This window comes from Geoanaerobacter pelophilus (assembly GCF_018476885.1).
In the GTDB taxonomy this organism is placed as follows: Bacteria; Desulfobacterota; Desulfuromonadia; order Geobacterales; family DSM-12255; genus Geoanaerobacter; species Geoanaerobacter pelophilus.
Map to the genome: position 1 here is coordinate 173,014 of NZ_JAHCVJ010000003.1, position 57,671 is coordinate 230,684.

Annotated in this window: 47 protein-coding genes, 3 tRNA genes and 1 riboswitch (1 of these 51 running past the window's edge); of the genes, 14 read left to right on the forward strand and 36 right to left on the reverse strand. The window is 50.4% G+C overall.

From position 1 onward, the window contains the following. Nucleotides 1-398: the final stretch of a sodium-dependent transporter gene (locus tag KI809_RS08970; RefSeq protein ID WP_214171212.1), read on the forward strand. Its footprint begins 964 nt before the window's first position; only the last 398 of its 1,362 coding nucleotides appear in the window; its start codon lies off the left edge, out of view; it ends in the stop codon at nt 396-398. Between the two features lie 58 nt (nt 399-456). On the opposite strand, the gene KI809_RS08975 is transcribed toward KI809_RS08970, so the two are convergent. From KI809_RS08975 to KI809_RS08990, 4 genes are all read right to left on the reverse strand, one after another. Further along, nucleotides 457-675, reverse strand: a complete 219-nt coding sequence (locus KI809_RS08975; protein ID WP_214171213.1) for a hypothetical protein — start codon at nt 673-675, stop codon at nt 457-459. An 80-nt stretch (nt 676-755) separates the two neighbouring features. Next, complete coding sequence (locus KI809_RS08980; RefSeq protein WP_214171214.1) at nt 756-1,463, reverse strand: 4Fe-4S dicluster domain-containing protein; 708 nt, start codon at nt 1,461-1,463, stop codon at nt 756-758. Between the two features lie 2 nt (nt 1,464-1,465). Then, nucleotides 1,466-2,623 (reverse strand): NrfD/PsrC family molybdoenzyme membrane anchor subunit, encoded by a 1,158-nt coding sequence (gene nrfD / locus KI809_RS08985; RefSeq protein WP_214171215.1) that lies wholly within the window; start codon nt 2,621-2,623, stop codon nt 1,466-1,468. A 4-nt stretch (nt 2,624-2,627) separates the two neighbouring features. Beyond that, nucleotides 2,628-4,826 carry a molybdopterin-containing oxidoreductase family protein gene (locus tag KI809_RS08990; RefSeq protein WP_337833297.1) on the reverse strand — a complete coding sequence of 733 codons (2,199 nt, stop codon included), beginning with the start codon at nt 4,824-4,826 and terminating at the stop codon, nt 2,628-2,630. A gap of 249 nt (nt 4,827-5,075) precedes the next feature. On the opposite strand from KI809_RS08990, the gene KI809_RS08995 reads away from it, so the two are divergent. Next, nucleotides 5,076-6,710 carry a methyl-accepting chemotaxis protein gene (locus KI809_RS08995; protein ID WP_214171216.1) on the forward strand — a complete coding sequence of 545 codons (1,635 nt, stop codon included), beginning with the start codon at nt 5,076-5,078 and terminating at the stop codon, nt 6,708-6,710. Between the two features lie 288 nt (nt 6,711-6,998). After that, nucleotides 6,999-7,086, forward strand: a riboswitch (cyclic di-GMP riboswitch). A 54-nt stretch (nt 7,087-7,140) separates the two neighbouring features. Next, nucleotides 7,141-9,396 (forward strand): M6 family metalloprotease domain-containing protein, encoded by a 2,256-nt coding sequence (locus KI809_RS09000; protein ID WP_214171217.1) that lies wholly within the window; start codon nt 7,141-7,143, stop codon nt 9,394-9,396. A gap of 6 nt (nt 9,397-9,402) precedes the next feature. Here the strand turns inward: KI809_RS09000 and KI809_RS09005 are convergent, their stop codons facing one another. The 4 genes from KI809_RS09005 to KI809_RS09020 all read right to left on the reverse strand — a co-directional run bounded on the left by KI809_RS09005 (nt 9,403) and on the right by KI809_RS09020 (nt 11,597). Then, nucleotides 9,403-10,017: a chemotaxis protein CheD gene (locus KI809_RS09005; RefSeq protein WP_214171218.1), complete on the reverse strand. Its 615-nt coding sequence runs from the start codon at nt 10,015-10,017 to the stop codon at nt 9,403-9,405. A gap of 172 nt (nt 10,018-10,189) precedes the next feature. Beyond that, nucleotides 10,190-10,534, reverse strand: a complete 345-nt coding sequence (locus KI809_RS09010; RefSeq protein ID WP_214171219.1) for an HIT family protein — start codon at nt 10,532-10,534, stop codon at nt 10,190-10,192. Between the two features lie 61 nt (nt 10,535-10,595). Next, complete coding sequence (locus KI809_RS09015) at nt 10,596-11,141, reverse strand: YaeQ family protein (RefSeq protein WP_214171220.1); 546 nt, start codon at nt 11,139-11,141, stop codon at nt 10,596-10,598. Beyond that, nucleotides 11,142-11,597, reverse strand: coding sequence for an SseB family protein (locus KI809_RS09020; protein ID WP_214171221.1), 456 nt, complete (start codon nt 11,595-11,597; stop codon nt 11,142-11,144). A gap of 224 nt (nt 11,598-11,821) precedes the next feature. Here KI809_RS09020 and KI809_RS09025 point away from each other — a divergent pair, with 224 nt between their 5' ends. Further along, on the forward strand, nt 11,822-12,361 hold the full coding sequence (locus KI809_RS09025; protein WP_214171222.1) for a DUF2284 domain-containing protein: 540 nt from the start codon (nt 11,822-11,824) through the stop codon (nt 12,359-12,361). A gap of 38 nt (nt 12,362-12,399) precedes the next feature. Continuing rightward, nucleotides 12,400-12,777 carry a PH domain-containing protein gene (locus KI809_RS09030; RefSeq protein ID WP_214171223.1) on the forward strand — a complete coding sequence of 126 codons (378 nt, stop codon included), beginning with the start codon at nt 12,400-12,402 and terminating at the stop codon, nt 12,775-12,777. Between the two features lie 100 nt (nt 12,778-12,877). On the opposite strand, the gene KI809_RS09035 is transcribed toward KI809_RS09030, so the two are convergent. From KI809_RS09035 to KI809_RS09055, 5 genes are all read right to left on the reverse strand, one after another. After that, nucleotides 12,878-13,186, reverse strand: coding sequence for a GSU3473 family protein (locus KI809_RS09035; RefSeq protein ID WP_214171224.1), 309 nt, complete (start codon nt 13,184-13,186; stop codon nt 12,878-12,880). A 399-nt stretch (nt 13,187-13,585) separates the two neighbouring features. Beyond that, nucleotides 13,586-14,155: a flavin reductase family protein gene (locus KI809_RS09040; protein ID WP_214171225.1), complete on the reverse strand. Its 570-nt coding sequence runs from the start codon at nt 14,153-14,155 to the stop codon at nt 13,586-13,588. Between the two features lie 11 nt (nt 14,156-14,166). Further along, nucleotides 14,167-14,694 carry a nitroreductase family protein gene (locus tag KI809_RS09045; protein WP_214171226.1) on the reverse strand — a complete coding sequence of 176 codons (528 nt, stop codon included), beginning with the start codon at nt 14,692-14,694 and terminating at the stop codon, nt 14,167-14,169. A 103-nt stretch (nt 14,695-14,797) separates the two neighbouring features. After that, nucleotides 14,798-15,241 (reverse strand): DUF2721 domain-containing protein, encoded by a 444-nt coding sequence (locus tag KI809_RS09050; RefSeq protein WP_214171227.1) that lies wholly within the window; start codon nt 15,239-15,241, stop codon nt 14,798-14,800. Between the two features lie 353 nt (nt 15,242-15,594). After that, nucleotides 15,595-15,680 (reverse strand) — tRNA-Leu (locus KI809_RS09055). Between the two features lie 96 nt (nt 15,681-15,776). On the opposite strand from KI809_RS09055, the gene KI809_RS09060 reads away from it, so the two are divergent. After that, nucleotides 15,777-15,852, forward strand: a tRNA-Ala gene (locus KI809_RS09060). Nucleotides 15,853-16,239: 387 nt separating this feature from the next. After that, nucleotides 16,240-16,476 carry a hypothetical protein gene (locus KI809_RS09065; protein WP_214171228.1) on the forward strand — a complete coding sequence of 79 codons (237 nt, stop codon included), beginning with the start codon at nt 16,240-16,242 and terminating at the stop codon, nt 16,474-16,476. A 100-nt stretch (nt 16,477-16,576) separates the two neighbouring features. Here KI809_RS09065 and KI809_RS09070 read toward each other — a convergent pair whose 3' ends face one another. The 3 genes from KI809_RS09070 to KI809_RS09080 all read right to left on the reverse strand — a co-directional run bounded on the left by KI809_RS09070 (nt 16,577) and on the right by KI809_RS09080 (nt 18,543). Continuing rightward, nucleotides 16,577-17,800, reverse strand: a complete 1,224-nt coding sequence (locus tag KI809_RS09070; protein ID WP_214171229.1) for an EAL and HDOD domain-containing protein — start codon at nt 17,798-17,800, stop codon at nt 16,577-16,579. A gap of 52 nt (nt 17,801-17,852) precedes the next feature. Next, nucleotides 17,853-18,278: a hypothetical protein gene (locus KI809_RS09075; protein ID WP_214171230.1), complete on the reverse strand. Its 426-nt coding sequence runs from the start codon at nt 18,276-18,278 to the stop codon at nt 17,853-17,855. A gap of 188 nt (nt 18,279-18,466) precedes the next feature. Beyond that, a tRNA-Met gene (locus KI809_RS09080) sits at nt 18,467-18,543 on the reverse strand. Between the two features lie 247 nt (nt 18,544-18,790). Here KI809_RS09080 and KI809_RS09085 point away from each other — a divergent pair. Beyond that, entirely contained in the window at nt 18,791-20,758 is a 1,968-nt protein-coding gene (locus tag KI809_RS09085) for a CHASE2 domain-containing protein (RefSeq protein ID WP_214171231.1), read from the forward strand. On the opposite strand, the gene KI809_RS09090 is transcribed toward KI809_RS09085, so the two are convergent. Next, a complete protein-coding gene (locus tag KI809_RS09090; RefSeq protein ID WP_214171232.1) occupies nt 20,759-25,018 on the reverse strand; it encodes a FecR family protein in 4,260 nt (1,419 codons plus the stop codon). Between the two features lie 10 nt (nt 25,019-25,028). After that, nucleotides 25,029-26,528 carry a surface lipoprotein assembly modifier gene (locus tag KI809_RS09095; protein ID WP_214171233.1) on the reverse strand — a complete coding sequence of 500 codons (1,500 nt, stop codon included), beginning with the start codon at nt 26,526-26,528 and terminating at the stop codon, nt 25,029-25,031. A gap of 141 nt (nt 26,529-26,669) precedes the next feature. On the opposite strand from KI809_RS09095, the gene KI809_RS09100 reads away from it, so the two are divergent. Further along, the gene (locus KI809_RS09100; RefSeq protein ID WP_214171234.1) at nt 26,670-27,224 is read left to right on the forward strand and encodes a Slp family lipoprotein; all 555 of its coding nucleotides are present in this window, start codon (nt 26,670-26,672) and stop codon (nt 27,222-27,224) included. 156 nt (nt 27,225-27,380) lie between these two features. Continuing rightward, nucleotides 27,381-28,196, forward strand: a complete 816-nt coding sequence (locus tag KI809_RS09105) for a PEP-CTERM sorting domain-containing protein (protein ID WP_214171235.1) — start codon at nt 27,381-27,383, stop codon at nt 28,194-28,196. Nucleotides 28,197-28,290: 94 nt separating this feature from the next. Here the strand turns inward: KI809_RS09105 and KI809_RS09110 are convergent, their stop codons facing one another. The 11 genes from KI809_RS09110 to KI809_RS09160 all read right to left on the reverse strand — a co-directional run bounded on the left by KI809_RS09110 (nt 28,291) and on the right by KI809_RS09160 (nt 46,139). Next, nucleotides 28,291-29,490, reverse strand: a complete 1,200-nt coding sequence (locus tag KI809_RS09110) for a cofactor-independent phosphoglycerate mutase (protein WP_214171236.1) — start codon at nt 29,488-29,490, stop codon at nt 28,291-28,293. A 76-nt stretch (nt 29,491-29,566) separates the two neighbouring features. After that, nucleotides 29,567-30,457 (reverse strand): site-specific tyrosine recombinase XerD, encoded by an 891-nt coding sequence (gene xerD / locus KI809_RS09115; RefSeq protein ID WP_214171237.1) that lies wholly within the window; start codon nt 30,455-30,457, stop codon nt 29,567-29,569. Continuing rightward, nucleotides 30,457-33,159, reverse strand: a complete 2,703-nt coding sequence (gene glnD / locus KI809_RS09120) for a [protein-PII] uridylyltransferase (protein ID WP_214171238.1) — start codon at nt 33,157-33,159, stop codon at nt 30,457-30,459. Before glnD ends, xerD begins: the two co-directional genes overlap by 1 nt. A gap of 11 nt (nt 33,160-33,170) precedes the next feature. Beyond that, complete coding sequence (locus tag KI809_RS09125; protein ID WP_246559324.1) at nt 33,171-34,559, reverse strand: N-acetylmuramoyl-L-alanine amidase; 1,389 nt, start codon at nt 34,557-34,559, stop codon at nt 33,171-33,173. Nucleotides 34,560-35,319: 760 nt separating this feature from the next. Continuing rightward, entirely contained in the window at nt 35,320-37,950 is a 2,631-nt protein-coding gene (gene mutS, locus KI809_RS09130) for a DNA mismatch repair protein MutS (RefSeq protein WP_214171239.1), read from the reverse strand. A gap of 150 nt (nt 37,951-38,100) precedes the next feature. Continuing rightward, the gene (locus KI809_RS09135; protein ID WP_214171240.1) at nt 38,101-39,480 is read right to left on the reverse strand and encodes a GGDEF domain-containing response regulator; all 1,380 of its coding nucleotides are present in this window, start codon (nt 39,478-39,480) and stop codon (nt 38,101-38,103) included. A 60-nt stretch (nt 39,481-39,540) separates the two neighbouring features. Continuing rightward, a complete protein-coding gene (locus tag KI809_RS09140) occupies nt 39,541-41,949 on the reverse strand; it encodes a DNA internalization-related competence protein ComEC/Rec2 (protein WP_214171241.1) in 2,409 nt (802 codons plus the stop codon). A 17-nt stretch (nt 41,950-41,966) separates the two neighbouring features. Next, a complete protein-coding gene (locus tag KI809_RS09145) occupies nt 41,967-43,175 on the reverse strand; it encodes a hypothetical protein (protein WP_214171242.1) in 1,209 nt (402 codons plus the stop codon). A gap of 145 nt (nt 43,176-43,320) precedes the next feature. Further along, on the reverse strand, nt 43,321-44,775 hold the full coding sequence (locus KI809_RS09150) for a sigma-54-dependent transcriptional regulator (protein ID WP_214171243.1): 1,455 nt from the start codon (nt 44,773-44,775) through the stop codon (nt 43,321-43,323). A gap of 126 nt (nt 44,776-44,901) precedes the next feature. After that, nucleotides 44,902-45,168, reverse strand: coding sequence for a hypothetical protein (locus tag KI809_RS09155; RefSeq protein ID WP_214171244.1), 267 nt, complete (start codon nt 45,166-45,168; stop codon nt 44,902-44,904). Nucleotides 45,169-45,191: 23 nt separating this feature from the next. Continuing rightward, entirely contained in the window at nt 45,192-46,139 is a 948-nt protein-coding gene (locus KI809_RS09160) for a class 1 fructose-bisphosphatase (RefSeq protein ID WP_214171245.1), read from the reverse strand. A gap of 209 nt (nt 46,140-46,348) precedes the next feature. On the opposite strand from KI809_RS09160, the gene KI809_RS09165 reads away from it, so the two are divergent. The 3 genes from KI809_RS09165 to KI809_RS09175 all read left to right on the forward strand — a co-directional run bounded on the left by KI809_RS09165 (nt 46,349) and on the right by KI809_RS09175 (nt 50,522). Further along, entirely contained in the window at nt 46,349-47,689 is a 1,341-nt protein-coding gene (locus KI809_RS09165; RefSeq protein ID WP_214171246.1) for a S41 family peptidase, read from the forward strand. A 481-nt stretch (nt 47,690-48,170) separates the two neighbouring features. Further along, a complete protein-coding gene (locus KI809_RS09170; RefSeq protein WP_214171247.1) occupies nt 48,171-49,808 on the forward strand; it encodes an ExeA family protein in 1,638 nt (545 codons plus the stop codon). Between the two features lie 3 nt (nt 49,809-49,811). Next, complete coding sequence (locus KI809_RS09175) at nt 49,812-50,522, forward strand: general secretion pathway protein GspB (protein WP_214171248.1); 711 nt, start codon at nt 49,812-49,814, stop codon at nt 50,520-50,522. A gap of 20 nt (nt 50,523-50,542) precedes the next feature. Here KI809_RS09175 and KI809_RS09180 read toward each other — a convergent pair whose 3' ends face one another. The 7 genes from KI809_RS09180 to lexA all read right to left on the reverse strand — a co-directional run bounded on the left by KI809_RS09180 (nt 50,543) and on the right by lexA (nt 55,681). Continuing rightward, a complete protein-coding gene (locus tag KI809_RS09180; protein ID WP_214171249.1) occupies nt 50,543-51,376 on the reverse strand; it encodes a rhomboid family intramembrane serine protease in 834 nt (277 codons plus the stop codon). 98 nt (nt 51,377-51,474) lie between these two features. Next, nucleotides 51,475-51,990 (reverse strand): methyltransferase family protein, encoded by a 516-nt coding sequence (locus KI809_RS09185; RefSeq protein ID WP_214171250.1) that lies wholly within the window; start codon nt 51,988-51,990, stop codon nt 51,475-51,477. A gap of 168 nt (nt 51,991-52,158) precedes the next feature. Beyond that, the gene (locus KI809_RS09190; protein ID WP_337833298.1) at nt 52,159-52,530 is read right to left on the reverse strand and encodes a nucleotide pyrophosphohydrolase; all 372 of its coding nucleotides are present in this window, start codon (nt 52,528-52,530) and stop codon (nt 52,159-52,161) included. A gap of 38 nt (nt 52,531-52,568) precedes the next feature. After that, a complete protein-coding gene (locus tag KI809_RS09195; RefSeq protein WP_214171251.1) occupies nt 52,569-53,456 on the reverse strand; it encodes a peptidylprolyl isomerase in 888 nt (295 codons plus the stop codon). Between the two features lie 108 nt (nt 53,457-53,564). Continuing rightward, nucleotides 53,565-54,815 carry a DNA polymerase IV gene (gene dinB / locus KI809_RS09200; protein WP_214171252.1) on the reverse strand — a complete coding sequence of 417 codons (1,251 nt, stop codon included), beginning with the start codon at nt 54,813-54,815 and terminating at the stop codon, nt 53,565-53,567. Next, complete coding sequence (locus KI809_RS09205; protein WP_214171253.1) at nt 54,812-55,066, reverse strand: hypothetical protein; 255 nt, start codon at nt 55,064-55,066, stop codon at nt 54,812-54,814. The genes dinB and KI809_RS09205 overlap by 4 nt, the downstream gene beginning before the upstream one ends. A 9-nt stretch (nt 55,067-55,075) precedes the next feature. After that, nucleotides 55,076-55,681 carry a transcriptional repressor LexA gene (lexA, locus tag KI809_RS09210; RefSeq protein ID WP_214171254.1) on the reverse strand — a complete coding sequence of 202 codons (606 nt, stop codon included), beginning with the start codon at nt 55,679-55,681 and terminating at the stop codon, nt 55,076-55,078. A 248-nt stretch (nt 55,682-55,929) separates the two neighbouring features. Here lexA and KI809_RS09215 point away from each other — a divergent pair, with 248 nt between their 5' ends. Beyond that, nucleotides 55,930-57,567 carry an ABC-F family ATP-binding cassette domain-containing protein gene (locus KI809_RS09215; protein ID WP_214171255.1) on the forward strand — a complete coding sequence of 546 codons (1,638 nt, stop codon included), beginning with the start codon at nt 55,930-55,932 and terminating at the stop codon, nt 57,565-57,567. The last annotated feature ends 104 nt before the right edge of the window (nt 57,568-57,671 follow it).

The window sequence follows — 57,671 nt, forward strand, 5'->3', positions numbered from 1 at the left end:
TGACCTCCAGTATCTCATTGCTGGAAGTGGTGGTCGCCTATTACTGCGATGAAAACCGCTGGGGCCGCAAAAAAGCCACGCTGGTAATGGGAGCGATCATTTTCCTAATCGGCGTGCCGTCGGCCCTGTCCAACAACATGCTGAAGGATGTGCATATCATAGGCGCACGCAACTTCCTCGATTCCATCGATCTTGCCTGCACCAACTATATCCTGCCGCTGGGAGGACTTCTGATTGCCCTGTTTTCGGGTTGGGTCATGACCCAAGGAATCGCCAAAGGGGAATTGCTGAAAGGTGACACCAACGCCTATATTTATCCAGCCTGGCACTTCCTGATTAAATATGTCGCCCCGGTGCTGGTGGCGCTGGTATTTCTCAATAAGGCCGGATTCTTCTGAGATTTTTCACAAAAAAAGCCTCCGCAAACGGGAGGCTTTTTTAGTAAACATCAGGAGATCAGCAGCCAGCTGCTTCTTTTTTCTTCTTGGCAGGCTTTGCCTCTTCCTTCTTTTCATCTTTCTTCGCATCTTTTTTCTTGTCCTTCTTGGCATCCTTTTTCTCGGATTTCCCCTCTTTTGCGGCAGCTTCATCTTTTTTCGGTTCTTCCGCAAAGGCGAGCCCAGTGAGGCTGAAGGTAAAGAGCGTTGCTGCGACAAGAGCAATTATTCGTTTCATCTGATTTCCTCCAATCGTTTAATGGTTGCACCGGATTTTACCGGATTTCTTATCATGATATCAAGCAGCATTAAAGCCCATTATGTTATGTAATAAACAACCGGCTTGGTCCCCATCTCCTCCTTGTATCTGAAGACGTTCACTTTGGTTATCAGCTTGACGATGAGGCTGTTGGGATCATTCAGGTCACCGAAGTAGGTCGCATGCCCCAGACAGGTCGTGGTGCACCGGGTCAGTTCACCCTTTTCGATCCGGTGGATACAGAAATGACATTTGCGGGCATTGCCGATCGGCGAGTGCCAATGGGTCTTCCGTTTGAAGCTCTTGCCATACTCGCCTGAGTTTTCCACCTCGTAAGTCTCGCCCTTCATGTCACCGGTATAATAGTGACCGACATCTGCCGACCTGGCTCCGTAAGAACAGGCAACCAGACAATAGCGGCAGCCGATGCACTTTTTATAGTCAATCACGACAATGCCATCGTCACGCTTGTAGGTCGCCGTTACCGGGCAGACCGGAGTGCAGGTCGGGGCATCGCACTGCATGCAGGGCCGTGGGAGAAAACGCATCGAGACGTTGGGAAACTCGCCGATCTCCTCTTCTTTCACTGGTCGGTAATGGATCTCAGGCGGAGTAAGGTTTTCCGACATGCAGCCGGTTGTGCAGGCATGGCAGCCGACGCATTTTTTCAGGTCAATGGCCATTCCCCAGCGGCGCTGATTACGCGGTTTCTTCAAGGCCCGCTGAAGATCGCTATGCATTATTTCCAGGATATCTTTATCTTCCATAATCAGTGAACCTCCTTCCCGGCATTGACATCAAACACCCCGGAACGGTTGAAGATGATATACAGCAGGGCAACCAGAGATGTCGAAGCTGCGACAACCAGGAACTCATAAACAGACGGGGTGTAATGCACTATCTCCGGCATCTCGTAGACCCTGAACACCGGAATTTTGAAGGCTCCCACCACCAGATCGTTACGGGCCTTGAGCTGGGTCACCATGATGAAAACTCCGACAAACATCAGCCAGTTGGCACTCTTTCCCATCTTCAGCAGCAGGTACGGCACAATGATTACCACAACTATGCCGAACACGAAGCTGTTGATCAGGGTCAGGGAGAAAACCTCAGACCCCTCCAGGCGGCCGGCAAGCCCGGTCATGGTCCGCCAGAAGGTTATCAGCAGGGCAAGCCCCAAGCCGACCTTCAGCAGGATCACGAACGGCGTGAGATGATACGCCTCATCGAGCTGTTTCTTTTTGACCGTATGGGCGGCAATGATGGTGGTCAGGGCACAGCCGGTGAGAAAGGCGATAAACAGGAAGTAGATCGGCATCAGGGCGCTGTAGTAGTAGACCCGCGAACTGACCGTGCCCAAGAGGCTGCCTAGTGTACTATGGGTGATGATGGCGATGAAGAACGCGCCCCACATGACGCGTACCGAATGCTTGCCTCTCTGGATGTTGATGTACTCTACCGTGATGATGCATACGTAGCAACTGTACCAGAGAGCCATCCAGAACATCGGCGATGTCGGGTTCGGGGAAATCAGGAACATGTACATCCGGTCCACCCGGCCCATTTCGGTGGCCAGGGAAAAGAAGGCAGCGACAGCAGTGATGATACCGACAAAAATGATCCGTGAGGCAAACGGCCGGTATTTTTCCTCAAAAAAGACATGGCCGAAGAAATTGACAAAAGTACAGCCGGTGCTCAAAAGGGCAAAGTAGACATAGGTGGAAATCTGCATCCCCCATGGCACAAGGTTGCTGGTGTTGATGGTGTGGGCATGCCCTTGGATGAAAATGGCTGCTATCCCGTAAAAACCGGCAACAAGGCCGATCAGGAACAGGTACAGGTGAATGCCCCCTTTCCCTTTGAGAATATCGGCGATAACTGAGAAGAGTCGCTGTTTATCAGGAAGAATGACACCGATGAGTTCCATCTCTTTATCCCTCCTTCACTATTTTCACAAAGTTCAAACGCATTCCGGTGCCGCCCATGATGGGATCGATCTGGTACCCGGTAAGCAACTCCTCGTCACCCACCCCCTTGTTATCGGCCCGTTTCATACCTTTTGCATGAACGCCAAAGCCATGCACCATGTACAGGCAGTCTTCTCGCAACCGCTCGGTGCAACGGATCTTGACCGTGCCAGAGGATTTGACCCCAGCCGCATTCTGCAACCGCACATATTCGCCATCCTTGAAGCCAAGCTGCTTCGCTTTTTTCCGGCTGATCCAGACGGAGTTTTCCGGCACCAGATCAGTCAGCAGGAAGTTATTGGTCGTCCGGGAAAAGGTATGCAACGGGGAACGGCCGAAAAGCAGTGAGAAATGACCATCAGGGGGCTGGGGATGTTTTTTGTATTTCGGCACCGGGTCGAACCCCTTTTCGGCAAGCTGCTTTGAGTACAGTTCAATCTTGCCGGAAGGGGTGTCGAAAGTCGGCTGGTTCTGGTCGGTGATATAGGGGGCGGATTTTTCCTCTATGGTCAGCACCCCTTTCTGCTTCAGCTCGGCATAATTAATCCCCCCAGCTTCACACCTTTTTGCCAGGTACTCTTCGCCATCTTTCCAGGGGAAGTAAGTCTCCAGCCCCATCTTTTTCCCCAGCTCCTTGGTGATCCACCACGAAGGCTTGCTTTCCCACATCGGTTGCACTGCGGGCTGACGGATGGAAATCTCAAATTTTTTGAATTTACCGAGGCTCAGGGCATCATGGCGTTCAAGATAGGTACATTCCGGCAGCACGACATCCGCCCACTGGATGATGTCGGCAGGGACGATATCAATAGCAACCAGCAGATCGAGATTATTGATCGCCTTGATGGTCTCCTCCCGATTCGGCATGGTTTTCATCAGATTGCAACCGTAGACCAGCCACCCTTTCATGGCATGAGGCTGACCGGTTATAGCCGCATTACGGATCGATGTCGTTGTCTGGGAAAGGGCGAACGGATAGGCCCCGTCAAGCTTCGGAATACCGGCCGTATGTTCCGGATACTCCGGCAAACCCGGATACTCCGGCACCCCGCCTCCTGCAGGGAGATAGATCCCCCCTGGTCTCCCCCATGAGCCGAGCAGCGCATTGAGCAGGGCAATAGCCCTGGCCCGCTGGGCATCGTCACCGTACCATGCGGCGAACCGTCCCCCGGAGATAACCACATTCGGCTTGCGGGCAGCCAGCTCCCGGGCAACCTCAACAATTTTCCCGGCCGGGATGTCGGTCTCCTTTGCTGCCCATTCCGGAGTGAACTCCTGAACCGCAGCTTTCAGCTCAGCCAGACCAGAGGCGTATTTGCTCAGATAGTCGGCGTCATACAGTTCTTCGTTGACTATGATCCTGATCCAGGCGAGCAGCAACGCCAGATCAGTGGCAGGGCGGATCGGCAGCCAGTAATCCGCTTTGGATGCAATATTGGAACAGCGGGGATCCACCACACACAACTTGGCGCCTTGCTCCAAGCCATGAACAAGGTCCTGCACCTGGCTGTTGTGGGCATTTTCTCCCAGGTGAGACCCAAGCAACACAATGAATTTGCTCTGGCTGAAATCGTAAAATTCCGGGGAACCAACCTCGGAACCAAAGGTCATGGTGAATCCTACATCTCTCGGCCCGCGGCACTGGGCAAACGACGGAGCCGTGTAGTAACTGCTGCCGTAAGCCTTGAGCAAATGTTTCCAGAAAGCTCCGCCGCTGCCGTGGGAAAAAAGGGCAACCGCATCAGGACCGTGCTTCTCCTTGATTGCAGAAAGTTTGCCGGCAATGACACCCAAGGCCTCGTCCCAGGTAGCCTTTTTCCATTTTGGTTCACCGCGTTTACCGATGTTGATCAATGGTGTCTTCAGGCGATCCTGATCATACAATGAACCGAGGGCAGCATTGCCGCGGCCGCACAACCGACCTCTTCCCCGCTCACTCAAAGGGTTGCCGTCGACTTTTACCACCTTGCCGTTCTGCACCTTGGCAATAAGACCGCAGTTCCAAAAGCAGAGCTCACAAAATGTCGGCACCAGTTTCATCTCCTCAGGGGCTGATTCCGCCCAGGAAAGGAACGATTCCGGCATGGTGGCCGCAGCGGTAATCCCTGCAGTGGCTGTTCCGGAGATTTTAAGGAATGTCCTGCGCGACAGCTTGACGTTCACTTTATTGCCTCCTCATGACATTTATTTAAAAATTCAGACATTCAGATAACTAAATTATTTTTCGTCCAATTGCAAGAAAACTTTAACATATATATTTATCACTGCAAAATTCGGTTATATCTCTTATCTAGCAGATTATATTAACTTATTATATTTTATGGCAGTTTTGATTTTCCTCAAGTTTCTTTTGCCACTGCCGAATTTTAATAAAGGTAGATTATGTCTGAATTACGTCATCGAGGTATCCCCATGAACGCCATAACCTCTTCACTTAAAATATCAGCAAAGATGATATTGGGTTTTTCCATTGTGGCCGTGATAGCCGGCATTATAGGGGTTGCCGGGGTTTATAAGATACGCCAGGTCCGAATGATCGGCACCGAGATGTACCTTAAGAGCACTGTACCCATGGGAACCCTGGTGCAGCTGGGCATGAACTCACAGAAAGCGCGGGTCAACATGCGCGGCATGATGCTCGATACTGATCGGGATCGGATGGAAGCAAATGCCGACGGGGTAAAAAAACGATACGAGGATGTCGAAAAGAACGTGGCTGAATTTGAAAAAAGCATTACTGGAGAGGTAGGAAGGAAAGAACTGGATAAGGTAAAGGCCCTCTTAGCTGAATACAAGCCGATTTGGGAAGAGGTCTTAAAGCTTCAGCTAGCCGACAAAAAAGACGATGCCCTGGAAATCATGAGAAGCAAGGGGCTTAATATCGAAAAGCAGATCGAGGAAGCGATCAGGGTCTTGATCGACATCAAAGTAGCTGAAGCCAAAGGACGGGACGACCTGAACAGCAAGATTGCCCAAGCAGCCCTTTTTGAGACAGTATTGTTTTCATTGATCGGCGTATTATTGGCGATCGGCCTCGGAATTATCTTTGCCAGAATGATAACCAGGCCCATCAAAGAGGTGGTTGGACTTGCAGAAACCATTGCCGATGGTGATCTTACTCAGCATGCGACCAATGACTCAGGCGATGAAACCGGGCAACTGGCTCGCGCGATGAACTCCATGAGTGAACAATTGAACAATCTCCTGATGACTGTGTCCAATAACAGCTCAAGAGTCAATGAAGCTGCCGGCAAACTGACATCGACCTCAAGAGAGATTGCATCCGGTGCGGATGAAGCCTCTTCCCAGGCTGGCACCATTGCAACCGCGGCAGAAGAGATGGCGGCAACGTCCATGGATATTGCCCGCAACTGTGCCCATGTCGCTGAAGGAGCCAGATCAACCAGTTGTGCGGCAGAAGATGGTGCTTCGGTGGTCCATGAGACTGTTGCAGGAATGATCCGTATTGCTGAAAGGGTCCGAGAGTCTGCGGCTACTATCGAAGCGCTGGGTAAACGTTCGGATGAAATCGGGGCTATCATCGGCACCATCGAGGATATTGCCGAGCAAACAAATCTCCTGGCACTGAATGCCGCTATTGAAGCAGCTAGAGCCGGTGAACAAGGGCGTGGATTCGCCGTTGTTGCCGATGAAGTCAGAGCACTTGCCGAACGGACCACCAAGGCGACAAAAGAAATCGGAGCAATGATAAAGGCAATCCAGAGCGATACTAGGGCAGCCGTTGCCTCCATGGAGAGCGGTGTAAATGAGGTTGAATCAGGTCTTGAAGGAGCGGAGCGTTCAGGTTCGGCACTTCAGGGGATTATTCAACAGATTAATGAGCTAACCGGACAGGTAAACCAGATTGCCACCGCGGCTGAGGAACAGACAGCTACTACCAATGATATCAGTAATAATATCCAGCAGATGACCCAAGTCATTCATAGCACGGCAGAAGGTGCCGGCATGTCCTCGGCTGCTGCCGATGAACTGTCATCGCTCGCTGACGAGCTGCACAGACTCGTGGGCAGATTCAGGCTTAGGTAGAGACTGGGCGTAAAACCAACTGCAGAATATCAATGATTTATCTCTTGGAATATATCTGAACAGTTGCGCTAGTAAGTTGACCCGCAATAAGAGAAATCACCTTCCCGCCCGCAAGCAGACCCAAGTTACGCCTTTTATCCTTATTTACCTCTCATAGTGTTCAACAGTTGAATACCAGCAATATATTACGGCTCGCAACAGCCCGGAAACATTACAATGCTATTGGTCCTTAAATTGCAGAATAATCACGGTAGCTGCAGCAATGACCGTTGACTGGGAATTAAACTGTTTCCGAACAGGTAAACCTTGGGTAACCAGGGGGCACAAAGCCACAGGTCCTCAGTTCTTCCATGAACCGGACAGCTGGGTTGTCGAAGAAGCAGGCACCGAAAGTGACCTGTTTCGTGTAAAGAGCCGCTTGAGGTGTTAATTGATCCCTTTGCCCGTTATAAATCTATTTTTTCGCATAGCGCTCCTCTGTATTGTCATTCTCTTTAATCTTAAGTCGTTATCTTTTGCCGGCCCGGCATCTCCTCATTCCATAGAGATCCTTCAGCCTGATGGATCCACATTTACGGCAAAGATACATGGTGATGAATTTCAAAAATGGACTGAATCAGAAGAATCCGGCCACACAATTCTCCACAACAAAAATACCCACTATTGGGAGTATGCCGAGAAACAACCGGATGGAGTACTGAAGCATTCAGGCATGAAGGTCGGCCATTCAGGCCGGTATGCGCCGGATTTCATCCCTAAAGGGATCAGGCCTGACAGAGACCATGACTCAGAGCAAACAAGGAAAGGCTCGACACAACGCAAATACACCAAGCGCCTCACCCAAATTAACCTTGCACCAGTAACGCCCTCCAGAGCTGCGGCAGCGGCAGGTGGCACAATAATATACCCGCAATCGTCCGGCTCAATCAGCACTCCAGGCCCTGGGGACTGGGTTCCGGCCCCGGAATCCGGCTCGAAAAAACTACTCATAATCCTGGTGAGTTTCTCCGACAGAGCCATTCAGACACTGGCATCTGACTGGTACAGTGCGCTCTTTGACACCACCCCGAATACCAAGTCAGTGGCCAATTTCTACAAGGACAACTCCTTCGGCGCATTAACCATAACCCCTGTTACCCATAGTCAGCCGGCAAGCCCTCCAGGCGTTGTACAAGTCAGCATCAATCGTAGCCATCCATATAATTATGCGGATACCTGGGCCAACGAACAGGCATGGATTACCCTGGCGTTGAATGGCGCCGCACCCTATGTCGATTTTAATTCTCTTGATACCGATGGAGATGGTTTGATTGAGACCTCGGAGGCCGTAGTTTACTTTATCGTTGCCGGGTATGAAGAGTCCGGCTCAAGCAAAACGCCCAACGTGTGGGCTCACGCTTGGGTCAATGCCAGCGGTGCCGGGAAGCAGTTTCCTGACTATGCTATCAATGGCGAACTAAACAACGCCGGCATTCGGCATCCCATTGGAATTATCGTTCACGAACTTGGCCACCAGATGCTCGGACTGCCCGATCTTTACGATACATCATATACCAATGCCGGCATGGGGAATTTCTCAGTCATGGCCGGAGGCAGTTGGGGACTTGTGAGCGGCCAGTACAGCGGCACAACACCTGTTGCTCTTGATGCCTGGTCCCGTGAATATTTAGGTTGGACGTTACCGATAACCCCTTCAATTGGTGGCTCCTACCTCCTTGGCTCCGCTCTTGGCGCACCGGACAATGCGCTTAAGCTGATCAAACCTTCCATTAGTTCCACTGAATATTGGATGATGGAAAACAGGCATCCAATAGGCTGGGATCAGGGGATTACCGGCCTGGTCAGCGGCTTTTCCGGTGGGATTCTTGTAACACATGTAGACATAACTGCCGGTACCGTCGGCTATAACGATATCAATGAATATTCTGTCAGCCCTCACCAGGGGGTTGTTCCGGAACAGGCCAATTCCGCGACCTGTAACATGCTGGCCAGCAGTTGCCGGGGCGCAGCGACCACGACCTTTTATGCAGGCAACATTGCCGCTTTCGGAGCGGCCACAACTCCCGCAGCTAACTACTATTCAGGGGTGGCAAGTGAGATAGAACTCAAAAACATTTCCGGCCGTAGTTCTTCTATGACTTTTGACTTAGAGTTCACGGCGGTGCCGCCTGTTATCACGGAATTTGCTATCCCTTCAGGTTATGGTTCTCTTGAGGTGCCAATCAATACCTTTACGGCAAGCAGCACTAAGCCTGTCACTGGCTACCTGGTAACAGAGAGTTCCTCGCCGCCAACCATCTCTGACATCGGGTGGAGCAGTACGCCACCGGTAAGCTACAGATTTGCTTCTGCTGGATCCAAGGTTCTCTATGCCTGGGCCAAGGATCTGGAAAACAACATTTCTGCTTCCAGATCCGCGTCGGTTCAGGTGAGCATCGTTTCCACAGCAACAATTCAGAGTTCTACCACTCTGCAAGTAGCATACGATGGTGCTGACGCCATTGCCACGCTGCAGGCCGGAGCAAAAATTTTCACTGAGCATCTGGTGTTTAATCGCTCAATCGCTGTTACATTGGATGGGGGTTTTGATTCAAGTTACCAGAATAAGGAAGGATATACTACTCTCGCCGGCTCACTGACCATTGTCCAAGGATCTGCCGTAATCAGCGATTTGATCATAAAGTAAAACCAACTACTGCCCCCACAACTCCACATTGCTCATTGCTGCTTCGCGTTTCTCCTGTTCCTCAATGGCATGCAACCAACAGTTCCGATCGCGCATAGCAAGCCGCAAACTTCGGCCTTCACTTCTAATCTTGCGCATGTACACTGCATAATCACCCGATGAAAAATGAATGACTCTCCCCTCCCGGCCTCCCAGGTTCTCTGCAACAAGAGGAATCCCTTCGCAGGATAAAAATTCCCGGATAAACCTGCTGTTGACCTCTCCTACACACATAAAATTGCCATATTCGGGACGATTCATGACAATCGTACAGCCGCCGAAAACCTTTGCCTTGAAGAACCTTTTTTTTGCGCCTAGCCGGAGCATGCTGTTTATGAGCAACTCCATGGCATTGATCCCATAGCGGCCGGCATCAGTCTCAGACATCGGTAATGCTTTGGCATAACGGTGATTGCTCAATAAAAAATGGTTCATCCCTATTACCCTGTTTATCGGGTCATAGAGGCATGCCGATACACATGAACCAAGCAGTGTCGAGATGGTCACCGGGGAATCCGAGGCATAGAATTCTCCGGGGCCAAGAATGACCCGCAGGTGGTGCCTGATTTTTTCGGTTCGCATAAGATGCCTGCTTAGAGACAACTGTAAGTTTCAGGCTGCCTTGATTTACAATGCCCATCAACGAATACGTCTTCAATAGTGGCAACTATAACAGATTATCCGAAAACCTCTGCAGGATAATTTGCATATTTTCATATACCAAGTAAAGGGGGGACTTTGAAACAGTCAGGCACTAATAGGGACGAAGCTGTTTACCACAACCGATGTGCCAGTGCAGATGTTTGGAGGACTGATAATCCCCCAGGTTAGTGTAGACGCGGGCAGCACCGAAGCGAGCCATGAAATCCCCGGCGATACGTTTCGCCGTTCGCATCAATTCAAGCAACAGCTCATTATCAGCTTCTTCCAGGGTCAGAAGCGATTCGATATGCTTCTTCGGCAGCAATACGACATGGTTTTCCCATAGTGGATTGGTATGGTAAAAGGCAAATACGTGGTCATTCTCATAATAAACCGGCACGTCGATCACCCTTTTCAGGATCTGTTCACAATAGAAATCACATATTGAGGGGTTCATGGTTAGTATCCTCGTGCATGCCTAATGCAGTATGGTTAAGTACATCACTTGGAAGGCCCTATCAATAGAGAGCCCCGGCTCTGACCTCGATGGCTGTTTGATAGGTGGTAGCACCAACCGCAAGATACAGCATACCCTCGGTAATAGTTACAGACCAGTTGATGGCCCGGTCCAGTTGCTCGGCCAGAGTCATTATCAGCGCTTGGTCTACGGTCACTACGGTGAGGTTGGTGACCTTATCCAGTTTGGGTAGCTGCTGCTGGTTCCAGGTTGCCAGTGTCCGCCCCGATGCCAGCAGTGCAACCCTGCCGGCGTGACGACTCGCCTTGACGATCCGCTCGGCATCGGGAAGGCCGACTTCGACCCACAGCAAAACCCTGCCATCGCCACCTTTTACCCAGATATCAGGCTCTTCAGTAGCACTGAGCCCCCGGGTGAAGCTGAGTTCGGGTTCGGAGAAAATGGCCCAGGCCAGCAGCCTTGCCACCAGCCGCTCTCCGGTTTCAGACGGGTGCTGGGCAACGGTTGCCTGCAGATTCTCGTAGATACCGCGATCAACATTTGCGAGTTCGATGTTTGCTTTATAAACTGTCGATGGCAGCGCCATTCAAACCTGTTCCTCTCTGGATGCAGCGCTCTGAATCTCTCCCTTGGCAGCTTCGACGTCGCACCGCTCGACTACATCTCTGAGCCAAGCAATCTCGTCCGGCACAAACTGTTTCGAGTAATCAGTGCCAACATTCAATGCCCAGTGCAGTGGTGCCTGCGATGTGGCGGCAAGCACAAACCCGGGCATCTCAACACTTTCTACTTCGGCCTGAGCCCAGGCATACATCCGCTCTTTGCTGTCAAAGAGCATCAGATAATCGTTCCCCTCTGATTCGATAACCAGCGGCAATACCTCTCCCTCAGCTGCCACCATACCAATTTCGATCAACTCCTGATCCCCGAGGGTAGGCACAAAAAAGGTGGAATTGAGGAAAAGATCAAAATACTTTGATTGGCTCTTGGGGTCGCTCATATCCTTACGGAGCGTATCCAATGCCTGGTCCAGTTCTGTCATCTAACGGCCTTTCATTGCGTGATTTAAAAATTGAACAATACGTGGTAACGGCCAGGGATTTCAAGCATGAAAGCATAATGGTTGAGAAACATTTTAGGTGGGCGAGCATATCACTAGGATCAACAGGGCATAAATCCTATTACTATTGAATGAACATTGCGTGCAGAATACAAAATGCTACACTCAATTCTACCCTAACATCAAAATATCAAGATGGGTATTCAATGGCAAATCAAGAACTATTGCAAAAGGTTTTCAACAGGATGGGCTTCAAAGAGTTCCGCTGGATCGACCCTAAAGAGATAGTTGTTGCCCAGTGGGTGAGAATGAAATGCATGTTTGGCTGTGACAGCTACGGAAAGAACGCTTCCTGTCCTCCAAACACACCATCCATACCTGAGTGCAGGACTATATTTGACTCATATAAACTAGGCACTATTTTTCGGTTCTCAAAGAGACTCGACGACCCTGAAGAGAGGCATGAATGGACAAAAGGAGTAAATAAAGAACTCCACGAGTTAGAAAAGCAAGTTTTTAATGCCGGTCACTACAAAGCATTTATGCTCTTTGTCGACAACTGCAGGCTTTGTAGGGATTGCACCAGCTCCCGAGCATCGTGCCGGAATAAAAAAATGGCGCGCCCTAGTCCGGAAGCGATGGGTGTAGATGTTTTTGATACGGCAACAAAATTTGGACTCTCAATAAATGTTTTGCCCGATGAACATCAAGAAATGAATATGTACGCAATACTGTTAATTGAGTAGAAGTACTTAGAACATGAACATGCTAAGGAGAAATCAATATGGGGCTGCTCTCGGGTTTAATGGGAAAAGAAGGCGTTGTTTCAGTAAATAAACTGCAATCTGAATACGAGCAATTGCTGGTTGATGGAGAAACGGTTGAAGTAGGTTTTCAGGTTTCCCGTGACACTTTTCTCTTCACCAGTAAAAGGCTCATTGTAATCAATGTTCAAGGAGTTTCAGGTAAAAGAGTTGAATATCTTTCCGTACCTTATGGTAAAATCAATAAATTCAGTGTAGAAGCTATCGGCAGTTTTGATCTTGATGCTGAGCTGAGGATTTGGATTGGAAATGATTCTGCACCACTGACAAAGAAATTCAACAGTGAAGTCAGCATATATGATTTACAAAAAGTATTAGCAAAGCATTTAATAAAATAAATTTTTAGCTATCAAAATAAAGTATCAAACTAAAAAGCCTCAAGCGGTAGTAATGCTTGAGGCTTTTCACTCCAAGAGAAAACCTGACTTAAAAAAATCCCTATCTATAATCATTGTTTCTGAAAATACGATTCATAAATTTACGATGCGATTGGCTGTGCCTATTGCTTTCATTGGTGGTAAAAATGTATCTTAACTTGACCATCTGCTGATACATCCAGAGACTTCTTCTATCTGGACCGGAATAATCCCCTCCTCCTTGTCCCCGAAGCTGATCGAAATCAACTCGCACCCAGCCACTTGACCGGCGAAAGGAGACTATTTTCCTGGCTCTGATAAGCATGTCAAGCTCTTCATCATCAACCATTGCCCTTTGACCATTAACATAAAGAACCGGAATTTTCATCATGGCTGTTGTCCTCGCTGAATTGCTAATTGAGATCAGTAGCGAAAAATAGCTACAAATTCATTCAGCTTAAACTATGCCACTGATAACCAACTAAAATCATTACCAATAAGAAACAACAAACCAGAAAATGTGCAAACACTGAACTCCGGACTGATCAGACTTCCAACCTCCATTTGCAACTATTGCCGACTCAAATGCGTTGGCATTTTCATCCTCTTTTCTCGTGGGCTTTGATCCCATGTACCCGTTCATAGGCTTTGCAAAAAGGGCAGACATCGCGCTCGACATTCTTTACAAAGTCATTGACAATTCCCTTCTGGTGGTGACGAGCGTGAAGGCAAACCGGGCAAAACTCGCATATTTTCGACAGAGTTATATCCAGGGGAGAAGGTTTTAAGCTCATAACCATTCTTTCCCGACGGAAAACGCTTTACCGAGCAGAGGGCCAACAGCATGATACCCCTTGTGGGCAGTATCATAGACTAGCGGTTTTATTTTTAAGATGTCAGGAAGACCATCTTCGCCCAAAGCACTTTGATCTACCTTCACGTCAATGATCTCACCTATGAATTGAGTGTGGATACCTAATTCCAGAGTATGCAGCAGCCGACACTCCAGAACCATCGGGAATTCATGCGCATAAGGGGCATCCACAAGCTCGCTTTTAATCGGGGTTAATCCGGCAACTGCGAATTTGTCAACATCACGCCCGGAGACAATACCCACGTAGTCAGCTTCTTTCATTTTACCTTCGCAGGCAATTCCCACGGTAAATGCCTTACGCGCCACGATGCTGTCGTAGGAATATCTGGCCTTGCGCAGGGAAACTGTAACACAAGGAGGATCGGAGCAGCAGATGCCACCCCATGCCGCATTCATCAGGTTAGGCTTCCCTGCTTGATCGTAGGTCCCAACCATCAGTACCGGGGTCGGGAAAAGAAGAGTCTTTGCACCGAGTGATTTTTTCATGTCATATCCTTTTATAAGGTCCAGTGATTGTTTCTGATTTTATCTCGCTGAAGTTTATTGGCAGATACAGGAAGTTTCTTTTCAGCCGGATGTCCGATTCCCAGTATGCATTCCACTTTGACCTGTTCTGGCAGACCAAGCAGCTCCTGCACATAGGTTTCGGCAGTTTTATCTCCGGAATCATGCTGCCGGTTCCGTATCTGCGCCCAGCAGCTGCCGAGCCCTAATGATTGTGCTGTAAGCTGGATTATGATCGCTGCGATAGAGCAATCTTCCACCCACACATCAGATTTGCTGCTGTCGGCACAGACGACAATGGCTAAAGGAGCGTTTTTAAGAAACTCAGAACCATGTTGTTTGGCTTTAGCGAGGTGGGCTATAACCTGCGGGTCATCGACCAGGACAAACTCCCATGGATTGATTCCCCGTGATGATGGTGCTCTGAGAGCTGCTTCAAGAAGTAATTCAATGGCATCATGAGGTATTTTTTCTGAGGAAAATTTACGGATGCTGCGTCGTTTACGTAGTAGTTCGATCATAATCTCTCCGTTAGATCTTGAACTAACCTAGTCTTACTGAGGCCAATACCCCCACCCACTCGGTATAATAGCAGAAGCAGTTGGGAGACTCGGCGTAGACAATTTAATGCGGTCCGATTCTGAGACTGTGAGTGGCAACGAATATTTCTCTAAGGAAAATGATCAATCCTGCAATCAATAACAACATGGCAAAGATAAAAAGAAGCGCCACAGGTGTCTTGAGATCAAGATTTACAAATCTTTCAACAAAAAGAGTTGCAATAAGCGTGCAGACGAAAAGTGCTGCGGCAGTGCAAAGTGTTATCGCACTGCCTATCAGTTTCGCCCTCTTTGACAGCGTCGCTAGATGAGAGTTATGGTGGGCAATCTCATTTGGGGAGCTTTCCGTTTCAAGCTTTGCTTCCCAAACTCTTGCCCTATCAATAACCCGGTGCAACCGGTTAGTCATGACACTGAGTAACGTACCTATTGCTGTCAGGAGAAACACCGGCGCTATAGAAAGTTGGATAACCCGTGCGATACTGTCGGCGACTAATACTTCGTTCAAATTCCCCCCTAATTTAACAATAAATCTTTAAATTTGAGTAAATATCAAAAAAAAGATAACAGCTTTTATATAATAAAAAACTAGGGAAAGTCGCATTAGGCCTAAAAAGACCCCGATGTTAGGAGGGCCAACACCGGGGGAAATTGAAGGAAGCAAGAAAGGAATAACTAACTTCCTTCATATATATAATATCACGAATATGTGTTTAGTGGGTAGCTACATCCACCTCGGCTGAGAGATTTATCCCAAAAAAACGTTCTGGATTCCATGATACAGCCACATGTCTGCATAAAGAGAAAGCCTCGATTTCTCGAGGCTTTCTGTACATCTTTGGACTACCTTGGATTATCTTATGGTACCGGAGGCCGGACTCGAACCGGCATGAGGTTGCCCTCGGCAGATTTTGAGTCTGCTGTGTCTACCATTTCACCACTCCGGCAAAAACGAAGGGATTATAGCGACGCAATGTAGATGCGTCAAGGCATAAAAACATATTGACACGATCAATCGACTTTGTTATAAAACGGGTCTGTTTGGGGCTGTAGCTCACCTGGGAGAGCGCTTGAATGGCATTCAAGAGGTAGTCAGTTCGATCCTGATCAGCTCCACCAAACAAATTCAAGGACTTAGGCAATCGCCTGAGTCCTTTTTTTATTTCTCAACCGGCATTATCTACTTAATTGTTGCTGGTCAGTTCCCTGCTAGGCCCTCAACAAAGCAGGGCTTCTACGGTAAGTCTTAATATTGAACAGGCTTTGACCATAGTCTAAACAGGGATAATGGTTAGCCAAGCTCTATGCATGTATTTTCAGCAAGTTGCATTGGCACACATCTGGCTAACTCCCTATGTGAATCAAAGTTAAACTACCATATGGAGGGGTTATGTTAATTGCTATCGGAATGTTCGGATTACTTAGCATGACAATGATTGGCTTTGTATTAACAGCTGAAATCATGGCCTTTGTAACTGTTAAAGATAATCGGAAGAGGTGAGCCTAATGGAAAAATATCATCTCATTGATACAGGGGAAGTAGCTTCAACTCCACTTACACCTCTCATGTATGGCAGAATTACGGCCGATGTTCTGAGAGGCGGTAAAGTTGCATGCGACAATCACCTTTTTTGCCTGGATACAAATTCCCCTCCTGAACCGGGCGAAAAGCTGATAATTTGGCAAGAACATGATTATTTCTGCTGCAAGGTTTCCGAATATGAGAATACCTATCGCCATTAAATCCAGATGAATTAACTTTTATAGAGAATACATCAACAAAAAAGCTGCCCGGAGAAAATCCTGGCAGCTTTTTTTGTTGCGAATGCAAGAAATCAGATGATTATATAACTTTTGAGCTCAGTGATTTTATCTGTGAAGCGATAATGCCATCTAATGAAACCCCAAGCTCCTGCAAGCCAATTGCTGCAGATCCAAGTTCAAGCCGCTCCATCATCTCTGTTAATTCGAGCATCTTGCCATAAACCCCCTGACGAGTAACAAGAGCGCTCCTGACTTCATCAGAGAGATTCAAGTCTGCGACAATCTGTTCTATGGATACTTGGTAAATACTATCAAGCAAAGACAGAATACCAACCATAAATGCCTGGTCAGGTGCAGAATGAATCTTACTCAAAACTGGATGCTCCATGGCAATCTGCTCCATAAAACCGGCACGGGCTGTTGCCATTTCAACCAAAGGGCTTTCAATGTCCTGGGAGTTTTCAGTGGTAAACAACGCCAGCTGTATCCATCGTTTAATCTGCTGTCGTCCCAGTATCGTAAGGGCATGGCGAACATCTCTAATTTTTTCCCTTACCCCAACAGAAACCGAATTTACGAGCAAGAGCAACTTATAGGTCAAGGCCGGGCTATTGCGAAATACCTTTTCCATTTCGGTAAATGTTGCATCGGCAAGAATCAGTTTAAGGAGTTGCATCATGGCTGAACTATAGCCATCAATACGCTTCTTTTCGATTAGCGAAGGCCTTGCAAAAAAATACCCTTGAAAATAGTCAAAGCCAAGTTTTGCACAATTATTAAAAGCATCATTTGTATCCACTTTTTCAGCTAGAATTTTTGCAGGGTAACGCTTTAGTTCCTTTATTACCGTACTCAGCTTTTCTGCCGGTGTCTGCATGAGATCAACTTTAATAATGTCTACAAGACGATAGATCTCTTCAAGTTCCGGGGTATAATCACGATCATCTAGAGCTATGACAAAGCCCATTTCCTTCAGAAATCGACAACGATCGATAACGACATCGTTAAATAAGATATTGCCGACAAGTTCCAGACCAATCATCTCCTTTGGGAGGATCTCTATTGCATTATTCATAAGAATTTCAACATCTACATTTATGAAACCTTGCTTGTCCCCCAAGATCTCCTTTATTCCAAAACCGGAAAGCGTATTCATTATGACGCTGGCAGTTGCTTGAGAAGCACTCTTCATTGATGCTGCTGACTTCGATTCCGCAGACCTGAACAGCAGTTCATATGCCACAATCTGCTCTTGTCTGTTAAGAATCGGCTGCCTTCCGATCAGGTATTTAGGAGTTTCCATATGATTGATACCTTTCAGTTTTTGAAAACACCTCTCATACTAGCAACGAATCCTAAAGCCTTAGTTTCTCATAGGATGATTGAGGATTACCGACACTTGCTGCCTCAGCAATGGATCTAAAAAGTGCTGATTTCAACGATGCTTCTTTGGAGATAGTTACCTGATCCATTGACGATTCACTATTGTTCTTGCCGGTAACATCTGGGCTCACTTGTGATTTGGGTTGGTTAACCTTAGGAGCATCTTTAATCTCGTTTGATCCCTTTTTGCCTGATGCCTCTTCTGACAAAGAAAGCTCTAAAGACTTGGCAATCGCCTCTTGAGAGATGGTTAAAGTATCAGTCTTTATCTGCTCAACTGCTTTATTGTTCAGTTCTTTGATTCTGAGTGAAGGATTCTGGTAGGCTGGATGGGCGAGAGGGTTAACATCAGCAGCACTGAGCAATATACTATTGGGTGAAATTTGAACAGTTGCCATAACTCACCTCGTAACGCTTCTGATGTATGACCAGACTTTTCAGTACATTAGCGCAACTACCTTAGAAAAACCGCTTTGACATGCAGTATACTCTACATTAATCATGCCTTAACGTTGCGTGGCTGCAGTATAAATAACAACAAAAAAGCCCTGCAGCCTAAAAAGGCAAACAGGGCTTTTTCTATTATTGGTGGCAGTGCAGGGATTCGAACCCCGGACCTAGCGAATATGAGTCGCTTGCTCTAGCCAACTGAGCTACACTGCCAAACTATTTTGAACTACAGACACAAAAACCTCTCCGGTGGCCCAAAGAGGCAGACATCTGAATCAGATGACATGCAAGAAATGTCTATATACTTCATGTACCGTTGCCTGTCAAGCAAAACATTTCCGATAATCTACAACAAACTATTTATTATGGGCTATCTGTGATGAGCGGCAAAAACTCACCTCGTGAGTTGCCAGAGCGCTATTCGTGTGGTACTCAGAGTAGGTATCTGACGGAGGGGTGAATGGACCTGAAAATGATATTACGGCGCTTGCTGATAGGTATTTCAGTGACCAGCCTGTCCACCTTTCTGTTTTGGATTCAGTTCCCCCCTTTTGAAACCCTCGAATCCAAACTCCTTGACCTCCGCTTTAAGGTTCGAGGGGTAATAAAAGCGCCTGAAAAGGTGGTTATTGCGGCCATTGACGAGCAAAGCATCGAAAAGCTTGGGCGATGGCCGTGGGACCGAACTGTTCTTGCCAGCCTTGTCGATAAACTTGCGGCAGCCAATGCAGCGGTGATCGCCTTTGATGTCATTCTTTCGGAACAGGAACGTAACGACCCTGCCCTCGCCGCCTCCATCCAACAAGCCGGCAACGTCATACTTCCAATAGTTTTTGATTTCTCCGGCAAGAACGCTGCTGTTACAGATAGCACCCTCCAGTTGTCAGCATTCCAGCAGGTGCTCAAACAAGAGAAATTCAACAGATTCGCGCCAATTGAGGCTCGCAAAGTCCTTCTCCCTGTTCCGTCGCTCCGTTCAGCGGCAATGTCTTTGGCTCATATCAACATGTTTCCAGACAGTGACGGGACGCTCCGCTGGGAAACCCTGGCGATACTTTATGATTCTCTGCTTTACCCTTCCATCGGTCTGCAGGCCGCGGCAGCATACCTGGGAATACCGGCAGACCGCCTGGCAGTGTCTGCGACAGAATCGGTCAGCGTCGGAAAAACCTCCATTCCCACCGACCATTGGGGCCGAACTGTAATCAACTATTACGGCCCTGGCATGACCTTCCGCCACTTCTCGATTATCGATATTATTGATGGGAAAATCCCGTCTGATCAGCTTGAGGATTGTGTCGTCCTGATTGGCGCAACTGCAGTCGGCATCTACGACCTCAGAGTTACTCCGTTTGCAGCGGCAATGCCGGGAGTGGAAAAGCATGCCAGTGTCATTGCCTCGATCCTCGACAAGCGGTTTATCACTAAAACCGCTACCCCCTCTAATATTGCGATTCTCTGGCTGACCGGCCTGCTCTGCTCTTTCCTGGTTGCTCGCAGTAAGCTTGTCGGGGTTGTCTCTGTTACCATCATTGCCCCGATACTCATGACAGGGATCGGCTTGCTGCTTTTCAAGCAATGGGGCATCTGGTTCAACTTAGCGTATCCTCTTAACAACGTACTCTTCATAACAGCTGCGATCACTGCCTACAACTATGCGGTTGAGGAGCGCCATGCCCGCAAGATTCGGGCGATGTTCTCCAGCTACGTTACCCAGACCATTGTCAATGAATTGATAAAAAACCCGGATATGGCGAAACTTGGCGGAGAAAAGAGGGAGATAACGGTACTGTTCTCCGACATCAAGGATTTCACCTCTTTTTCGGAGCATCACACCCCGGAGGAAGTGGTAGGGCTGCTGAACGAATATCTCACAGCCATGACCGAGGTAATCCTGCAGCATGACGGGACACTTGACAAGTTTATCGGCGATGCCATTGTCGTCTTCTGGAACGCACCGGTGAAGACGGTTCGGCATGCCGAACTTGCAGTAAAGTGTGCCCTTGCAATGCAGAAAAGAGTCTGCGAGCTGCAGGACAAATGGCAGACAGAAGGTAAACCAATACTGGAATCGGGAATAGGCATCAATACCGGTGAGGTTGTGGTCGGCAATATCGGCGCCGAGGGGAAAAAGATGGAATACACGGTCATCGGCGACCAGGTCAATCTGGGTTCGCGGGTGGAGTCTCAGACCAGAAAGCTCGAGGTTCCGATCCTGATCACCGATGGCACCCTCCAGGCGCTCGCTCCTGCCATAGAGGCCGGGACAATGAACGGGGTGATGATCGAAGGACTGGCCAGTGTTATCGTCAAAGGGCGGGAGACCCCGGTCGAACTATACAGTGTCAACAATCTTCCCGAACCGGAGCTCCCAGCCATGATCATCCCCTGCCCGGAGATGGAGCCGGTACTTCTGACAGAAAAATAACTACTTTGCAGTCCCAACCGCAGTACCGCTCAAACCGCTCGATGAGTAACTCCCTGCCCCTTTGCCGAACATATTTACATTGGAATGCGCGCCAACACTGCCTATGCCGGCATTGTCCATAATAGATGCCCGCCATTTGTTGCCTGACCAGCTGTCAATAGTCAGTGTCGGGGCCAATCCGCTCACCGTAGCGCTGGAACCTGAGAGCGCCACCGTGTTGCCTGTCGTTGGAGTGCCGGTGAAGCTTCCTGATACGCTGCCGGTTGCCCAGATAGACGGCCGTCCCCCGGCAGTTGGGGCAAAAAACTTGACCCCTGCCAGAGTGACGTTGATAGTGCCGCCACTGACCGCGCCGGAACCGCTGAAATCAGTGCTGCCGATCTCGAAAGCCGGGATATTAAGCTGCTGGAGCTTGGCCTGACCGGCAGTCGTTGCTGCCATCTGCAGAAAGGTATTGGTCTCCATGAAAGCACCTACTGCCACCGCCTGCCAACGAGATGCAACCGGATCAAAGGTCCCGACAGTCTCGCCGATCAGGAGGCCAGTTTGCGGGACTGCTGGTGACATATCAATCCAGTTTCCAGCAACATCTCCCTTCAGCTTACCGATAGTTGAAACAGTGGAAGGTGGTGGTGGAGCGAGAGCTTCCCAGCGGTTCCCATTAATCTCGGCGTTCACGAAAAAACTGCTACTACCATCGTTGGCAGAGAGCTTGTAAAACCACTGATTGTAAGTCAAGCCGCTATACGTACCAGAAGTGTTCAAGTTCCAGACACCCCATTCCGGACTACCGGATATCCAACTGCGGTCAAAACTGTTGGCGGCAATGGAGGCAACGGTTGAGATGGCACCACCGCCGGCGCCAAGGAAATTACCGTTCTGGGCGACATTAAGCGGCAGGTTGGCTGTCTGCAGGCTCCAGGATGCAGGTGAGGCCGTGCCCAACGCCACCGGATACCAGCTACCGTGCGACTCCCAAACACCGTTGAAATCGAGATAACCGTTGAACTTGCCTGCAAGCACCCCAGCACTGCCGTCTGGCGCTGCGTAGAGGGCTGCAATCCTGCCATCGACCGGCTCTTCGGGATACATGGTGCCACGGGCCAGCGCTCCGGCCAGATACCCTTTATATGCACCGCCGTCAGCGGTTTTAGATGAGCCGGAAGGAACGTCAAAAGAATCGATGTTTGTACTGAAAACATAATCCTGATTGGCAAAGGCTGCTGGTGTATGCACCCCGGCGATCTCGAATTCCGACGGTACAGCCGGGGTTGCCCCCCACAGTGACATTCCTCCGAAAACACCATGAAGCGCGCCGTCATACTGGTAAACTGCTCCACCATTGTAGCGTCTGAGCAAATTGGTGCTGCCGAAGCTACTGTAATAGGTTATCGGATGGGTGATCCCTGCTGCTGTGCCGGAAAAACTAGTGCCACTCCAGGTCCCGGCAGCTATGCCGTTGAATGAAGCCCGGAACGGCCCGGTGGTCTCACCAAGGCCGTTGATCTCGGCCAGCCAGAGCTGGTTGCCGGTAGTAGCGCTCGCACCACTTCGTTCCAGGCGGAAACTCCCCCTGATCTGCGATCCGCCGTCATTAACCGCGATCTGCACGCCCTCCGGCATCACTGCACCGCTGAAGCTGCCGCTGACCGAATCAGTAGCCCAGAGCGAAAGGTGGTCACCAGCAGCATGGGCAAAGGTGCGGATGTTGGTGAGAGAGACCGAACTGCCCAAGGCGTTGCTGCCGCTGAGAGAGAACGAACTCCCCTGGATGCCGGGGAACCCTGCCTGCTGGCGCTCCGCAACCGTCAAGCCCAGGAAACGATAGACATCCAGCCAGGCACCGTTGGTCACGGCCCCGAATGTACCGAGCCCGGCGTCGTAACTGCCATTAACCACCCCGCTCAGAAGCCGGGCCGAGCCGGCCTCCCAATCTCCCCAGGCGCCATAGGCCTTGCCGGTGATAGCGCCATTGGCACCCCAGCCCCCGAGAGAGACAACATTGAACAGGTGGTCCGGCACCATCTTGCCGCCGACGTTCTGCGTAACCGAAGCATCAGTCACCAGCACTAGGTCGCTGTTGCTGCCAATGTATCTACCGAACGACTCCCGCTGCCAGACGCCGAAGGTGGGATCCGGCTTAAATAGGGTAAAGTTCAACACATCGCCGCGGTCACTGTGCCGAGAGCTTATGTTCATTGAGCTGTCCAGCAGGAACCCTTCGGCATTGTTAAAGTTCTTCTGGTTGCCGATAGTCGGCCCGGTTACCGGCGGCGGGTTGACAAAAACCGTGTTACTGGCCCACCATGTCGGATCGGTCGCCAATGTGGCGGATAAAGAGCTTGGAACCGCACTGTTAAGCTCGAGCCTATTCATAGTGCCGCTCGCATCCCAAATACCGCTGCCGAGAGCGCCATTGAAAGCGCCGTAGATGATCCCGGCACCAAACTGTCCGCCGCCTCTGGGCGCAACATAGATCGCAGCAAGATTACCGGAAGTCGTTCCAGCCGTATCGAGATTGGAGCCACCAATAAATCCGATGAATGAGGCGCCATCAGCGCTATCGACGCCGCCTGTGGCATAGTTGTGCGAGCCGATCTTCCCCTGCCAGTAATTGTTCTGTGTGCCAGGCCCCTGGTAGGTGCCGAGAATTGAGAACGGAGCAGAGGCAGTAGACCAGAGACCGCTGGGAGAGCCGAGCAGCGCTCCCATATTCCCTTGGCTGACAATGGTCAGCAGGTTACTGTTCGGATCAATGGTATTCAAGCGATGCATCGGGCTGGTCTTGATGTCGGCAACATACCCAAGTGGGGTTGAATACGCAGAGATCGCATTACCGGTAGCTGCGATGTTCCAGCCGGCAGTATTATAACTGCCAGAAACATTGCCAGTTGAGATATTAACGAGCCGGTCGATTCCCATGTAGGTATAAGTAAAACCACCTGAGATAGCTCCGGCACTGGCGGTCAGACTTGAAGCTCCTATCTGCCAGAAGCCGTCGAAGGTCGTGCCACCAAGGTTGCTCATTCCTCCAGCCTTCAGCTTTGTGGTCGGAGAACCGGTCCCGACAGCGCTAAATTGCCATGCTCCACCGCTCTTGTTGCCAAACTCCACCAACCGCCCGGTCAGTGGCGTCGAAACACTGGCAAACGATAAAGTGCCATTCATGGCAATATCTCGCGAACCTACGAAAATAGAACTACCTACCGGAGATGATATGTTGCCAGCGCTGTCTATGGCCTGAAATTCGACAAGATGCATCCCTTCTGTTGGCAATTTGACTGTTCCTGTGAACCCCTGCCATATGCCACTGTCTACCCGGTATTCAATTCTTGCATTTTCATTGGAATTAACATTGAACGGTGTCGCAACTGAAGTTAATGCTGCATATGGAGGTTTAGCAAGCGACAACACCGGCGCAACATTATCCAGATCCGTGAACGGCGGTTTAGGTTGCTCTGGTGGTTTTGGCAGATCCGGTGGTAATGGTGGTTCTGGAAACGGTAAAGTTAGTATGGGTCCATCCGATGCTGTTGCAGGCCCAGGTGCCGACTTCGGCGTGTCCCCGTTCCCTGATGCTTTTCCCTCTTTCTGCTCATTCTTCGGTTTTACGGCAGTCTCTTTTTCCGCACCCCGCTTCTCTGCCTCGGTCGCCGGTCGCGGCGGCTGCGGCGCCCCTTTTTCCGAAACTGTCGTTATCGTACCGGCCGGGACAGTCACCACATTTTGCGGCATCTTGGGATTGAAGGCGTAGACCGACCCTTCCTTGACCAGCACCCCGGTGACATTGCGATCATGGAAGACGAAGAAATCGGTCCCTCTAACTCCGGCAACGGCATTGGGGGTGCGGATCTCAAAGCGGCTTCCTTTGTTTTCGCCTGTGCCCCCTTTGGTGACCACTGCCTGGACCTTGCCACGCGGCAGGTTGAACTTCCTGCTGTCGCCACTGCCGGCAGAACGGTACTCGGCGACATCAACCCTGCTGCGCTGGGCTATCTTCAGGATATTACCGTCATTGAAAGTCACCTCGGCCCGGGCGTTGCTCTTGGTCCGGATAAAATCGCCGGTTTGGACCTGGTCGCCGGTCTTTACCGGCACGGCAGGAAGCGCCCCGCCCCGCATCAGATCGACACTACCTTCAATGATGCTGAATCTGCCGATACTTTCCGCAGCGTGTAACACGGCGCAGTTCAGTATCAGGCTAATGGCGATTATTAGAGAACTGATCAGGTTAAGAGAACGGCCCAGGTCGCTTTTCATGGCGTACTCCTCAGAAACCGGCTTCAATCCCGGTGGTAATGGTGTTGCGTCGGTAGTCGTACTGGTCGATATTGGAAACGGCTCGGGTATGGTTGTATTGAAAATTTAGGGATAAGTTCGGGGTAATATCCCAGGTAAGCCCGGCAACGGCCGTATAAACAGTATCTTCGCGCACCTTGTTGAACGACGAGTTCTGATGCAGGTATTCCTGGGCAAAGAGATCACCGTTGAGCTGCAGGGTCAGGCCATCGATTACCGGAAAATTGCCGCCCACATTCAGGCGGTGCCCCCGGTTGACCCAGTTCTGGCCGACGGCATTATCGTAAGAAAACTCGTACCGCAGGCTGGCCATCCCTTTCCCTTCTCCAAATGGCGCCACGTACCCCCCACCAGCACCGAAAATATCAGCATCGCGGTCCTCTTCCGGAAGGTACGGCTCCCGTAACATCTCACGCCTGGTGTAGGCAAGGTTGAGCTGGCCGATATGCCCGAAAGGCAGCAGCAGACTCTGGGTCGGCCTGACAGAAGCCAGCCCCATATATTTTTTATCAGCAAGCAGCACATGACTGTAGGAAATCGGCAGGCTTACAGCGCCGAACCTCTGGCTATAACTGGGAACAACGGCAACAGAGTTGACCATGGTATTCATAGTGTCAAGTTCGCCATAGGTGGTACTCTGCAAGTTGTACTGGGCAGTTACCCCCCATGGAGCATCAAGCAGCGGCGCATAGTCAATTCTGAAGGTACCGACAAAGGCGTTATCCTTGTCGGGCTGCGCCAGCCTGGTATCATTGGCCGGGTTGGAGATAACATTGTCATCGTACAGGTAATTGACACCGGCAATAACGCGCCACGGTCTGTGTCCTTCAATCAGCCTGGTGAAAGCGGTCTCATACTCCCTGGCCATTGATGCTGCCTCGGAAGCAGGATCCATGGCAATTAGCGCCTTCAGGCTCTTTCTGGCCTGTGTCACCTTGCGTTCCCGAGCCTGAAGAATGGCAATCTGGAATTCAGTCTGCTGAGACAGCGTCGGATCAAGCTTTGCGGCATTCCGGAATGAGTCTTCAGCGCCATCAGCGTCATTCTCCTTGGCCAGCACCAAACCCTTGAGAAATGCCACTGCTGATGGTCTGACCTTGCCTTGCTCGGCATCTGACAGGGCTTTTTTGGCTGCCGTGGTTTCCCCCAAAGTAAACAGCACTTCTGCCAATTCCAGCGAGGCATCCATGACAGGCGGGGTCAGGCGAAGCGCATCTCGAAACTGCTCAGCCGCCGCTTTATAATCACCGGCCTGTTTGCATGTCAGGCCAAGATAGAATGCTGCGACAGAGGATGCCGGGTCCTTGTCTCTGGCACCTTTGAGTGCAGCCATGGCCTCTTCGAAATTTTCGGCCCGGTATTCCCTCACCCCCTGATCAAGCAACGACTCTTCACAGAGGCAGACGGCAGGCACTAAAGCGGAGATTCCAAGCGATACCGACATGAGCAACGCGATAGAGAGATGGCGCATATTCCCCTCCAAGATAAACGCATTAACAATATTTTAAAGATCGGCAATCAAGCTGTTTTCTTAAGGGTAATTGAGCTGTTTGACAAACCGTGAGCTTAAGTTCATATTTATGGTTAACTTTTAGATAAAATGGAGCAGCCGATGAAAACCAGCATCGCCTTAATCGCCATCTCTATCGCACTATTGTCGGGTTGTGTCCATGTGATGGATAACAGCGACCCAACCTTACAAGTATCGCCAATAAGCTATGAAGAGCTCAGAGACAAACCTCTGGCCCAGCTGGGCAAGATCGTCATGTTCGGCGGGATCATTGCCAACGTTAGCAACTCGACGCAAGGTGGGGAAATCGAGGTACTGCAATACAAGCTTGACGACGATGGCTATCCCGATGACACCCAAGTTTCTTCGGGGCGGTTTCTCGCCACCTCGCCCACACTGCTTGACGCGAACAGCTACCCGAAAGGGGCGCAGGTAACAATTGTCGGAGAGGTTAAAGCCGAGAGGCAGGTTAAAACTAAATGGCAGACAACCCACTTGCCGGTCATTGCCATACGTCAGATCCACGCCTGGATTCCGGAAGAAGAAAAGAAAATGCCATTTCTCATCCCCGGCACCACTAGGGTCGATCCCTATTACTACGGCCATGACACCCCGCTCCCCAAACGCCCGCTGGGGATCAAGACCGATATCAGGTAACAGTCTTCATTGTCGGCATTCTTTACACCAACCAGAACGACACGCTCCCGCCTTGCCATTGGCGCCATTAGCCGCAAATTATTGCCAACTTACAAGCCTGGCACACTCTGTGTAGAACGAAAACCATTATCCAATTCTACAGTTGAGGTGCTTTAAATGAAATTACCGGTTCTCATTGCTACAGCAGTTATGGCAGTCAGCATGTCGTCGCTTGCTCAGGCAGAATATTACAGCACAGGTGGTTGTGGTGGCGGGAGCCACGACAAGCCCGAATGTGCCAACAAGACGACACTCATCGACATGACCTATTTCAACAAGTCATGGACGTCAGATACTGCAGGATCAACAACATCTAACGGAGACCTCCTGGCGCAACCACATGGTTACGGTGGGGGAAATGCCAACATTCTCGGCAAGACTGGTGATTTTGTTAACTGGACCCATCAGTTCGCCTTCAATCCGCAAGTAAAAAAAGATGGTATCATTGATGCTTGGATCACCCTCTCGCTGCGTGATTTCGAGACCGATCTGACCAAAAAGGATGATGACGATCATGAAGAGCACCATGATCACGAAAAAGACAACGATGGTCATGACCGAAACAAGAAAGACCGCAAAGAATATAAGGTTAATTTCAAGGGCAAGTTTGATGACTCACAATGCGGAACCGGATCAGATACGTCAAATGAATCAGCAAAACTGCTGCTGGAAGGTTCTAACTGGATCACCATCAACGATGTTGATACCGGCACCAAGAAGTTTGATGTCGTGTTAAAGGGGCTGTATGACGGCAAATTCGATGTCCAGCTGATCTCTACATTGAATGATTTCGAGATTGAGTGGTCTAAACTTGAAATCGACTACTGCCCGGAAACACAGCCTCAGTCTCCTGTTCCCGAACCCTCTACCATGGTGCTGCTCAGTGCTGGCCTGCTTGGCGTAGGCATGATCCGCAGAAGAATGAAAAAATAACCGTACTATTCAATAGCAACTAAAAAGGGGCGCCCAATCGGACGTCCATTTTTCGTTGCATCAACATTATTGTCGAAATAACTTACATCTAGAATTAACCCTGAAGTAGCATCTCCATTAACCTGAAACCTTCCTTCAACTCAAGGCTGGTAGCTTTTGCAGAATCCTCGTCGTACCCAGCTACAGCGGGGTTCTCCTGATTTTCGCCACTATACAGGACAAACGGCACAGGATCGGAGGTATGGGTCATCCTGGCAACCGGTGTGGGATGGTCCGGGGTGCAGAGGACCCGGTAGCTGTCGAATTTTTTTACACCCTCTAGAATTGGCCCGACGATCTGGGCATCGAAATCCTCAATCGCTTTCATCTTGTGCTCAAGGTTACCGGAATGAGAGGCCTCATCCGGGGCTTCAACGTGGAGATAAACAAAATCGTGGCGCTCAAGGGCATCAAGGGCAGCCTCGGCCTTACCCCGGTAATTGGTGTCAATGTAGCCGGTGGCGCCAGGCACCTTGATAATCTCCAGACCGGCGCAGACCCCGATCCCCCGGATCAGGTCAACAGCCGATATTACCGCGCCGGTAAGCCCGAATTTCTGGCGGAACGGTACCATGGTGGGCCTTTTACCCTGCCCCCACAACCAGATTGAGTTTGCCGGGACTTTGCCGGCATCAACCCTTTTCCGGTACTGGGGATGGTTGAAAAAAACCATCTGCGAGGTGTTCATCAGTTCGATCAACCGCTTGGCCCCTTCCCCCTGCGGCAGATGCGGGAGAATATCCTTGCCGGTAATGTCATGGGGAGGAACCGTGATTAAATCGACTTTGCCGCCGCGCCAGACAAGGAGATGCCGGTAGCCGACACCAGGATGAAACTGGAATTCATCTCCGGCAGTTTCTGCCTTTAGCGCCTCAATCAACTCTCCGCCTTCTTCGGTAGAGATATGCCCGGCAGAGTAGTCCTGCATGATCATGCGATTGCCGCGAGGCGACAGGTTGACCAGGTTGACCCGGAACGCCACATCGTCAGGGGCCAGTTCAACCCCCATGCTGGCTGCTTCCAAAGGGGATCTACCGGAATAACAGGTCTGGGGGTTATAGCCAAAAACCGAGAGATTGGCCACGTCACTCCCGGGAGAAAACCCGGGTGGTACGGTGCGGGCAGTACCAAGCTTCCCTCTGCGGGCCATGAAATCCATATTAGGGGTATTGGCAGCCTGCAAAGGGGTCTTGTTGCCAAGCTGAGGAAGCTTTTCGTCGGACATGCCGTCGCCGAGTAACACTATATGTTTCATGGGTTCTTGTCCTTATAGAGAAATTAGTTCAGAGGATACTGCAAAAAACTTAAAAAGTGAACCCCCGGTTGAGAGGTCACCCTCTTGGGTGATGCTCTGCATGCAGCCGCTTCAACCGTTCACGGGTAATGTGCGTGTAAATCTGCGTAGTGGAGAGGTCTGCATGGCCGAGCATCAGTTGCACGCTCCTCAAATCTGCACCGTTTTCCAATAGGTGCGTGGCAAATGAATGCCTTAAGGTATGGGGCGAAATACTCTTGTGGATGCCGGCCTCGATCGCCCGCTTTTTTATCAGGTTCCAGAACGCCTGACGGCTCATCCGGCCACCCAGCCTAGTGATAAACAGATACTGCGAGTCGCTGCTGCTAGCCAGAGATGTCCGGCAAGAAGCGAAATACAGCTCAATGCTCTTCCGGGCAGAATCCCCCATGGGAACTACTCGCTCCTTGCTCCCTTTACCCATGGTCATCAGATAACCAGCCTGAAGATTCAGGTTTTGCAGCTTGAGGGCAACCAGCTCGGAAACCCTTAACCCTGTTGCATAGAGCAGCTCCAGCATTGCCCTGTCGCGAAGATCAATTACCGAATCGGTCTTCGGCGCAGCCAGCAACGCTTCGACCTCGCGCATGGAGAGCACCTCTGGAAGCAGGCGGAGCGTCTTCGGGGCCTCGATAAGAGCAGCAGGGTTTACCTTGGCATACCCCTCGATCATAAGGAACTTATGAAACATCCTGACCGCCGAAAGAACGCGAGCCCTGCTCCGGGGGGCCAGCCCGGATGATTTGAGTTGTGCGAGAAACCCGGATACTTGCTGAGGCCTTATGTCGGCAGGTTCATTAATGCCGTTGCCAATAGCAAGAAAGTCGATATAGCCGCCAATGTCATGACTGTACGCCTCAAGGGTATTGCGGGACAGCCCCTTTTCCACAGATAGATACCCTAGAAACAGGTCGAGGTACTGGTTCATTACTGATCGATCGCCTTGAGCAAACGCTCTCTCATTTCCTCAATCTTCCGCTCACTCGTCACTTTGTGGCCGAAGATGTCCTTTACATAAAACACATCAAGAACCTGGTCAACCTTGGTGGATATTTTCGATATCCCGATATACAGCCCGAGCTCTGTCAGGGTGCTGGTAATGCTGTAAAGCAGTCCAACCTTGTCATGGGTGTAAATATCAATGACCGTATAGTCGGCAGACACTTCATTGTCGATCTCCACCCGAGTAGGAAAGCGCGGCTTTTGTTTTTCCGACAACTGTTTTACGCGTTGACGCTTCTCCACCATTTTGCGGACATTGACATGTCCCTCCAGCACCTGCTGCAGGTCTTCCCTGACACGGTTCCACCGGGTTTCTTCGGTAATTACGAATCCCTGGGGCGCATTGACCTGAAGGACATCCAACGCCTTGCCATTAGTGCTTGTGTGAATCTGCGCCCCCAGAATATTCATGCCATTGGCCGCCATGACCCCGGTTATCATCGAGAAAAGACCGGGAACATCGAGGGTGCAGACGGTGAAATTGGAGAATCCACCCTCCTGGTCATGGTCTACATTGGTTACGATCCCCTTACCTTCAAGGGCAAGCAGCACCTTGACATGGTTGGCCAGCGTCTTTGGCGAATTTGCCAGGAGATGCCTGGTTGCCATGGCATTAAGCTCTTCCCTGACAGCCGCCTGGGGATGATCGTCGCCAAGAAGCTCAATGACCTGGCGCTTCACCTTCTTGACCCGCTCGCTGCTCGCTTCGAGCCTGAAGTCTCCTCGCTCAAGAACCTGGAAAGCCTTTTCATAAAGCTCCTGGGTGAGTCGCGCCTTCCATTCGGTCCAAACATCGGGACCAACAGCCTTGATATCCGCGTAGGTCAGGAGATACAGCATCTTCAGGTTTTCGCTGGTCCCCATCTGGCGGGCAAACTGGACAACCATCTTCTCATCGTTCAGATCCCTTCGCTGCGATATATGCGCAAACAGGATATGCTGCAGGACAAGGAACTCCAACCGTTCACTGTCTTCCTTGGAAAGCCCCAGGCGTCGGGCTATGGTGGGAACCATTTCGGCACCGCGCTCGGCATGCCGTCCACCTTCTCCTTTGCCGATATCATGGAGCAGGATGGCCAGCATCAACAGCTCACGCTTGTCGATATCCCTGGCAACACTGGTCAGCAGGGGCAGATCCTCGGCATGCTCACCTTTCCAGAGCCGGATGATCTCTTCCACAGCAAACAACGAATGGATATCGACGGTATAGATGTGGTAGAGGTCATGCTGGACCTTGCAATATATCCGCTCGAACTCAGGAATGAAGCGGTTGAGGAACTGCAGATGGTGCATCAGCTGCAACGTCTCCGCGACCCCTTTTTCACTCCGCAGTATTTTGAAGAACGAGGCGTTTACCTCCCGGTTGCGGCGAAACTTGTCATTGACCAGGTCAAGGTTCTGCCTGATAAGCGACTTTACCTTGAGGCTCAGGCTAACCCCCTGCTTCTGGGCATACTCAAAAAGCTTCATGAGCCGGGCCGGATCTTTGCTGATGATCGCTTCATCAGGTACGACCAATTCCCCTTTGAGAACGTAAAACCCTTCACCGATCGGCCGCCGGATGAAGTAGCCCAGGAGTTTCAGTGGGCCGACATCCTTGATGACGCACTTTGAGACCATCAGGGAGGAAAAATGCTCGACGCGGGTGCCGTGCAGATAGTAGTCGCGCATGAACTCCTCGACCGCCAGCACTCTCCCGGCATCACGATACCCGAGAAATTCGGCAACCTGCATTTGTGCTTCAAATGTCAGCTGGTCATTCTTGCGGCCTGCCAAGTAATGAAGTTCGTTTCTGATTTGCCAGAGATAGGCAAGAGACTGATAATACCCGTGCAGCTCCTCTTCCGAAAGGATCCCTTTGACGATCAGCTCTTTCGGGCTGCTGACCTTATACTTGATCTTTGCCACCCAGATTGCCGAGTGCAGGTCCCTGAGACCGCCCTCGCCTTCCTTGAGGTTCGGTTCCAGGATATAGACCGACGAGCCGTATTTCTCCCGCCGTTTCCGCATTTCGGCCAGTTTTTCCTTTATGAAGGAGTCGCTGGCCTTTGCTACGATTTGCGAGTGAAGCACCTTCAGATATTCCTTGAAGAGCACTCTGCCGCCGACTAGATAACGGCTGTCAAGCAGCGCGGTCTTGACCGTCACATCGCTTGCCGCCATCTCTACGCAGTCTGGAATGGTCCTGACCGAATAGCCGACATCCAGCCGCATGTCCCAGAGGAAGTAGAGCAGTTTCTGGGCGATATCCTCGATCCGTTGCGGGTCCTTTCCCATATAGAGAAACATCAGGTCTATGTCGGAAAACGGGTTCAGTTCAGCCCGGCCATAGCCGCCGACTGCGACCAGCGTGAGCTGTTCGTCCCGTCGCTTTACCGGAGGCAGATCGGCAATGATGGATTTGAACAGCTTGACAATGAGAGTGTCAGTCATCCTGGTAATGGCGGCGACCGCTTCATCTCCGGGAGCACCGGCGCGATGCAGTTTCTTAATCGCTTCCCGGTAATGGGCGAGGAAATGCTTGCTGGCAGCCAGATAAAGCGGCCGCTTCTCCTCGAAGGAGGCACGGCCCGAATCACCCGAATGATGGGCCTCATCAGGGAAATACCTGTTAATATCGAATTCCATAAGCCCTCGTGTTATTTCAAGCCGGAAATGTAAGCCCTGACCCCATCCGCAATCCCGTCGGCAGTAGTTTCCTGGTAATGGCTGTCTTTAAGACGCTGCTCTTCCTTTTCATTGCTCAGAAAGGCGGTTTCAACAAGGATGCTCGGCATGCTGGCGCCAACCAGCACATAAAACGGTCCCTGCTTTACCCCCAGCGACTTTACCGGCCAACGGGCATCAACCTTTTTGTGAAGCTCCTTCTGGACCACCTCGGCAAGATGCGCTGAGTCATTGATCTTGTAATTGGCCATCAGGTCGAACAGCACAGCCTGGAGCATGCTTACCTTTTCCAGAGAGGTGCCGTTCTCCTTGGCCGCGAGCTGAGCAGCCTTTTCCGTCTTGGCCAGGCTCAGGTAATAGGTCTCGATGCCGGATGCCGACCTGTTGGGAGCGGCATTGGCATGAATCGAAATAAACAGGTCGGCGCCAACCTGGTTGGCGATGGCGGTCCGTTCCTGGAGCTCCAGAAAGACATCGGTCGTTCGAGTCATGACCACATCGAGCCCGATCTCGTCACGCAGCTTTTTTGCCAGCTTCAGGCCGATCGCCAGCACCACATCCTTTTCCCGCGTGCCGTCTGCTCCCAGAGCTCCGGGATCATGACCACCATGACCCGGATCGACCACAACGCGCCTTATCCGGGAAATTCCGGGGTGCAGGGGCTTCTTGTGCGGCTTTTCAGCCGGCTGGTCGATAATAGCTGCTGATGCCGGAGTAACCGGCTCGATAACCTGCTTCAGGGATGAAATCTCGGTCTTGCGATCCCCCCTGATATCGATCATGATCCGGAACGGATCGGAAAAGGTAAATATTTTGTAGTCCTTGATGCTTTCCAGATCCAGCACCACCCGCACCGTCTCCGGGCGGTACTGCGCGATGCGGGCGGTCTTTAGAAGGCCGTCGGCAACCGGGAGATCCTTAACATCAGAGTTCAGCTTGGCGCCGTTTATGTCCAGGTAGAGCCGACCAGGGAGTTTGGCCTCCTGATCCTGACCGATGCGGTGGTACTCAAAAGCCGCTTCCCGGTCAAGAGAGATGGCAATCCGCGTATAATCGGGGTTGGACCAGGACCGCAACTCCTTAACGCTAGCCATCGGTTTTGCCTCAGACGGCTTCACCACCTGAACCAGTTGCTGTTCACTCTTTGCTTTTGCCTTGGCATCAGTTTTCCGGGAAGAACCTTTTTTCCCTTTTTTCTTTGAGGCCGTCGCCTTTGCCGGTTTTCCAGAAGCGGCTTTCTTGGCAGTGGTTTTCTTGGTTTTAGCGCTGCCGCCTTCCTCTGCCGCCATGGCACTGCCAAGCATCAGCATCACCCCAAGAAAGGCCATCAATAATACCCGTACTATCCAGCATCTATACATCATACCATCCTTTGTAGTTCGCCTGAATCTTTAATGTTTTCATAACAATCTGCATTCATAGCATGTTTCATTTTGGCAGAAATAAGACAATTGCGTCTCAGCCAAAATCACAACAATTCCCGCTTGATACAGAGCCTTACGCTCTATACTACTTAAATCAATTGCTTTGATTGATGTCCTTGACAGCACAAATTCCAACATGATACTTTAGTTTTATTAAATCCAGAATCAGAGATAACTATCTTACCCATGTCCCGTTTAATCAAGACCTTATCCATTCTTGTCTCATTATCGTTCCTGTCAGGTTGCATTTCCCTGAGTAATGGGCCGAGACAGCAAGTTACTATAACTTCTGACCCTCCTGGGGCTTTGGCAGAAATACATAGTGAAAAATGTATAACTCCATGCACAATATTTCTCAAAAGAAGCAGCAATAGTACCACACTGTATTTGACTCCGGTTGGGCAACCGACATACTCACACACAGTAATACCCGAAATGAAAGACAAGTGGTGGCATGAACCAGTTGCACTACTAGAGGGCTACACAATTATTCTCGCACTTATCGAATTATCGCTTAATGATTTTTTGTATAACTGGCCCGCGGATATTAATGTGACCTATATGCCCGCAGCAAATACGAGTAACTTACTTACAGCTAAAGCTAAAATTTAATATTAATTTTTACAGTTCGGGGCATTAATGCGGTAACATCTCCCATGCCTTTGGCCTCTTTTTTGTCCTGCGTTTATACCATTATTCAGACCAATCTTTGCAACTCATCTATTAAATTCAGCGCCTCAAGCGGAGTAAGCCTGGCCACTTCAACGCTCTTCAAGCGATTGCGCAGATCATCGTCAGGCGGTGTAAAGAGGGAAAGTTGAGAGGAGTCAACGTCGATCCGGCGGCCTTTCTTGCCAGAAATTCTCGGCTCCCCGCCTTCCGTGAACTCGCCATGCTCCAGGTTCTTCAGGATCTCCCGTGCCCGCAGCACGACTTCCTGCGGCAGTCCGGCCAACCGCGCCACCTGGATGCCGTATGAATGAGAGGCCCCACCAGGAACGATCTGCCGCAGAAAGATGATCTGGTCATTCCATTCCCTGACGGCAATATTGAAGTTCTTTATCCCTTTCCGGGTAACGGACAGCTCGGTTAGTTCGTGGTAATGGGTGGCAAACAGGGTCCTGGCGGCATGATCCCGCGCGTCGTGCAGGAACTCCGCCACTGCCCAGGCAATGGAAACCCCATCGAAAGTCGAGGTGCCCCTGCCGATTTCGTCCAAAAGTACCAGGCTACTCGGGGTGGCATACTGCAGAATCGAGGCGGTCTCTGCCATTTCCACCATAAAGGTGGACTGTCCCTTCGACAGGTTGTCGGAAGCGCCGATTCGGGTAAATATCCGGTCGGCAATGCCGATGCGCGCCTTTGACGCCGGCACGAAGCTGCCGATCTGCGCCATCAGCACTATCAGGGCCACCTGCCGCATATATGTGGATTTACCGGCCATGTTCGGCCCGGTAATCATCAGGAGCTGGTTTTCGTTGTTGTCCAGCACAGTGTCATTCGGGACAAACCGTTCCGACACATGCATCGCCTCGACAACCGGGTGCCTGCCATCAATTATCTCGATAAGGTCGCCGGTGTCTATTTCCGGCCGACAATAATTCAAGCCGTGCGCCAATGAGGCAAGCGAGGCCAGCACGTCCAGAGTGGCGACACTCTCAGCAGTCCGGGCGATGCGCCCGGTTTGGCCGGCTACCTGGACCCGAATCTCCTGGAAAAGTGAGTATTCGAGTTCGGCGATCCGCTCCTCGGCACCCATGACCTTTTCTTCGTACTCTTTCAACTCCGGGGTGATAAAACGCTCGGCATTCACCAGGGTCTGCTTGCGGATATAGTCGTCCGGGATTCCGGCCAGGTTTGCCTTGGTAATTTCGATGTAATATCCAAACACCTTGTTATAGCGGATTTTCAGGGACGAAATCCCGGTTCGCCCCTTTTCCCTGGCCTCCAGCTGGGCGATGAAACCTTTCCCCTCCCTGCTTATTACCCTCAGTTCATCCAGTTCGGCATTGAACCCAGTGGCTATTATCCCGCCATCTCGCAGCAGAAACGGTGGATTTTCCACAATCCCCTGAGATATCAGCTCAACGACATCATGCAGCGGGTCGATGGCAGCGATGGTATCCTGCAGCAAAAGCGCTTGAAGTGGCTGGACGCACGACAACAACTTGGGCAACCTTGCCAGGGATTCCTTGAGGGCAACCAGATCCTTGGCCGAGGCCGAAGCGAGGCTGATTCGTCCGTTGAGCCGCTCGAGGTCTGCCACGCCATCCAGCAGCGCTACCAGTTCGTCACGGAGCAGTTGAGACGTGATCAGCTCCTCAATAGACTCATAGCGTTCTTTTATTTTATCAACTGATACCAGCGGATAATTGACCCATTGCTTGAGCTTTCTCCCCCCCATGGCTGTTACGGTTTTGTCCATCAACCAAAGCAGGGAGCCCTTTCTCTTCCCCTCCTGGATGGTGGCAGTCAGTTCAAGATTCCTGCGGGACATGTCATCAAGAACCAGGTGACTATTGACCATGTAGGAAACCACAGGACGCAAGTGAGCAGCAACGCCGCCAATCTGGGTTTCGCGGAGATAGTGAAGCAAAGCGCCGGCAGCCAGAGCCCCGCCTGACATCTCTTTACCGTCCGGAGCCGGTGGCAATGGCGCAGCAAAGACCGTCTGATGCAGTCTCTGGGCATAGTCGAGCTCAAAGACCCACTCGTCGATAAACGATACCGTCCGCTCGCTCAAAGGTCCATCCAGTGCCGACAGACCATCTCCATCCTTCAAAGAGGCAGGGAGCAGTACCTCGCGGGGATTAACACAGTAAAATTCGGAAATGAGGGCATTGATATCCGGGAAATCTGCCGCCTTGAATTCGCCGGTCGATATGTCAAGGCAGGCAAACCCCCAAATACCGCTCTTTGCAGGGACAATTGCGGCCAGATAGTTATTTTCGTTGGGCTTGAGCGACTCGGCATCGACAACGAGACCAGGCGTTACAACCTTGACCACTTCCCGTTTGACTATCCCTTTGACGCTCTTCGGGTCCTCCACCTGCTCGCAGATAGCAACCTTTTCTCCGGCCTCGACAAGCTTGGCAATATATGGCGCTGCCGAATGAAAAGGGATCCCGCAGAGCGGTACATCTCGACCGTCGCTGCTCTTGCCTCGCGAGGTTAGCGTAATATCCAGGATTTTAGAGGCCTTTACGGCATCATCCAGGAACATCTCGTAGAAATCGCCAAGGCGAAAAAATAGTATCGCATCCGGATATGAAGACTTGATCTCCAGATACTGTCTCATCATTGGCGTATGTTCGGTTTGCTGGGTCATAGGGGGTGTCTGAATGGAATGGTGAGCAATCCTAACAAAATCGAGGATTACTGTAAAACAAAACCTGAAGCCGGATGCAGAAGATTATTACGTGCGCGTCCGGAATCCCTAAAAAAACTCTCAATTTCGCACAATTGTGTTCGGGAAACGTTACTGGCGGGTCTTGGCAACAGAGAAAACCACGTTTCTGCCGCTTGCCTTGCCACGATACATGGCCTGGTCGGCAAGCTCGATCAACTGCATCTTGGATTTGGTGTCTTCAGGGTAACAGGCATAGCCAAGACTGGCGGTAATATGAATTTTCATGCCGTCACTGGCAAGAAAACGGTGACGCTCGATCGATCTCCGGATCCTCTCGGCAACGCCGGCAGCGGTCTCAAGACCGGTTTCCACAAGCAAAATGGTGTACTCATCACCGCCATAACGGATGACGGTATCAATCTCTCGAACCGAATTTTTAAGAAGTTTGCCGACTTCTTTCAATAACTTGCTGCCGACCAGATGACCATGGGTGTCGTTAATATCCTTGAACTGGTCGATATCAAGGAAGATGACCGAAAGGTTTGTGCCGTAGCGTTCAGCCCTTTTCACCTCACGCTCCATGGCAACTTCCAGATAGCGATAATTAAAGAGCCCGGTCAATTCATCAATGTTTACCAGGTTCCGTGCAGACACATATCTTGCAGCATTCTCATAGGCCAGCGATGACTGATCAAGGAGAAACGAAAGGTTTTTCTGGTTTATCGAGTTGTCCAGCCGCTTCCCTTCCTCGTTAAACATCATTATTACGCCCTGCACCACAGAATTAATCCGTACTAGCAGGATCAGCAGATCGTGCAGGTCGTGAATCTCGCCAAGATCCGGCTCGGCATCCATACAACCAGGCAAAAAGATCTGATTCACAGATTGTTCATCAGCTGGCTTGAACCGGCCGAACATTAATTCTCCCAGACGGGCGGCAGCCTCCTCGTTGAATCCTCTCAGTTCCCTGATTGCAAAAAGCGCCTCTTCTGAGAAATAGCCGATGCAACGATTCGTCCCAACCTCCTTGGCAAGGGAGTCGACAACCAGGGTGTAGAGACGGTCCAGTTCCAGGCAGTTTGCGATCGCCTGACTGACCTGATAGAGGTTGACCAGTTCCCGCAACTCCAGGTTCTCGTCTAGCAACCGCCTCTGCTTGATACACAGAGAGACCGCATGCTTGAATTCATCATGGTTGATCGGTTTTACCAGGTAGTCACGGGCACCATGCTTGAGTGCATAGATTGCCGTCTCCATGTTTGCATGGCCGGTAACAATGATGACTTCTATTGCCGTATCGAGCTGTTTGATCTTTTCCAGGACATCCAATCCACTGGCATCCTGCAACACCAGATCGATAACAGCGACATGAAATTGCTTAAGGCTCAACAAATCAAAGGCATCATCAGCTGATGACGCAGTATCGACTTCATAACCTTCATCTTTCAAAAGGTCTGAATAGATCTCGCGGAAAAACAGATCGTCTTCCACTATCAGGATGCGTTCCATCAAGCCCTCATATCGCTAAAAAATGCGCAAACAGCTGTCCTCTTACATTATCGGTCAAATTCAATAAGTGTCAATCCGAACAGGAGGATATTTCCGTGAGTTATAGCTGCCGGTCAACGGGTTTACCGTGAGCTCAAGGCTGCCGTCAAGATCGGTCCGGTGCACCTGCGACCCTTGTTTTTTGAGATCAGCAACTGTCTCAGAAGCAGGAAGATGAAAATTATTGCCATAACCTGACGAGATGACGGCAAGCTGTGGTGAGGCCGCCTTTAAAAACGGGAGAGAACTTGAATTGCGGCTGCCATGATGAGCTACCTTCAATACGGTGGACTGCAGCTTTTGTCGGCTGGTGAGCAGGTTCGCTTCAGATTCAAGGCCTGCGTCACCGGTCAACAGCAACGAGAAACGGCCAAGAACCAAGCGAAATACTAAGGACTCTTCGTTGACATCCAGGTCATGGTAAGCAATGGCTTTACCGCTAGCGGCGGGTCGAGGTGGGGCAAGTGGCTCTATAATAGCCCCACCAGTGATGAAGGGCGACACGCTGCCATTTATGGTCCTTTTAATCACGCCTCGTGAGTCCAATACCGCTCTTAATTGCAGATATGCCGGAGATTCGTAGGCATAGCCACTTTCCCAGAACTCGCTGACCCTGAAGTTTCTGGCTATGAACAGCAGTCCTTTGATATGGTCCGGATGAGGATGACTGAGGACCATTCTATCAATCCTGTCAACACCTAAGCTCCAGAGTGCAGGAGCAATTAGCCTTTCACCGGCATCAAAACCATCTTCATATAGAGAGCCTCCAGCGTCAACCAGCATGGTGGACCCGTCCGGGAACCTGATAAAGGTGCTGTCACCATGGCCGACGCTTAAAAACATTACCTTAAGCTTGTCTTTATCCGCAGCTGAATCGCCAAATCTCACCCACACGGCCAACGATACGAGCACCAAACAGGCAGTCAACCTGTTTCTTCCGGTCTTAATAAGGGTGAAAACTGCCAGAACGAGTACAGAAATGGCCACTTCCAATGCCGATGGGGTAAACCTTGGAAGTTGCGGAATACGATCGAGCCAGAACATTACCTGATTTGACAATGATACCAGTAGAGCGGCAAAAGCAAGCAGAGGTTGAGAAAATAACGGCATTAGAGGAGCGAGCAACAGTGCTGCGAAACCGGCAACAACAGCGCCGTAGCCGAGGAGCGGTACAGCAACAAAATTGCTCAATAGCCCGATCAACGAGACCCGATGAAAACTGTAGGCAACCGGCAACAGGGTTGCAGCTATTGCTGCAGCTGAGACTGCGCAGAACTGAAAGATCCGGAACCAAATGCCGGTCCGGACTCCGGGGTACCACCCCATCAAAAACGGAGCAATAACCAGGATTCCCCACAAGGCGAGAAATGATAGTTGAAATGAAATATCAAAGAGCGTTTCAGGATTAACAGCCAGAATGACAAGTGCGGCCAGAGCAAGCATATTCACGGAATCGGTCTCACGTTCAAGAAGAAGAGCGAGAAAACAGGCGGAAAACATCAATACTGACCTGACCGTTGCCGGCGCGCAACCAGAAATTAGCAGATAGGAGACAATGAACGGAACTGTTGCCAACATCAATTTCCAACGAATATTGTAGAGCAGCAATCTGTCGCTTTGCCCGGCAATCAGCGCTAGCAACTGATAGATGACAAAGGCCATAATCCCCAGATGAAACCCTGAGATCGAGAGGATATGATTGACACCGGTTCGGGAATATAACTCTTCGATCTCAGTTGATACATATCCCCGTTCTCCAACCAACAACGCTTTAAGCACTCCGGATTCAGGGGGCTGGACTGAAGAGTCGATGAAGCGGCACAGCCAACGCGCAGAGTCATCAATGCTACGTTGAAGCGGAAACCGTGCCTTCTCCTGCAGCAGTTCAAGACCAGCAGCATCAGCAAGATAACCGGTTACAAAGATCTCCTGCAAGGCGAGAAAACGACGGAAATCATACTCGCCCGGTATCCCGTAATTGCGGGGCTCGCGCAATCTCGTTGCCAATTTAATTCTGTCACCGGTCATGACCGACAGATCCCGCCCCACGACTGTTATCATGATACGGCCTGTTGTCTTAACACCATCAACGGACTCAGCTTCAAGAAAAATCCGGGTGGAGCGTTCTTTGAGTTGTGGTCTTTGGCAAATGACACCGACCACGACGACAGGAGACTCGGAAAGCTTTCGCGAGATATGGTCTGCTGGAAATTGCGGTTTGATATGGGGAGTTACCGCTACGCTTCCCCATAACAGCGAAAGCAGGGAGATGCCGATAAACAGAAGGGGTCTACGCCGGAAAAGAATCCCGGCCAGTAGAGATAAAACAGCAGGTAGAATAATCCAGTAGGAAAGCGTGCTGCCCAAATAACTGGTTGCACCGATGCCGAGCATCAGTGCAACCAGGGGTAGGAGCAGAGGCTTCTCCATATTGCTGAATCACAGTGTCACTTACGGCCAGCGAAACTTTTCTGAAATTGGGTAAGGAATCCTTGCATTTCGGCATAGGTCACAGCAGCTCTCGGGTCACCGGTTATGCCAGCCAAACTCATGTATGTCTCAGGTGATGACTTTTTGGCTTGGATTTCCAGGGCATCGATCCCGCCATATGCAGGGATCTTAACTCTAAGATTATGTTTACCGTCCGATAAACGCTGCAAACCCAGGTCAGCCCAATTCAAGGAAGAGGTAGCATCAATTTTTACCGGATTGCCATCAATGGTACCGGTAAACGGTTTCCCCATGCACCTGAGTTTGAGGTCGTAAACTCCGCTCTGAGGCAGGGTAAAGGGGATGTCAAGTTCAGCGCTCATGTTACCTGAACTTACCCAGTGTTTAGCGGAAAACTTGCCGTAATAGCGGATGTCAGATAATTTCAGGGATGTCGGCAACCCCTGCATTTCAGAGACAATGATCGAAATTGGCTTTACTTTATCGTCAGCAGGAAGTTTCTCTTCCAGCCCAAGAAGAGAAGCAGCCACAAATGCCACGGTTCCTTTGGTCAGAGGCTCACTGAATCGCCAGCCATCCAACGGTTCTAATGGCGTAAAATCAGGGGCTTTAAAAACAATGTAGTCAAGCCCACCTTCCGGTGGTAATGTTACTTCAAGTTCCAACTCCCCTGGTTGAAGCGTAATAGAGGCTATTTTTGTCAGGGTAAGCGCGCCACTGGAGTCGGCCTTATACTCCTTATCCCCGATTTTCCAGAGCTGTCCGTCACCTTTGGCCATCGCGCTGACCAGATAATCGCCTGCGAGTGGAATAAACACCTTAAGATTGACTTTAGCCGGGGTGGTCGTTCCTCCCAACCACGCCTCGCCGCTGTAAGCACCGAAAAGTTCATTTTTCCGAACAACTACTTTGTCAGTTTTCGAGTTGTAGCTTTTCTCAGCCTCAAACTTGAAGGTCCTGCGGCCATCAAGCACCTGCAGATAATCCCTGTCCTTCGGCTCCTTTGCGAGCCCGCCACCCCAACCAAAAAACTGTACCAACTCACGTGCAAAATCACCCTGTTTCATAACTTCATTAGGTGATGGCTTGGGGACCGGCACAGCAACTTTATCAGCCTGCTCCTTGGTTGCTTCATTCTTGTCTGCAGCCACGGCCAATGATGATAAAAAGACCACCAGAACAATAATTACGAAACTAAATCGCATATAGAACTCTCCTTATCCCGAAAAAACATGCTGAGCGTTTATATCATACCGTGATGATTGTAGCAATTTGAAGTCAAAAAAAACAGCGACCGCATTGTAGCCGCTGTTAAAAGATCAATTGAAATGATTCAAAAGGATTGGTGCGTTATGAGTCCGGGCTGCCGATTTTATACCGGTCAATCCTGTCTCGCAGAGTGTTACGGCTTATTCCCAGCAGCTTGGCGGCAACGACCTGGTTGTTACTGGTCTTCTGCATCGCCATATGAATAAGTGCTTTTTCAAGCCCCATATTTATATTTTCATAAATTGCGCCTTTGTTCTTGGCACAAAGCCCTTCAAAGACAGGTTCAAGCATGCTCCAGAAAACAGCATAATAGTCTTCACCGACCATATCCAGATCTATTTCCTTCATGCCTGATCGGGCTTCGAGCAAGGCGTCGAAGTCTGTAGGAAGCAGCACATCACCCTTACAGAGCACTGTCGCAGAGTTAATCACATTCTTTAGTTCGCGGATATTGCCTTCCCATGGGTGGCTGAGCAGCATTTCCTGCGCTTCAGGCGCTATTCCCTTAATTTTTTTACCGTATTTATGGGAAAACCTTCGAATAAAAAGATCGATCAAAAGAGGGATATCTTCCATTCTGTCCCGAAGCGCCGGCAGATAAAAGGACACAACCCGCAGTCGATAGAAAAGGTCGAGTCGAAAAGTCTTCTCTTTCACCAGTTGCAACAGTGATTTGTTGGTGGCGGCAATCACCCTCACGTCAACCTTTATCGTCTCATTGCCTCCAACCCGCTCAAATTCCTGGTTTTCAAGCACCCTGAGCAGCTTGCCCTGATTCGCCATACTCATTTCGCCGATTTCGTCGAGGAAAATTGTGCCGCCGTTGCATTGCTCGAATTTCCCGATCCGGCGGGTGTGCGCGTCGGTAAAGGCACCTTTTTCATGACCAAAAAGTTCACTCTCCAGAAGTGTTTCAGGCAAGGCAGCACAGTTTACAGCAAGAAACGGCCGATTTTTCCGTTTGGAGTAATTATAGACAGCGCGGGCCAGCAGTTCCTTACCAGTGCCGCTTTCTCCCTGGATCAGAGCGGTAGCATCGGAATCTGCCACCTTGCCGACCATCTTCCAAATCTCTATCATTTCCGGCGCTGATCCAATCATGATATCTTCGTCCAGCGCCTCTTTGTTGACCGGCTCTCTTTCCTTGGTAAAACGGACTTTTCTGTTTAGCAGATTGCACTCCAGTGCTTTCTGCACTGTGGTTTTCATCTTTCTGAAATCAAATGGCTTTGTTACATAATCGTAGGCGCCGTACTTCATCGCCTCAATGGCATTTTGGGTTGTATTATGAGCAGTTGCCATTATTACAGACAACCCCGGATCAATTTTCTTTATCTGCTGCAGCACTTCAAATCCGGATTTATTGGGTAGATTAATATCTATGATGGCAACGCTGGGATGTTCGGTCAGGATACATTTGATTGCCGACTCACTGTCTGTTTCGAGATATATATGAAGATCATCGCTCGCAAGATTGGTTTTAAGCATCTGTAAAATAGCTACATCGTCATCAAGAATAATTACGCCGTGCTTCATTTGTCCCCTCCAATATCATAAATAAATAGTTGTTGCGTATATCGGCTTTGCACTGTTCAACTTTAGGACAAAAAAAAGCTGCCTGAAATATCAGGCAGCCGGGTTAGTCACTGAGCATGAAACGTACTAGAGGTCATCATCTTCCTCACCATATTCATCAACACCATAGGATTCATCATAACCAAGGTCTCCGGCACCTTCAACATCATCGAGTTCCTCGGCAAAGAACTGTTCCGGTGTCCGATCATCACCTTCATGAATAGCCTCAAACTTAGCAAGAATATCCCCTTTGGTGCAATAACGACCGGTCCTGTGGCTGCATACGTCAAGATCACAAATATCGAATAGCTGAATTTCACTGCAAAGTCTCTGCGGTTTTTCCTGCTGATCCATGAACATCTCCATTTAAAATAGAACTATTTGACCTTATTATTCAGAAAATCCTTGGCTTTTTCAACGTCATCACGGCAACCGATATATACTGGAGCCCGGTGATCAAGGCTTTCAGGTTGAATGTCGAGGATATCTATTACCCCATTGCTGGCGGCACCACCAGCCTGCTCAATAAGATACGCCATGGGATTAAGCTCAAAAAGCAGGCGAAGTTTGCCTTTAGGAGATCCTTGAAGAGCTGGGTACATGAATATCCCTTTACCCTTCATTAACACCTGGTTTATATCCGGAACAAACCCACCGGAATACCTGAGTTTGCACCCTTTATCCTCAAGAAACCTGATGAACTTCTCGTTCTCGGGGGTATATTTATTGCGCAATCCACCAGGCGAGTAGATATCACCCGCAGGTTTCATGGTCACATTCTCACGAGTCAGCGTAAACTCCATCAACTGGTTCAGAGTAAACTCGTAAACCCCTTTGCCGACCGAATAAACCAGAGAAACTCTCGGCCCGTAAAGAACATACATTGCAGCAACCTGGTTTCTTCCGGGCTGCAGGAGGTCACTTCCTTTGTAAATTGATACGATGGTCCCGACCGCCAGATTCACGTCTACAAGAGATGAACCATCCAAGGGATCATAAGCCACTGAGTAAAGGCCATCTGCTGCTGCTTGCGCCTGATAGATCTCATCCATCTCCTCAGATGCGATATTGCAGACAACGCCGGTATGGATAAGTCGTTTTTTCAATATCCGGTCAGAAAGAACATCAAGGGCAAGCTGTTCTTCACCATAGAGGTTTGAGGTTCCTGCCACACCAAGGTCACCGGTGCGCACTGCATTAATCACATATTTACAGGCTTCGGCTATCTCGCAAATTACGTGTATAAGATTTTCACAAATATCCTGTTCGCGGAGATGCCTGCGGAGGTCGATCTGAAACTTGGTTTTTCCTGGTTCACTGTACATTTTAAACATCCCTCCAGAAAAGATTGATTCAAAAGAATTGGCAAAGATTAAAACATATCAAGTTGCATGGCAAGTGAAAAGTACCGCCCAAATGCGCCAATATCCGGCACTTCGACCCATTTGCAGAGATAGGACCAGAATCGAATGCTTGACAAAAAATCCTTTTCGGCTTGAAATGGTAAAATTATTTTTGGAGGGTCTCCTTTTTCATGAAAAAAAAGCTGTTAATCATCTTGTCTGCCATAGTAGTGATGGTGGTTATTTGTGTCGTGTTCCTCGGTTTTTATCTTGCTAAAAGTTCAGGTCATGCCACTGAGCAGGAAAACATCAGACTGATCAAAGAAGTCATATCGATTGTAAAGAAAGAGTATGTTGAGGAAGTTGAGACCAAGAAGCTTCTGCAGAGCGCAATTACCGGCATGCTCTCCTCTCTTGACCCTCATAGTGCCTACATGCCCTCCGACTCTTTTAAAGAGATGAAAGTCCAGATGTCGGGATCTTTTGGCGGTATCGGCATAGAAATATCTATTAAAGACAATAAACTAACCATTATAGCCCCAATAGAAGACACCCCGGGCTACAAAGCCGGTCTCAAGGCTAACGATCATATCTGGAAAATTAATGACAAATATACTAAAGGCATGTCAATCAATGACGCCGTAAGCATGATGCGTGGAGAAAAAGGAACAAAAGTTACCCTTACCATACTGAGAGATGGCAATGGCACTCCAGTCACCTACCCTATCATTAGAGATATCATTCAGACAAAAAGCCTTAAATCTCGTTCTATTGATACCGGCATAGGATATATCAGAATTGGCCATTTCCAGGAAACTACCGGGGCTGAGTTTGCAAAATCGCTTAAGACGTTGAAGGAACAGAATGGCGGTGCAATAAAGAGCCTTATCATTGATCTGCGTAATAACCCCGGCGGTCTCCTCAATCAGGCAGTTGAGGTGGCAAACTGCTTTATCGGTGAAGGATTCAGCAACGGTTTGGTCGTTTATACCGAGGGGAGAGAACCGTCCGCAAAGATGAAACTCTCCACTAAGATCGGCGATAAGGAACCGCACTATCCGATCGTGGTTTTGGTGAACGGAGGCAGCGCCAGCGCTTCGGAAATCCTGGCAGGGGCTCTGCAGGATCATAAACGAGCCATTATTCTGGGCACCCAAACATTCGGCAAAGGATCGGTGCAGTCTGTTATGCCACTGCGCGACAATGCCGGACTTAAACTTACCACAGCCAGGTATTTCACCCCGAGTGGGCGATCAATCCAGGCAAAAGGAATAACCCCGGATATCATTGTCAATCGCTTGGCTCCTCAGGGACAGAAACCTTCTCCGGAAAAAGACATAAAAGAGAACGACCTTAAAGGAAGACTCAATCCTTCTACCAATAAAAGTATTGAAGAGAAAAAGGCAGTTCCAGAAAAGCCCGCTGCCATTAAAACCGATGAAGAGCTTAAGAATGACCACCAGCTTGCAAGGGCCGTGGAACTGCTTAAAGGACTGGAAGTTATGAGTAGCAGGGTGACTCCTGCCAAGTAGTGTAGAGGTGGCAAGCAACTCGTCGATAACACGCAGTGAACAAGCCTGTTTAAATTTTGTACTGAATCAAACTGAGCTGACGTTCTCAACATTAGCTCAGTTGACCAATTAGTTCATATCATTCAACAACCTACCGTGACAGTCCCCCACCGACATATTTTGGCATTACTATTGAAAGTACATATATACAAAGAGCACGCTCTCAACAAACTCAATGATCAGCATGCGGCCAGCGGGCTCGCATGATTAATAGGGGAGAGTCCCCTCCTCTCTCCCCTATCTTTTTTGATATCATACGAAGAACCATCATATAATAGCAAAAGGCCGGCAGTGTAACTCCGGCCTTTTGCTATTCTTGCTCAACCCCATCATCTCACCACTTAAATTCAGATATTTCCACAGTTACTTGATAAATAAGAAGCATTGTGAAATAGTGTACTCTTATTAGACTTCAATAGCGGTGAGGGGATCAACTATCCCAATGTATTGCGACTTTTACGGGTTCAAGGAACAACCGTTTGCCATTACACCCAACCCTCGTTTCATCTTCCTGAGCAAGTACCACAGGGAAGCTTTTGCACATCTGCTCTACGGAATCGAAAGCCATGCCGGCTTTATCGAACTTACCGGAGAAGTAGGCTCCGGCAAGACAACGATTCTTCGCTCTCTACTCGGCCAGCTTGATGACTCAAAACACCGTACGGCACTAATTTTTAACCCAAAGCTCTCCGCCGATGAACTACTACGCACAATTAACCGTGAATTTGGCATTCTTGCGACCGGCACCATCGATGAACTGATGCATGCTCTCAACCAGTTCCTGCTCAATGAAAATGCCGCGGCGAGAACTGCTGTGCTCGTCATTGATGAAGCCCAAAATCTAGATCCTGCGGTTCTTGAGCAAATCAGGATGATCTCCAACCTGGAAACAGATACGGATAAACTCATCCAGATAGTACTTGCCGGGCAGCCGGAACTGGTTGACCTGCTGGAAAGCGATCATCTACGGCAACTCAACCAGCGCATCAAGGTCAGATTCCATCTCCCGCCGCTAGACCTCGAAGATATGGCATCATATATAGACCATCGCCTGGAAATTGCCGGGGGCTGGAAAGCCGCCACCTTTGCCCCCATGGCTTTAAAGAAAATTTTCAACTACTCCAACGGGCTGCCGCGTCTTGTTAATGTACTCTGTGACCGGGCTCTATTGATAGGTTTCACTGAAGAATCTCGCGAAATATCGCCCAAAATGATTGATCTTGCCATACGGGAGTTGCGCCGGGAAAACCTGCCTAAATCGTACGTACCTTTGCTCTGGCGTCTTGCTGCCGCAGCAGCCATTACCGTGGCGTTGGTATCAACTGGCTTTATCATCGGCCAATACATTGAATCCAGCAATTCGCAAAGCACTGCTGCCCAAGCCAGTCTATCCGCAGGCTCATCAGCAGCCGCGCCTCAGGTTACGGACGCAATAAAGTCAGACCTTGAGCAAATAAGCGAACTTGATTGTGCGACCCAAGGCTTCAATGAACTGGCAAGGCTTTGGAACATTAAGCCTGTCGTGGAGTACAATGGAAAAACCGTTCATCGCGGCCTGGAACTTGTTGCCGCCAGACGTGGGATGAGACTGCTAAACCTCAAGCAGATGCAAATCAGGGATATTGTCGCAACAAATGCACCTTGCCTGCTGGAACTCAGCATACCTGGCATAAAAGGGACTCGATATATTGCCCTCACACGAATAGGGTCAGGAGAATTTTTTCTACTATCACCCGTTTCAAAAATGACATGGGCGTTGCCTGAAAAAACTTTGGCAACCTACTGGACAGGCACCGCATATCTCCTCTGGCGCAACGTAAACAACCTCCCGGACTCAATCCAACCGGGAACAAGTTCAGTAGAGATTCGCAAACTCCAAACCATGCTTGCCAAGGCAGGCAGCTATTCAGGCAAGCAGAGCGGCACTTTTGACAATGCCACCCAAGAGGCTGTCAGGAAATTCCAGAAAGCCCATTTCATAACTCCGGACGGGGTGCCTGGTCCCAGAACCCTGTTAAACCTCTATCGAGCCTGCGGTGAAACCAAAGGACCAAATCTTAGCAATACTGGGAGAACTTAGGATATGAGCTCAATTCTCAAGGCTCTCCAAAAACTTGAACAGGATAAAGAAACCCGTAAGACTAAAGAACCGGACATCTCAACTGCGATCAAAATGTCCGGTCGGTCAAGAAAAGAGCATGCCAACAGGTGGCTCGTTCCAGCGCTTCTTGCAATGGTTGCAGCTATCTCAATCCTTGTTACCTACTCTGTCATGGGCGGGTTTTCCGCCACCAGACAGACAACCGGCCAACCAAGTCGGCTACAGGCAACTCAACAGGAAGCACAACCCGCTAAATCTCAAACTAGCCCACAAACGCCGGCGACTGAAGTAAGTCCCGCTGTATTGGCACCAAGAATTGGTGTCACAGAACCAACCGCAAAAGTCTTAGAAAACACCTCCAGACCGGCAAAGGCTCCGATATTGCCAGCTCCGTCAGTATCAACGTCGCAACCGGCAAAGCCTCAGGAATCAGTCACTTCTCAGCAACCAGCACCGGTTGCGCAAACAACGGAACCACCTGCAGATAAAGTTGCGCCAAAACCCAGATTGAGAGTCAGCGGCATAGCTTGGCAACAGGACAGCGCTTCCCGCATTGCGGTGATCAACGGCGCCGCAGTTTCAGAGGGAGGAAATGTGGACGGAGCAAAAGTGGAACAGATTTTCCCGGATAAAGTAAGGTTCTCGCAAGGAGGAAAATCCTTCGAAATCTCACTTGATCATGAAGGCCGGTAATATCAGCCGAGCAAAAATAGTTACCGCGCAAGAATGAGAACTAATGTACTGAAAATCGCCCAGCCAAGCACACCGACTGTCAGAACCACACAGGATAATGACAGAATGCGATGAAAAGCCGTTTCATTGCCATGGTCCTGATAACCGAGCATCATTCCGAGCAATATCCCACCTAACAGCCCTCCACCATGCCCCCAGTTGTTTATCCCTGGCATTATCAGACCAAACAGAATCAGGCCGATTACCCATCCGCTGACTTCACGATATACCATGGCGCCATAGGTTCCCCCCCGGCTCTTACCGAAATAAAGCAGAGACCCGATAAGACCGCAGACAGCAGCAGAAGCTCCGATGGTAAAGTGAACTCCAGCCAGCCAAGATACCCAGAAGCCTGCGACTCCTCCCAGGGTGTAGATGATAAACATCCTGTTTGGGCCATATTCCTGGCTGACCCATGGGGCGATTTGCCGCAAAGCCATAAGATTGAAGATCAGATGGAGAATCCCGCCATGAAGATAACTGGCAGAGATCAACGTCCAGTATCGGCCAAACTGGCCGATCGGCATAGTACCCGTCCCACCGAGTAAAAGGAGGCTTGTCTGGTCAGGAGCCATAAAACTTAAAGGATTCAGCCCGCCTCCACGATGAGAACTGACCATGAGGGACAAAATATAAAACCCTATGTTCAAAGTAATGATGGCCCTTATCAGCCAATCACCGTCAAGTGCTCCGCGAGTCCAGGCTGCTGAAGCCAGCAGGGACGAAGGGCGGGATGCGCCACACCAGGAACAGGTTACTTCGTTGCTGCCGATTATCTTCCGGCAGCGGGGACAGAGCATTGCTCTTTGAGTCATCATTAACCTCTTGGGATCATCTTAGTCGCAGATGATGAAAGTATGGCTTGATTTGATTGGTTCCTGCAGTTAGGTGATAGCATTAAGCTCCTATGGAATCAGTACACCAGAGGGATCAGCTTGCGAACACGCCTTTGGTAATTAGTGTATTCAGGGAACTTCTGCACCAGCCAGATCTCTTCCCGGCGCGATTTCAGATCAAAAAACCCAAACAAGAGCGCCGCATAAAACAGGGTAGGAATGCTGTGGATGGCGAAGGACCATCCAAAAGCCATCAATAGTATCCCGCTGTAGATAGGATGCCTCACCAAGCGATAGGCGCCAGACTGCACAAGAATGGCATCACGCTTCGGAGACGGCAAGGGGGTGAGATTGCGGCCTAGGTTGATGGTCCCGGCCAGTGCCAGAATGAACCCAGAAAGAAGCAAAGCAGCACCGGCGTAAGATGCCGACCGGCCGGGGGATGAAAACCAGCAAGGCATGCTATTAAATGACCGAGGTCCGAATATCACCAGAAGGATCAGGAAAAACTGGATGACTACATACCATTCTCCCCGTTCACCCCTCCACCAAACATCCCTTCCCTTTTTGACCTTGAACAGTGGTGTGCTCATTTCATACAAATCCCATCCTGCCCAAGTAGACAACCATTTGAAATCATGTAAATTTTACTTTGGCACACATATCGCAATAAACATAATCAAGGAAGAACAAACCCTTCCTTCCTTTCGCCTCGATGCTCCCCTCCTGCATCGAGGCTTTTTTTGTTCATCAAGCTCAGTTCAATCGACATACTCAGTATACTTTTTTGCGCTCCCCCGGACCTTTTCCGCCGGGTACTTCCGCTCATTGATCTCCAACTTGCGCTCAACCGCCTGGTAGAGATCCACATCAAGCTTGTCCGAAATCCGTACCAGATAAATCAGGATGTCGGCCAGTTCTTCTTCCACAGAGTGGCGCGTCTTTTCTTCAAGAAGGTGGCTTTGGCTCCCCTCAACCCACTGGAAATGCTCGACCAGTTCAGCCGCCTCACCAATAAGCGCCATGGAAAGATTCTTAGGAGTGTGGTACTGGTCCCAGTCACGCTCTTGAGAAAACTCCCGCAGTCGATCCCTGAGCGACGCCAGGGAGGTAATAGTGGCCTTGGTTTTCACGAGGCACCTTTCAGTTGCGCGCAACAACTTCCATTAATCTATTTAGTTGTATCCGGATTCCTAGCGTCGACAATGGTCAATCCGGTCTCTCTGGTCAATGTTTCCAGGAATTCCTGGGCCTTTTCCTGCTTGATCTGCTCTTTGATCTGGCCCTGCATATACTCTTTCGCTTCATCAAAAGTTGCTGTCCTCTGCTCCTTCCGTTCATCAATCTTGACGATATGATAACCAAAGGAGGTTTCTATCAACTGTGCCGGCTCACCAGCCTTCAGCGCAAAGATCGCTTTTTCAAACTCCGGGGAATTAGTCTTTCCGGCCGAGATATAACCGAGATCGCCACCCTTGGCCGCTGAATCGGCATCTTCAGACTGTTCTTTGGCGAGCTTGGCGAAATCATCGCCCTTGCTGATCTGCTGTAGAATCCCTTCTGCCTTGGCTTTGCCCTTTGCTTTCAAATCAGCGGCGGCATCTTTGGTTGATGCAATGAAGATATGGCGCACTTTTGCCGCTTCCGGAATGAGAAACTCCTTTTCGTGCTCGCTATAATATTTTTTCAGCTCTTCATCCGTAACGGTAATGTTTGCCGTAACTACCTTGCTCAGGTACTCCTGCGCCAGGTAGTTATCGATGACATTGCTGACCAGCTCCTTGAAGTCCGGCTTCCGGTCAAAACCGTCTTTCCTGGCTTTGGCAGCAGTCGCCTTTGTCAGGAGCAGCTGCTTGACAAAAGCTGTCCGCTGCTCCGGGTTGGATCTTACTGCCTTTTGCGTCTCTAACGAAAGATTGTCAAGCAGCCGATCCAGATCAGCCTCGCGCAGGACATAATCTCCTGCCTTGCCAACGACAGGGTTCAGGTCCTCGGCATGAACGATACCAGCCGACCAGACCCCAAAAGATGCTATCAACACTAACAATCTGACATTCATTTCCTACTCTCCATAAGTTGTATTTTACCGCTCATCATCCCAAGCTCAGCGGCATTGTAGCATACAGCTTTTATCATAACCACCTACGGTAAGTGTACCTCAAAAATCTCACTTCACCTCCACATTCCTGATCCCATCCGGCCGCCAAGCCGGACTGATGACATGACTCCCCTTGCTCTTCGGCTCCTCGCCGTCCAGCAGACTGCCAAAGGTCACGGTAAAATTGCCGTACTTATCGTTCAGTTCGTCCATGGCGTCTGCCAGGAACAGCTTTTTCCGCTTCTCCTCAAACAGCGGCAACTGGTTGCTCTCATAACGAAGATTGGACAACCTGACTCCCAGCAGCCTGACAGGCTGGGTCAAACTGATCGTGTCCAGAATAGCGGTAACTTCACGGTAAATATCGTCGCTCTGGTTGATGAAATGAGGCAAGGTCTCCTGCTTGCCCACCCAGCTGTCGAAATCGGCATAGCGGATCGACAGGGTAACCGTCTTCCCCCATACGCTGTAGCGCCTGGCTCGCCGCCCCACCATCTCGGAAAGCTGCAGCAGGTATTTCAAAATTTCCTGTCTCTCTTCGATATCCCGGTCCAGCGTCATACTGTGACTGACCGATTTGACTTCCTCCGACTCATCGGCAGGAATCACCGGTGAAGCATCGATCCCCCGCCCCATCCGGCTTAATTTATCGCCGACAATGCCGAATTTCTTCCTGAGGACCGCCACGGGAAACCGCCCCAGCTCTCCGCAGGTACGGATGCCCAGCAGCTCCAGATGCCGTTCCATCTTTCTGCCGACACCACACAGCTCCTTGATCGGCAGCCGCTCCAGCACCCGCTGCACCCGGTCAGGCTCGATAATGGTCAAACCGTCAGGTTTCTTCATCTCCGAAGCGAGCTTGGCCAACATCTTGTTAGGAGCAATGCCGATGGAGCAGGTGATGCCGAACTGCTCCCTGATCCGCTCCTTGAGCAAGTGGGCAATCCTTTCGGCAGAGCCGAAGATCGTCAGGGAATGAGTGACATCAAGAAACGCCTCGTCGATGGAGAACACCTCCACCAATGGGGTGTAGTCCCGCATCATACTGATGATCCGGGTCGAGGTGTAGGTGTACTTCTGGTTATCCCCGATGACGAAGATGAGCTGGGGGCATGCCTGCCGTGCCTGCCAGGTGTTCATGCCGGTCTTGACGCCACAAGCCCGGGCCTCGTAGGAAGCGGTGGTAACAACCGTCCGTCCCCGGCCGATGACGGCAATAGGCTTGCCGCGCAGTTCCGGGTTCCCCTGCTGCTCCACCGAGGCAAAGAACGCATTCATGTCGACATGCATTATGATGTTGTGCGTGCCTGCGTTACTCATGATTGATCGGCATCCACACTTTCCAGAAGCCAAAGCTGCTCGGTTGCGTTGTACACCAGCTCGTAGAGCGCCGTTCCGTCGGTAACGGCATAATGGAGCATCAGGTCGCTACCGGCCCAATGCCGCCAGTGGTAGGTGACTTCCAGGATGATGTGTTTCCGGCGCTTCCAGTCAAACCAGACCGGGCTGAGCTTGCTGCCCGGCCCATGAATGACCGCCACCCGGATATATTCCCTGATCCGCTGTAGCATATGGCCCCATTACTCAATGTTGCGGATGATTTTGACCGCCTTGCCGATGATTGCCAGTTCCTCGCCAGCAGGGATAATGATGGCAGCCATGTTTGGATTCCGCGGTTGCAGCCTGATATGATCGCGCTCCCGGTAAAACCGCTTCAGGGTCGCCTCTCCGTCAATCATGGCCACAACAATATCGCCATTATCCGCGGTCTGTTGCGGCCGGATCAACACCAGGTCACCATCAACAATGGCATCATTGACCATGGAATCCCCTTTGACCCGAAGAAAAAAGGTCCCGCCCCGCAGCTGCACCTTTTCCAGGGGATAGTACCCTTCAATATCCTCAACAGCCAAGGTCAGGTCGCCAGCGCGAACCAAACCGGCTATGGGAACAGACACCATTTCCGGCAGAGGTTCCCGAACAAGCATGATCCCTCTGGAACTCCCTGATTCCCTGAGGAGATACCCTTTTTTCTCCAGGGCTTTCAAATGATTGAGAACACTTATATTGCCGCTCGTGCCAAGGTGGCCAGCGATTTCCCGGAGGGTCGGCGGCAGGCCCTTGCCGTCAATGCGGCTGGCAATGAAATCCAGAACCTGTTGTTGCCGTAATGTGAGTTTTTCCATGGCTTCCTCATTATAGTACCAAATGGTAAATATACCATTTGATATACCATCCGAATACAGCGAAGTCAAGAAGGTGGCTTGCCCGCTGAACCCGCCGCCGATATTCTCCAATACGCTTTCCACACCTCTGCAGTTGACAACCACCCTCACTCCGGGCAATAATCCGGTCAGCCTTGCCATCATGCAATGCCTTCCTTTTTCAGCCGCCATCTCCCGTAAATACTATTTAAAGACACACTGGAGTCACCATGATTCATCTCTCGAATATTGCCAAACAGCACGGCACCCAGCTCCTCTTCCGCGATGCGAGCTTTCAGATACTCCCCGGCAGCCGAACCGGGCTGGTCGGGCCAAACGGCGCCGGCAAGACCTCCATATTCCGGATCATTACCGGAGAGGAGGAAGTGGACAGCGGCGAAATCACCTGCGCCAAGCGGACCACCATTGGCTACTTCTCCCAGGATGTAGGCGAGATGCTTGGCCGGACCGCCCTGGAAGAGGTTATGGCCGGTTCTGCTGCTACCGTCAAGCTGGCGGCGCAACTGAAAGAGATGGAAGCAGCAATGTGCGAGCCGCAGTCGGACGACGAGATGGCCACCCTGCTGGAGCGTTACGGCGAGGCAATGGAAGAGTTCGAGCACCGCGACGGCTATGACCTGGACACCCGGGCCCAAACCGTGCTCACCGGACTAGGTATCGGTCCCGACCGGTTCAACCACCCGGTGGAATCGTTCAGCGGCGGCTGGAAAATGCGCATTGCCCTGGCCAAGATCCTGACCCTGCAACCTGATGTCCTGCTGATGGACGAACCGACCAACCACCTCGACGTCGAGTCGATCATCTGGCTGGAAGAGTGGCTGGCTGCAGAGTTCAAGGGGGCGCTCCTGATGACCAGCCACGACCGCGACTTCATGAACCGGATCGTCACCCGGATCATCGAAGTGGCAAACAAGACCGTCACCACCTACGGTGGCAACTACGATTTCTACGAAAAAGAGCGGGACATCCGTAAAGATCAGCTGCTTGCCAGCCATAAGCGGCAGCAGGAGATGCTTGCCAAGGAAGAGGAGTTTATCGCCCGCTTTGCTGCGCGCGCCTCCCATGCGGCCCAAGTGCAGTCACGGGTAAAGAAGCTGGAAAAGATCGACCGGATCGAAATCCCTCCGGAAGAGCGGATCGTCCGTTTTGAGTTCAATGCCCCTCCGCGCAGCGGTGATGACGTGGTCAGCTTCAGCGATCTTGCTAAGAGCTGGCAGCTGCCGGATGGTGCCGAGAAGTCGGTCTTCAGCGGGGTTTCGGGTGTTGTCCGCAGGCAGAACAAGATTGCGGTGGTTGGGGTAAACGGCGCTGGCAAATCCACTTTCCTCAAGGTGCTGGCAGGCCAGACCGATCCGACCTGCGGCAATGTGACTGTGGGGGCAAACGTCTCAATCGGTTATTTCAGCCAGCACGCCATGGATCTGCTCTCTCCGAAAAAGACCGTGTTCGAGACGGTGCAAGATGCCATGCCGCTGGCAAATATCGGCGTCATCCGCAATCTGCTCGGCGCATTCCTCTTTTCCGGCGATGCCGTGGACAAGCGGATTGAAAATCTCTCAGGCGGCGAAAAAAGCCGGGTGGTGCTGGCTACGCTCCTGGCAAGGCCGATCAACTTCCTGGTCCTTGACGAACCGACCAATCATCTTGATATCCGCTCACGGGAGATTCTGCTTGATGCCCTGCAGAACTTTACCGGCACTGTGGTAATTGTCAGCCATGACCGTCATTTCCTCAGATCACTGGTTGACAGGGTATTCGAGATCGATCATGGAGAGATGAGAATTTACGAGGGGACCTACTGCTACTACCTGGAAAAAGCGCACGGTGTAGCCGGCGTGGCTGCATAAGCCTCTACAGCCTCTTTTACAGCAGATAGCCTTATTTATTGTTGTGTACCGGAACTTCACTGTTTTTGTGAAAGATGGCAATACCGATGAAGAGTAACCAACTG

Coding starts and splice junctions, on each gene's coding strand:
- KI809_RS09065 (WP_214171228.1), top strand. CDS start 16,240: ATGGAAAAATATCATCTCATTGATACAGGGGAAGTAGCTTCAACTCCA.
- KI809_RS09205 (WP_214171253.1), bottom strand. CDS start 55,066: ATGCTACAGCGGATCAGGGAATATATCCGGGTGGCGGTCATTCATGGG.
- KI809_RS09135 (WP_214171240.1), bottom strand. CDS start 39,480: ATGGAACGCATCCTGATAGTGGAAGACGATCTGTTTTTCCGCGAGATC.
- KI809_RS09140 (WP_214171241.1), bottom strand. CDS start 41,949: ATGGAGAAGCCTCTGCTCCTACCCCTGGTTGCACTGATGCTCGGCATC.
- KI809_RS09100 (WP_214171234.1), top strand. CDS start 26,670: ATGAAAACCAGCATCGCCTTAATCGCCATCTCTATCGCACTATTGTCG.
- KI809_RS09070 (WP_214171229.1), bottom strand. CDS start 17,800: ATGGAAACTCCTAAATACCTGATCGGAAGGCAGCCGATTCTTAACAGA.
- KI809_RS09010 (WP_214171219.1), bottom strand. CDS start 10,534: ATGAACCCCTCAATATGTGATTTCTATTGTGAACAGATCCTGAAAAGG.
- mutS (WP_214171239.1), bottom strand. CDS start 37,950: ATGACCCAGCAAACCGAACATACGCCAATGATGAGACAGTATCTGGAG.
- KI809_RS09110 (WP_214171236.1), bottom strand. CDS start 29,490: ATGAAACATATAGTGTTACTCGGCGACGGCATGTCCGACGAAAAGCTT.
- KI809_RS09195 (WP_214171251.1), bottom strand. CDS start 53,456: ATGAATGTCAGATTGTTAGTGTTGATAGCATCTTTTGGGGTCTGGTCG.
- KI809_RS09030 (WP_214171223.1), top strand. CDS start 12,400: ATGGGGCTGCTCTCGGGTTTAATGGGAAAAGAAGGCGTTGTTTCAGTA.
- KI809_RS09160 (WP_214171245.1), bottom strand. CDS start 46,139: ATGTACAGTGAACCAGGAAAAACCAAGTTTCAGATCGACCTCCGCAGG.
- lexA (WP_214171254.1), bottom strand. CDS start 55,681: ATGGAAAAACTCACATTACGGCAACAACAGGTTCTGGATTTCATTGCC.
- xerD (WP_214171237.1), bottom strand. CDS start 30,457: ATGAACCAGTACCTCGACCTGTTTCTAGGGTATCTATCTGTGGAAAAG.
- KI809_RS09145 (WP_214171242.1), bottom strand. CDS start 43,175: ATGCGATTTAGTTTCGTAATTATTGTTCTGGTGGTCTTTTTATCATCA.
- KI809_RS09185 (WP_214171250.1), bottom strand. CDS start 51,990: ATGAGCACACCACTGTTCAAGGTCAAAAAGGGAAGGGATGTTTGGTGG.
- KI809_RS09105 (WP_214171235.1), top strand. CDS start 27,381: ATGAAATTACCGGTTCTCATTGCTACAGCAGTTATGGCAGTCAGCATG.
- KI809_RS09015 (WP_214171220.1), bottom strand. CDS start 11,141: ATGGCGCTGCCATCGACAGTTTATAAAGCAAACATCGAACTCGCAAAT.
- KI809_RS09025 (WP_214171222.1), top strand. CDS start 11,822: ATGGCAAATCAAGAACTATTGCAAAAGGTTTTCAACAGGATGGGCTTC.
- KI809_RS09040 (WP_214171225.1), bottom strand. CDS start 14,155: ATGAAAAAATCACTCGGTGCAAAGACTCTTCTTTTCCCGACCCCGGTA.
- KI809_RS09165 (WP_214171246.1), top strand. CDS start 46,349: ATGAAAAAAAAGCTGTTAATCATCTTGTCTGCCATAGTAGTGATGGTG.
- KI809_RS08980 (WP_214171214.1), bottom strand. CDS start 1,463: ATGGAAGATAAAGATATCCTGGAAATAATGCATAGCGATCTTCAGCGG.
- KI809_RS09155 (WP_214171244.1), bottom strand. CDS start 45,168: ATGGATCAGCAGGAAAAACCGCAGAGACTTTGCAGTGAAATTCAGCTA.
- KI809_RS09150 (WP_214171243.1), bottom strand. CDS start 44,775: ATGAAGCACGGCGTAATTATTCTTGATGACGATGTAGCTATTTTACAG.
- glnD (WP_214171238.1), bottom strand. CDS start 33,159: ATGGAATTCGATATTAACAGGTATTTCCCTGATGAGGCCCATCATTCG.
- KI809_RS09180 (WP_214171249.1), bottom strand. CDS start 51,376: ATGACTCAAAGAGCAATGCTCTGTCCCCGCTGCCGGAAGATAATCGGC.
- KI809_RS09125 (WP_246559324.1), bottom strand. CDS start 34,559: ATGTATAGATGCTGGATAGTACGGGTATTATTGATGGCCTTTCTTGGG.
- KI809_RS09075 (WP_214171230.1), bottom strand. CDS start 18,278: ATGGCAACTGTTCAAATTTCACCCAATAGTATATTGCTCAGTGCTGCT.
- KI809_RS09175 (WP_214171248.1), top strand. CDS start 49,812: ATGAGCTCAATTCTCAAGGCTCTCCAAAAACTTGAACAGGATAAAGAA.
- KI809_RS09005 (WP_214171218.1), bottom strand. CDS start 10,017: ATGCGAACCGAAAAAATCAGGCACCACCTGCGGGTCATTCTTGGCCCC.
- KI809_RS09095 (WP_214171233.1), bottom strand. CDS start 26,528: ATGCGCCATCTCTCTATCGCGTTGCTCATGTCGGTATCGCTTGGAATC.
- KI809_RS09170 (WP_214171247.1), top strand. CDS start 48,171: ATGTATTGCGACTTTTACGGGTTCAAGGAACAACCGTTTGCCATTACA.
- KI809_RS08995 (WP_214171216.1), top strand. CDS start 5,076: ATGAACGCCATAACCTCTTCACTTAAAATATCAGCAAAGATGATATTG.
- dinB (WP_214171252.1), bottom strand. CDS start 54,815: ATGAGTAACGCAGGCACGCACAACATCATAATGCATGTCGACATGAAT.
- KI809_RS09035 (WP_214171224.1), bottom strand. CDS start 13,186: ATGATGAAAATTCCGGTTCTTTATGTTAATGGTCAAAGGGCAATGGTT.
- KI809_RS09090 (WP_214171232.1), bottom strand. CDS start 25,018: ATGAAAAGCGACCTGGGCCGTTCTCTTAACCTGATCAGTTCTCTAATA.
- KI809_RS09045 (WP_214171226.1), bottom strand. CDS start 14,694: ATGATCGAACTACTACGTAAACGACGCAGCATCCGTAAATTTTCCTCA.
- KI809_RS09215 (WP_214171255.1), top strand. CDS start 55,930: ATGATTCATCTCTCGAATATTGCCAAACAGCACGGCACCCAGCTCCTC.
- KI809_RS08975 (WP_214171213.1), bottom strand. CDS start 675: ATGAAACGAATAATTGCTCTTGTCGCAGCAACGCTCTTTACCTTCAGC.
- KI809_RS09085 (WP_214171231.1), top strand. CDS start 18,791: ATGGACCTGAAAATGATATTACGGCGCTTGCTGATAGGTATTTCAGTG.
- nrfD (WP_214171215.1), bottom strand. CDS start 2,623: ATGGAACTCATCGGTGTCATTCTTCCTGATAAACAGCGACTCTTCTCA.
- KI809_RS09020 (WP_214171221.1), bottom strand. CDS start 11,597: ATGACAGAACTGGACCAGGCATTGGATACGCTCCGTAAGGATATGAGC.